Genomic DNA, 40,562 nt, shown 5'->3' with positions numbered 1-40,562 from the left:
GTAACAACAACAAAAGTCTACAGATGTTTCGATTGGAACAAAGAAGGACAAAAAAGCAAGGGAATCTACATAGCAGAAACATTTCAAAAATATAGAGAAGAAACCTTAAAAAACATAATATCCGACCAAGGAATAGAAGAAAGATTAAATAGATCGATTCAAGCCGAAGGAGCATTTTCCAAAATAAAGTCAGGCTTAAGCTATAACAGATTCCACCACAGAGGAAAAGAAAACATAATAAGTGAAATATGTCTCTTATCAATAGGGCTAAACTTAAATACTTGATAAAAAAATGATGTTACAGAGTAGAATCATCTATTCTATAACATCACCTTATTTTATCTGTCATCTCTTTAATTATGGTAAGTCAATAAAGAATTTCCCTAAAGATACGAAAAATATTAATACTATAAATACATATTATGAAGTTTATAAATACCGTAAAATCCTGAAGTTAATTCTCTAATAAATATCAATATGTCTTAGTATCTTTTAAATTTTTAAATAATCTTCCAGTTCTATAGACAGGTTTAACAGACTCTAATTTACAATTCAAAAATCTCATCTGCCACTTCATTTAAAAATTCTATATCATGGGAAACAATAAAAATTATTTTATCTTTAATTCTATATTTTTTAATCAGTTCAGATATTTTTATCATATTAGCATAATCCATGCCGCTAGTGGGCTCATCATAGTAAACAAAAGTAGAGTCTTTACACATTATGGAGGCTATTGCAAGTCTTTGCTTTTGTCCTCCTGACAAACTCATTGGATGCCTTTCTCTAAATTCGTCTAAGCCTAAATCTTTTAAAATGATTTTTGCCTTTTCTTCATCAAAATTCTTTACTCCTATACTAAGCTCTTTGAATTCTTCATCTGTGAATAATTGATGATTTACGTCTTGCATAACAAGTGAAGATTTTTTCAGCCTTTCTTTCTTGGATAGTTTTTCTCCTTTAAAATAAATTTCTTCTTTTGATTTTTTCTCAAGACCTATTAAGCATCTCAAAAGCGTTGACTTTCCTCGTCCATTGGATCCTATTATGCCATAAATTTTTCCAAGCTTAAATGAGATGTCTTTTATACTTAAACACTCATCATCAGTAAATTTGTAGCTAAGATTTTTTATCTGATATTCTCCACCGTCTTTTAAATAAGGAACTTCTAATTTGCTTAATTCTTTATCCCTTAAACTTAAAGCGTTCAATTCATTTTTATCAAACTTTAAAAATTCACTTCTTGTATAAGTTTTTTTAAGTTTGCCTTTATCTATCAAAAATACACGATCAACTATGTCCATCAAATAATAAATTCTATGCTCTGCTACAATTATGCTTATGCCTTTTTCTTTTAGTATTTTAAGCATTTGTGTCAAAACACTTATGCTTTTAATATCCAAATTTGATGAAGGTTCATCCATAACTATTATCTTTGTGCCTGCTATATAAGAAGCGGCAATGCAAAGTATTTGTTTCTCACCGCCGGATAGATTAAATATATTTCTGTTCAAAAGATTTTTTATCGGGAATATCTCAAGCATATCCTTCAAACGCCTGTCCATCTCTTCTCTTGCAAGACCAATATTTTCCAAATAAAATAATAATTCTAACGTAGTATTAACATTAAAGAAATATGTCTTAGGATTTTGAAAAACAGTTGAGACAAGCATTGAGATTTGATAAAGTTCCAAATCTTTTATATTTTTGCCATCAATAACTATTTCGCCCTTTGTCTTTGCATTATCATACCTTACAGCTAGTCCATTGATAGAGTTTATTAAAGATGACTTACCACTTCCACTTTTTCCTGTAAATAGCACGCACTCTCCCTCAGTTACGGATAGTGATATACCATCTAATATATGTTCTTCGCCATAATTAAGGCTTAAATTTTTAACTTCTACCATATTAAGCCTCCCACAATAAGTCCAGCAACAGCTAAAACATAAACAAAATCAATTAACTGTACTTTTACACGGATATATCTAGTCTTAGCAATTGGATTTTCTATTGCTTTTGTTTCTGCCGCTTTTGCAATGTCATCTGCAATATTAGAAGATATAATTAGCAGTGGCACTGAAACATATTCAAGATATTCGATTGGGTTTTTAAAATTTATCCCTCTTACTCTCATAGCCATTTTGATGTTTTTCTTCTCTTCTTTAAATGATGGAAAAAATCTAAACATAACCGCAATAGGTATGGATACATTCTTTGAGATCTTAAGCTTATCCATTGACGAAATTATTGTACCTACATCAGAGGTCTTTATCATAAAGCTAGCAGCCATAAATGGTAAAATAAACATTCTAATTACAATAGGTATACTCAAAAACATCTTAACTATAGGGTTTAATTCAGATAACACCATAAAATTAGGCAAGGAGTAAAGTATCCCACATAAAATAATCCATTTGAAAAGTGTTTTTTTGTATCTATTCAAATAAAACAAAATTGAAAAAATACAAATTATTGCCAATTCAAAACGGATATTTATGCTATGCATAACAGTTAATCCCGTAAAGAATACAACTAATATCTTACTGATGGGATTTGGATTAAAGGGAGCATTTGAAAAATAAGTAGGCATTATACAATGCCTGCTTTTTCAAAGTGTTTTTTCAATAGTGCCTTGCCTATATATGCTCCAAGAATTCCTCCTAAGAAAGCACCTAAGGCTACTAAGGCCATGTGAGGATATGTTATTAGTTTTTCCAAGGCTACTACATAGTCATCCCCCATCATCCTACAATGCTCTATATATACTTCTTTTGCTAAAAGCATTTGCATCATAGAACTACAAATCCATGTGCTAAAAATGGCATAAGATATCATATTGTATTTAAATGAATTATAATTACCAATCTTTCTAATTAATTCTGCTATTATCATTACTATAAGTGATAAGACTACAACTACGTAGGTATGACCAGCTGCAAACATCACAAGTGGTGATATCATACCAAATATAAATAACGACCATGGCTTTTGAACTTTAGTCATAAATAACATAACTACAGTCCCTGCAATTATGCCCAAAACTGTTGGGTATATTAAAAACAATATTGGAATCATACCCATCATTCCAATTCCAAACATCAAGGCAAAATATATTACAGCAAAAACACCGATACTTACTAAATCTTTTACTTTTAATTTTTTATTATCCATTTTAATCCCCTCAATAAATAAATTGTTCTACTATTTTTGTTTTTTTCTCTTTATTTTATTTTTAATTTTTTACATTCATATTTGAAAGAGCCTTGACTTGCATTGCTAAACCTACCATTATCATAGTAAAATCTACAACTGGTTCTGCCCACCAAACAGCCCCTGCTCCAAATACTCTTGGTAATATAAGTAAGGCTGGAGCAAGTAGTATTAGCTGTCTTAACATTACAATCATTCCAGCTTTTTTTCCATCCCCTATCGCTTGGAAAAAAGTTATTGTCATAATCATAATTCCATAAAGAATAAATACTGAATAGAACATTCTGAAATTATTAACTCCGCTTGAAATTATATCCTGACTTACTTTAAATAAACCAAGTAACTGTTTTGAAAATACTTGTGCTGGTAACCAAAAAATTGCTGCAAGTACTGTTCCTCCTATAGAAAATATCTTCATAGTTTCCTTTACTCTATTGTATTGTTTTGCTCCAAAGTTTGTGCCAATAATCGGCTGTAACCCCTGACTCATTCCCCAAATTGGTATAAATGAAAACCCATAAAATCTCAAAGTTGCTGACATTAATATTGCATTTGGATCTCCACCATATTTAAAAGCTTGTTTATAAAGTAATGTTTGTTGAACCATGAAAAATACTTGCATGATCATAGCTGATACTCCTACTCCAAACATTTCCTTTGATATATCTTTTTCTTTTTTTATTTTCCCTATTTTTACATTTTCACTTTTATTCTTAAAATAATAAAGAGTAATGACAGCTTGAATTATTTGTGCTGTTACAGTGGCTATAGCTGCTCCCTCAATGGCATAATCACCCATTAATTTCATTAGTATTGGATCAAGAGCTATATTGATAAAGGCACCAAGTCCCATAATAGTCATTGCTCTTTTCATAAGACCTTCACCACGCATTACCATATTAGCTGACTGGGTAAAGTTTACAAATATTGAACCTATAAATATTACTCTTAAATATCTTATTCCTAATGCCTTTATTTCTCCTGTTGCTCCAACTAAATCTAAAAAATATGGTCCTAGAAGTATTCCTCCTATTGTTATAATCGTTGAAAAAAAGATAACCCAATAGATAAGATTTCCCATAAGTTTGTCTATAGTATCATTATCACCTTTTCCCATGGCTCTTGATAAAATGGATGCCGAACCTATCCCTATAAGCGTTGCAATCCCATTATTAAAAAATGTAAGTGGCATAGCTATTGAGCAAGCCGCCATAGCATTCTCACCAATTATTTGTCCAGCAAATATTCCATCCATAAGTGGATATAGGCCTATAACTACCATCCCAATTACTGCTGGTATAGATAATTGAAACATTAAAGACAATGGCTTCTTGGTTAACAACTGTTCTTTCATGTTTTGTTCCATTTTTAATCTCCTCAATAAATAAATTCTTCTGCCATTTTTGTTTTTTCTATTAAATTCTTGTAAACTTTTGATTTTTGTAAAAGCTCTTCATGCTTGCCTTGGCTTTCTACTCTTCCTTTTTCAAGAACTACTATCTTGTCTGCATTTTCTATGGATTTCATTCTGTGTGAAATGATGACAACAGTTTTATCTTTAATTAAATTATTTAAAGACTCTTGAATTTTTTTCTCGTTGTCAACATCAAGGCTTGCTGCTATCTCATCTAAGATCAATATCGGTGCATCTTTTAAGAATGCTCTGGCTATTGATAATCTTTGTCTTTCTCCGCCTGATAGCTCAGCACCGTTCTCACCAATAACTGTATCGAAACCCTTATCCATTTTTTCTATAAAATCTGTGCAATTTGCAAGTTGTGCTGCTCTTTTAACTTCTTCATCACTTGCATCTTGCTTTCCGATCCTAATATTTTCCATAACGCTTTGATTAAAGAGAACTACATCTTGGAAAACTATAGAGACCTTATCAAAAAGGGATTCTGTTGATATTTCTTTTATATCTTTACCATCGATTAAGATTTTTCCCTCATCATAATCATAAAGTCTTGATATAAGTTTCAAGATGGTTGTTTTACCGCATCCGCTTGCACCTACTAAAGCAGTGACCTCTCCCTGCTTAGCTTTAAAGCTTAGGCCATTTAAAACTTTTGCGTCTTTATTGTAGGCAAACTCAACATCTTTTAGATCAATATCAAATTTTTTCAAATTATAGTCTTCGCCTTCCTGTAAATTTTGATTTTGAATTTCTTTTAGTCTTTCAATTTTTGGCGATAAATAAAATATCTCCATCATGCCCTCTTTAGATGCATCTAGAGAGTCTTTTAGCTTTATCGCCGCTAGTAAATATCCTACAAGGTAGAGAGAACTTATCTCTTTATTAATAATTAGATTTACGCCGACAAATATCACAACGGCAAGAGATATAAAGCTAAATATTGAAGATATAGACATAGTTAAAATTGTAGTTATTTCCGCTTTTAAGTGCACTTTTTCACTTTTATCCATTTTTTCATATAGCTTTTCTTTCATTTCCTCTGATAAGCCGTATGCTTTAATCTCCATTTGCATTTCTATATTTTCCTGAAAACTTTCTGAGTTTTTTCTTAAAACATCATAATATCTTTTATGTCCCTTAACCTGATATTTTTTAGATAAGGGTATGAATATAAAGCTTAAAAGAGATGGAATAATTACAGCTAAGCCCATCTTGACATTACCCATTAGCATCATGACGGATATAAGTGGGAAGAAGAGTGCCATGCCGCCCACCTTTGGTATTGAGTGGCTCATTGCATGCTCTATTCCTTCAATATCAGACATGATTGTTTGCGCTAGGTCTGAAATATCATGTTTAGAAAAGTATGACAGAGGTAGTTCTGATAAATTCTCCGCTGTCCTTATTCTTAAATCTGCACTTTCTTGATAGGTTGTGCTATACAATTTATCGTATTCGATAGAAAGCAAAATATACATTGCTAGCAAGGTCAAGGCTGAGAATACTATATAAAACCCCTTGCTCTTGCCAATATTTTCCAAAACTTCCTGAGCAAAAATCATTAGTAATATGGCAGGAAGCATGTTTATACAATAAACGAGAAATGAGGACAGTGTTGCTTTGCTTAAATTTCTCGCTCCTTTATCTGTAAGAGCAAATCTTTTTTTATAAAATTCCTTCATTTGAAACCCTCCATTCATTCGCACTGTTAAACATCTCTTGCAATCTCTTATACCTTGTATCTCTTGACATTAACTCTTCATCAGAACCTCTTTCTATAATTTTTCCCCTATTCATAACAAGTATTTCATCAAGGTCTTTAATTGTAGATAGCCTGTGAGCAATCATGATAACTGTTTTATCCTTCATAAGATTTTTGAAAGCTTTTTGTAGTTCATACTCGTTATCTGGGTCAATAGATGCCGATGCCTCATCCATAATAATAATTTTGGAATCCTTTAAAATCGCTCTAGCAATTGCAATTCTTTGTTTTTCTCCACCAGATAAATAAACTCCTTTTGAGCCTATGATTGTATTTTCTCTTTCTGGGAATTTTTCTAATATCAAATCGCATCCTGCTAATTTTAAGGCTCTCATAACGTCATCTCTTGTCGCATCTTTATTAGCTAAAGCAACATTATCATAAATACTTCTTTTGAATAATTTTGAATCTTGAAAAACAAAGGAAATGGCTTTAATCAAGGCTTCGTCAGAATATTCACTTATTGGTATCCCGCCTATCTTTATGCATCCTTCATTAACATTGTAAAAACCTGATATAAGTTTTGCTACCGTAGATTTGCCTGATCCAGATGAACCAACTAGTGCATAGGACTTTCCCTCTTCTAATTTAAAGGATAAATTTTCAATGACAGCTTTATCGTTATAAGCAAAGCTAACATTCTCAAATTCTATATTATAGTTTTTAAAATTATTGACATTGCCATGCACCAATTTGTCTTTTTGCATATCTTCGTAAAGCACCTCTAAAGTATCTACTGCATAATTGCCTTGAGAAATGTACAAGGAGTACCACATCATTCTCATAAATGAAACAAAGAGAACTCCCGATAAAAATAAAATCATTATAAGCTCAAGTAAAATCACCTTGTCGCTACCTAAGCTTGTCATAAAATAAACTATAGGAATAATTAAAATTGCAATCAGTCCAAAAAATAACCACTGATACCAAACATAGGGCTTTTTACAAGATAACGAATAATTATAAGCATATTTTGAGTAATCTTTTATAGCCTTATAAAAACTTTTAAATGACTCAACATTTACTCTAAATATTTTTACAACTTGCATTCCTCTAACGTATTCAACAGTCTCAGCACTTAGTTTAGATAAGGCTTCTTGGTATATCTTCATAAATTCTTGTTCACCCATCATTGCCCCTAAAATTAAGCCACCAATTATTGTAAGAGCAAGCAAGGTTATGCCAACTCTTATACTTACTATAAAGCCTAGTACAAGGACAAGTATAGGTGTAACTATTGCCTGAGAGCTATCTGGAATCATGTGAGCTACAACCTGATGAGTTTGTGCGGCGTTGTCATCTATTATCTTTCTTATTTGACCAGATGGATTCAAGTCAAAGAACCTAAAACTAGCTTTCTCTAAACCATCTATCCCTCTTTTTCTTAAATTTGTTTCAAGCCTAAATCCCAAGATGTGTGAAAACATTCCTGAAACAAAATAAAATACCGCTCCAATTGTTAGTGTAATAACAGATTTTAATGCTAAGCTCTCTGCACCAGATAAATTTGAATTAATTATTAACTTATCCAGAAATTTGTAGATTAAATAATATCCATATACCGTAAGTACAGCAGATATAGCAGAAAAAACTATAGCTAAAAAGCCAAGATATTTTTTATCCTGTACATAAACAAATAGCTTTTTATAAATCTTCATAATCATATCTCCTTTCTTTGATATCCCTTTTAGATGTAAATTTACTTATTTGATAATAAGTATCATTGCTTTTCCATTATACATCTGTTATAATTACTAATACAATAGTTTTGGATTAATAAGGCTAATTGGAATATTGTCTAAAAGGGATAGGTGTATTATGACATATTATGATTTTGTAAAAGATTATATGAATGTAGATGAATGTAAAAACAATAAGAAGTATTCAAGCGCAGGACACACTTTTTGTTGGAGTAAAGAAGATTTAACTTATGCAGATGGCTTGTATTGGTTTTATGAAGGAGACGGATTTATTATTGATGTCCATGACTTTTATATTAGAGAAGAAGTAGTTCAAAATAATACTTATAGTATGGCAGATCATGTTTCAATATACACAAGCTACATAGTCAGCGCAAATGGAGAAAAATTTAATCCATATCAAACTCTTACCGCAAACTCATTATGTACTCTTGATTTTGATAATATAAGAGATGACTTCCTATTTTTATTACATGATAACTGCTATTATCTTGCTGTTTCTATCGGTTTTAAAAAAGAGCTAATAGAAAAACATTTAGCATCTATTAACATTAATCCAGAATCATTTTATTCAGCTTTACTTCAACCGAATCAAATAATTCTTACAAAATCCTTAGAAAAAGTGGCAATGGAAATATTAAATTGTAAGATGGACGCCCCTGCCGCTGATTTTTTCTTTAAAGCCAAAGCAAATGAATGGATAAGTATTGTAATCAATACCTACTTAAATAGGAAAAAATATAAAATTGAATCTGATGATAATAAAGCACTAGAAGATGTAGCAAGATTCTTAGATGATCATTTCGCCATGAATGTAAATCAAGAAACCCTTGAAAAAATATCTAAAATGAGCGGAACAAAATTAAAAAATTTGTTTAAAGAAAAATATGGTCAAAGCATTACAGAATACACCCAAAGAAAAAGAATGAATGTAGCTGAAACTCTTCTCTTAAATACCGAACTACCTATAAAGGAAATATCCGAATCTGTTGGATACACATCCCATAGCAAATTTTCCATTTATTACAAAAGATATAAAGGAAAACTTCCTAGTGAGGTTCGTAGTTTAGCTTGCAAACATCACAATTTAAAATGCGATTATTGTAATTGAAGTAATTTTTACAAGCCATGTTTTTATATGAGTTTAGGTGGATATGCATATATAGTCTGAATAAATTTGATTTGAAAAATCGGCAAAAAATAAAGGCAGTCCTAAGACTGCCGATATTTATCTCTCTACACCTTTACTATGGTCTTTTTTTGTTTTATTTAGTTTTATCGTCTGTCTTATGATTGTTTTTGCCCTAACATAGACTTTTATCCTTGGATTGACTCTTTACTTGTTCTTTTGCTTTTAAGAGCTTAGAAGACAAAATACGAACATTCTTATATTCTTTCCCGTTGTTATCATTGCTTGTTTTTACTTGTCCGAATATTTTAACAAAATCTCCTTGCTTTAGGTTCTGTAGATCTTTTGTCTTATATACATAGAATGGATAATTACCATGTAATATATTTAGATTTAAACCCTCTAAGCAAAAATTAAAAATGAACTAAATTCGAAGTGACATTAATTTGAAAACTTGATAAACAAGCTTAAGAGATATTATATTAAAACAATATTTCTCCGGTACTGGGACTGGGACTGGGACTGGGACTGGGACGGGACTAAAAATTTGAAAATGTCCTATAATTAGGTGGATTTAGTGGTACTCTAAAAAATAGAATCTCGTATTTTGAATGGTTTGGTATATATCGTACGTTTGAAAAAGAAGAATGGGAATAAAAGAAAATGTAGTAAAATTAGCTTGATTAAGCCAATCTAAAATCTAAGTGTAACAATATCGTAACAATAATCAAAGCACCTTTTAAATTGAGAAACTGTGAAATAGCTTGTGTATGAATAATCCTCTTGATAATATAGGTTCTATAATAAATAGTGTCGGTGGGGAATCATTAGCACTATTTTTGTATGGATATGTATAAAAACCAACTTTTCCATCATCAAAGCAAGTTTTTATGTTAAAGTTTAAACTTAATTACAAAGTTAAACGATTTAAGGTAAGCTTATTTTGATAAATTAATGGATTGTTCATACCTTAATTTTATCGAAACAAAAAAAAACGGCTTTCGCCATATTCGAGCCGTTTTTTTGTTTTATTCTATTTTGCAACAGTACCGTAATTTTTATAATTTACTTTACTTCATACTATATACAACTTGTGAAATTTGTGCTCTTGTTAATTTCTCTTTTGGATTAAAGTTTCCATCATCCATTCCCTTTATCAAACCAAGTCTAACCATTTCTTTTACAGAGTCTTTTGCCCAATCTGAAATGTCTTTTTCATCTTTAAAGGAAATATTAATATTTTCTTCTTTGTTATTTAATTTATTAACCTTGTTAAATCTTGATAAAAAGGCACACATTTCTTCTCTAGTAAGTTCTTTGTCTGGTTTAAAGGTATTGTCGCCAAATCCACTTGCTATTTTATTCTTATAAGCCCAATCTATATAAGCTGCATAATATTTATTTTCATCTACATCACTAAATACTTTGTCTTTGTATTTATTTGTGTCTACATTTGCAACTCTTCCAAGTATCGTTACAAATTCTGCCCTAGTTAGATTTCTATCTGGCATAAAATTATTTAATTCTGCAATATTCTTGAAGTAATCTTTATTTACTACATAATTAATAGCATCTTTTGCCCAGTGATTTTCTATATTACTTGAATTTGTATCATAAGATGAGAATAAACTTTTAGATTTATTATTTTTGTTAGTCCTTGTATCAACTTTTGTACTTTTTTTGTGACTTCTACCTGTTTCTTTATTATTCTTTTCATCTTTATTTTTCTTATCAAAAGAATTTTCTTTGGTATCATTAGTATCACTTTCTGTTGACTTTTTATTGTCTAAAGGATTTTCGTCATTTGCTAGTTTTTTATTATCCTTTGGTTTTTCTTCATCTGATGGCCTTTTATTATCTCTTGGATTTTCTTCATTAGATGAATTTTGATCATCTTTTTCTTTTTTGCCACTTACGTCTTTCCAAAGAGCTGTTACAGTTATATCTGAATCAACTTTTATTTTATCTCCTGCATTCTTCTTATCTCTATCGCCTGAAACTATCCAAGCATCAAATATTTTATTCTCTGGTGCATCAAAAGTATTTCGTGGCAATTCTATTTCTTCATTTTCATCTGCAACAATATCTGGGATTTTTCCACTTCCTCCATTTGATTCAAATTTTATAGTATATTTGTTCTGACTAATTTCTTCAAAAACTGGGTCAATTTCAATATCTTCTTGTGCTATAAAAACATGACCTGGCTTTTGTGTAACTCCTCTTACATTCCATCCTGTGAATTTTTTATGACTATCATTTTGTCCAGTAAATTCTGGAAGTACAAAATCCTCTCCCTGTTTTACAAGTTCTTCTTTTCCATTTACTTTTATTTTTACATTTTTATTTTCTACTTCTGAAATTTCATCTGTATCTAAATCTATGTTATAAATTTTTACACTTGTATTTCTTGCATAGTCAGAAGCACTTACTTTTATTTCAACTTTTCCATCTCTTGCATAATTTTCAAGACTTCTATTAAAATCAAATTCTTTACCATTTACATAAATTTTACTTTTTTCTATGCGACCTAGTTTATCTTCATCTCTTTTATCAGAAATATTCAAATAAATTTTTCCTTCTTTATAATTTAATAGAAAGTCATTTTCACCAATCGCATCTTTAGACAACTTAATTTCTGGTTTTACACTGTCCATATAAATTCTATATTGTGAAAGAATTCCATTTTGTGGACTATTTAGCTTATAGTCTTTTGCAGACCAATCCATTACATCATTATCTCTTACATCTAATTTAACTTCAAAATCCTTTGAGTTATCAGATTTTAAATCTCCATAAATTAAATATTGGTCAACCATTGATTCATTTATTCTAAGGTGCCAATTAAATCCACCCTTATCGCCAATCCTTCCTCTCAAAACATATGGACTTTTTCTAACATAAAGCTCACCATTTTCTCCATCACTGTAAGGATTAAATGTATCTGGATCCATATCTAATTTAACTCCATCTCTATCGATGTAAAGACACTTGCCCATTTCCTCAACTAAATTTTCTTCTTTAAATTCTTCACTTCCATCTAATTTATAAATTTCATATCTAATTACATTAAAACCATCTAGACCTTTTATATTTGCATAAACAATTTTTGTGTCTTCGTCATTATTTTTAAAATCTTCAGTGTAATTGGAATCTAAACCAGTCTTGCCAGGATTTCTAGAAATAACTCTAACTCCATAGCCCTTTTCTATTCTAAGTTCGTCCTTTACTCTGTAAAAAATATTTCCATTCTCATCCCTTTCTTCTTTTAATTCTCCACCAAGTTCTGCTTCGCCAAGTTCAATAATACTTTTTTGTGAAGTTAAAAGTTTAGGCTTTTGCTTTTTTTCTACACTTTCATTTATTTCTTTTGGCATTCTTAAAAAAATACTCTTGCTTGTTTTGCCACTGTCTACTACAAATAATTCGATATCTCCTTTGTAGTCAATTCCTTTATTATTGTCTACATCATCCTTATTTCCCCACAAGTTAAATTTAAAACTGTGATTTTCTTCATCATAAGAATAAGGAACTTTTTTCAATTCTTCTCTTTTATTTGTCTTTGACATTCTAGTAGATCTAAAGTAAATTTTTGCATCAGGAGATACATTTCTAACTTCTCCTTCTACATCAAAGCCACCTTTTGAATCTGGGACAATCTTTCCAATATATCCCATGCTCTCTAATGAACTTACATCACTATCTTCAAATTCCATTAAAGATCCATCAGAATATTTAGAAGGAATTCCATATTCATCTACTGATTTAATATCTCCATAGTCATAATCTGTGCTTTCTTCTCCTGTAAATTCATTTGTAACTTTTATTTCCCTTGGTTTTATAATTCTTTTTGTATCTTCTTCAGAAAGTTCTTTTATATAAGAACTATCTTTATTTACACTTATTTCAGGATTTCCATAATTATTGTGAGTTTTGTCTTCTTTATTATTTTCAGAGCTATCTTTTTTATCTTCTTCTTTTATTTCTACATTTTTAAGTTTAGATGCATCAATTTCTCCAAGCTTTTCATCTTCTTTGCCTTCTAAGAAATAAGCTAACTTTCCATCTTTTACTTCGTTGTCAAATTTTATCCTGTAAAGATTTGTAAAGTTTGAGGCTCCATCAAGTGCTGCAATTTCTAAAGTTTTACCGAGAAGATTTTTATTTGCTCCAAGAATTTTATAGACAGAATTTCCATCGCTATCCATTTCAAAACTTCCATACTTGTCCACTTTTCCCGTATTTATTACTTTTAAATTTTCTTCTATATCTCCATACTCATCTACAAAAGCTGCACCTGCAAACCAAATTTTATTATTTTCTTCTTTAAATTCATTTGGATTTTTTTCTTGATCTCTTGCAAATAAAGTTTTCCCTGGATCATTTTGAACATGATAAGTGTCTTTTACTTTCAAAATAATTTCGTCAGGATTTTCTGCATTTACGCTGACAATTTGTGGAGGAGTTCTGTCAATTTTCACAGGAATATATGAAACTTGATATGGATATTTTGGAGAAAGTCTGTACTGGAATTTATAATAATATTGACCCTCTGCTATGGCATCAAATTTTCCCTCAACATAATTTGGATCAGTTTCATCTTCTGCGTGAGGATTATAAATTAATCCATCCCATCTCAAATCTCCATCTACTTTTAATTTTGAACTTTTAATTCCCTTTGCATCACTTCTCTTTGAATTTAAAATTCCCTTTATAAAATGATCCACTGTAATAACTTTAAGGTCTTTTTGATTTTTTTCATCCATTGTATTTACAATAGAAATTTTGCAGTCAGATGCTGATCTTAAAATTAGTGGACTTGGAGTAAGTCCTCTGTCAATTTCATTGTTTGAAATAATTTTACTATCACCTGTGGAACTCATTGTAAAATCTTGCGAATTATTAAAAGCAAATAATTCAGGATCTTGGTCTAGAGTTTTATTTTCAGTTTCTCTATTTTGAATTACACCAGCAGGTTTAAATAAATCTATTCCATGTTCTCCACCACGACCTCTATTTAATGTTCCTGGGATTTTTGGATTTCCTTCATCATCATAGCCCACGATTCCCTTGGATCTTGAACCTTCTTCCCAAGCCCATTTATCTACAATTGGTTCTTTATTCCAATCTCCAGCAAAACCCATTACTGGCATTGAAAGTGATGGCTGAGGATTTACTTTGTCCGTTCCTTCTTCTTTTGATTCAAATTTTATAAAAGACTCGACGAACTGATCTTTATTTTTTGCTTCGCCAAGATTTAACGTTGCTCCCAAATCAAAGGATCCCCTTGCAGGAATTGTAATCTCATCTTGTGCAAAAGTTAAACTTGCTCCTGCAACTTCTTTAGGATGAATTTCTGCAACTTCTTTTTTTCCATCTTCACTTTTTTCGTCTTTATATTGTTCGTCCAATTTTTTCTTTGTTATTTCACCATCAGTTGTAACCTTTGATGCACTCACCTTTACAGTTATATCTTTGTCTGAAGGATTATCTATATTAATTGTAAAATCTTTTTTATCTGATTTAATTTCTTTTAGAGAAACAGCACCATAAGAATTCATTTCTCCTTTTGAATCTTCCACTTTATATGAAACAATTAAATTATTCTTTAAAGCTTTTTCAACATTTATAAGTCCTGAACCTTGTTGCCTTGGAGATGCAAATAAATAATTTCCATTTCCATCATCAGTTGTTGGATCAATCATTGGAGTTGATGTATTTTGTAGCATTATCTTTGTAAGTGAAGTAATATCAATTCCTCTAGACTTTATAACTGGTTCTTCTACAAGTTCTTTTACTCTTGGTCTTATTAAAACTGTAGATGCAGAAACAACTGGTGTTGCCATAGAGGTTCCCGACATATATTGATAATTGTCCACTCCATTTATTTTATTTAAAGTTGAATAAATATTTTTACCAGGAGCTGAAACATCTGGCTTTAACATTAAATCAATCCTAGGTCCCCACGAAGTTGAACCAGCAGGTACATTAGTATCTTTCCACGCAATTTTATGGTCTAAAAACTTTAGACTAAGTTCTCTTTCATCTCCAACTTTTGGCTTCTTGGAATTATATTTTTCCATGTCAATTCTATAATCTGCATCTTTTCCCCTAAAATCTTCCTTGTCATCAGGAGTTCTACTGCAAATCATATCCCAAATTAACTTTCCGTCCATTCCTGAAACAGAAAATACTGGCACTTTTGTATTTTCATCTTCTTCATAGCCCATTGCAGGGATATTTTCCCAATCATCTCTATTGTAATAAGATACAGTATTTACTACTATTACGCCCTTTGCACCCTTGTCAAAAACTTTTTTGAAAGAATATTTTAACTCCTTAGTGTAAATTCTATCCATTACAACAATTTTATCTTTTAAATCTTTTCCAGAGATATCATCATCTTGACACTGCCCCAAATAGATAAAATTATATTTACCTTGAGGAAAATTATTTTTATCAAAGAAAGCTCCAATTTGCGAATATCTAAAATCTCTTCCACCAATATTTACACCTTCATAATTGATTTTTGTATTTCTAGACGAAGCAACAGCTATTGCATCTTCATGAGCAGCAGTTCTAGTAACATTTCCTGTATCCGTCATCTTTAAAGAATTATTTGCAAATCTATCCCATGAAGAACTAGAAGATGAAGTTGCATAATTTCCTGTTGCAACACAAATAGGAATACCTGCTTTTCTAAGTGCTCTAATTCCATACCAATATTTTTCTCCAACTAAACCAGTTCCAGTAAATCCAGATGAAACAGAAATTACATCAACATCGTGTTTGATACAGTCTTCAAAGGCGTGAAACATAGTTTCATCCCCAGCAAAACCATCGCTTGCATCAGAGTACATCTTATAAGAAAAAAGTTGTGCATTGGGTGCAATACCTCGTATTCCTTTATGTGCTTCTATGTCTTCTTTAGTATCATTAGCAGCTAAAATTCCTGCAATATGCATACCATGTGGATCATAATAATCTGAACCATCATCATATTTTTCTGTTGTTATCTTCCCGCCATTTAAGTAATTAAAAGAATGAGGAACTTTATCAGATAGCCAAAATTCTTTATCAGAACCCTTTAAATCTTCTTTCTTTATCTTTAAAGATCCTTTTGCATCATCATCAATACGCATAGCTTTGTGAGTAGCATCCATACCTGTATCTATGTTTGCAATAACCATTCCACGCCCGTCATAATTCTTTCCAAGATTTGCATTTATAGCGTTTAAACTTTTAAGATATTCACTTGCACTATCTACTCCAACAAGTTTTCTTGCATTTTCCATAAGTGGAACTAATTTTCCAGCTCTCTCGACTTCCTTTACTCCTTTGATATTTTTTAAATTATCAAGTTCTTCAGGATAAGTTTCAACAGACACTGCTTTAAACAAAATATCATACTCATACAAAACTTTTAAATCCTTAATTTGCTTTAGTTTCTGTATAACCTCTTCCTTATTAGCATTATCATAAAACTCTACAAAATAAACTACTTTTTCTCTCTTAACCTTTAAACTAGGTTCTTCATTTTCAAAATCTTCAAGTATTTTACTTTTCTTTAAGTTCATTTCCTTTTGATTTCTAACAATTTTTTCAGTTTCACTTAAAGAATCTCTGCCTAGATTGCTTTCAGCAAAAACTCCATTAAATGAACTCATAACAAAAATCATCGACAAACTAAGAGAAGAAAATTTTCTTAAATTTTTACCCATACTACCTCCAAACAATTTTTATTTGATGATAATAATTATCATCATTTTCTTTAACTATTTGAGTTTAGCATTTAAAAATTATTTTTTCAATATACTTTCTTCTATGAATTTTTTTCTTTTTTTGTAAAGTTTAAAATTAAAAATATTAAGATTATTCCCTCGTTCAAATCCCTGTTGTATTCTCGTTTATATAAATAATTTTTAAATTTTTTAATGTCCCCTTTTCATTATTTAAATAAATTTCAGAAATATTTATAAAAATTAATTCAAATAAAATTTTATTGATCTTACTTTAATTAAAATATCCTTTAAAATTAAGTTCTTATTTAATTTATAAGTTGTAAAATTAAATGCGACACAAATAAATAATAAAAACTCACACTAACTTCGTGTAAAATGTTAATAACGACAAAACTAACACAGGGATTAATATGAGCTATAAACATCTTACACTAAATGAAAGAAATAAGATAGAGGTATTAAACAAAGAGGGCTATTCTTCTAGAAGAATAGAGAAAATTTTAGGTTGTCACCATTCCACAATAGCTAGAGAGCTTAAAAGATGTGACTCTGAATACGAAGCCCACTTAGCAGAAAGAGATAAAAAATCTAAATCATCTTTAAAAGGCAGAAAAATTAAAGCAAATTATGAAATATTAGAAAGTACCAAAGAAAAGCTAAACTCTAAATGGCCACCTGAGCAAATTGTAGGTTTTCTTTATAAAGGAATATTAAGCTTTAAAACAATATATAACTGGATTTATTCTGGAGTAATAGATTTTAATATTTCAAAATTAAGAAGAAAAGATAAGTCTAGAAAAAGCAAAGAAATAAGAGGAAAATTTAACATAGGTATCTATAAGAAAAGGACCAAAAAACATAAAATATAGAAATTCCTTTGGACATACCCAAGTGGCACAAGACTGGGAACTTGATACGGTTGTATCTTCCAGAGGAAAAAGTAAAGGGTGCCTAGCAACATTTGTTGAAAGAAAAACAAGATTTTATATAGCATTACCAATGCAAGATAGAAGCAAAGATTCAATGTTTGAAGCAATTAATAAACTTGTTAAATCATTTCCAGAAAAAGCTTTATCATATAGAGGAAAGGAATTTGCTTGCTATGAAGAAGTTGAAAAGCTTGGAATTGACTTTTACTTTGCTGACCAATATTCAGCATGGAAAAGAGGAAGTAATGAAAATTTCAATGGTTTACTAAGAGAATATTATCCTAAAAAGAAAGATCTAGCAGAAATATCTGAAAAAGATCTTATTAAAAATTTAATGGAGCTCAATAACAGACTTAGAAAATGTCTAAATTATTGAACTCCTTTTGAATTATTTATACATGAACTTAGTTTAATTTAGGTGTCACAATATTATTTGCAATTCATCAATTAAAAAAATATCAGCTCACAACCTATTAGGAAGAGCTGATACACAAAACTTTTCACATACACTCGCAATTTCTTGCGACAGTTTTCCTATAAATTTAATTTTTAAACATTAGCATTTTCTTTTTCAGCTGCTTCTTTTTTTAGCTTTGCTTCTTCAAGTTTTGCTTGTTTTTCTTTTTCTTTCTTTTCTTTTTCCTTTTGTTTCATTTTTTCCACTCTTTCAGGATACTCACAATAAATTGCTCCTGTTGGACATTTTGAAACACAAATTCCACAGTTGATACATTTATCATAATCAATTGACGCAAGATTATTTTCTACATGTATTGCATCCTTTGGACAATTCTTTTCACAAAGTCCACAAGAAATACACCCAATTGAGCAGTTGCTTCTAACAACTTTTCCTGGATCAAAAGATTTACATTTTACAACTGTTTTAGATTTATATGGTCTAAGTGAAATAATTTTCTTAGGACAAATGTTGATACATTTCATGCAAGCAACACATTTTTCTTTATCCACTACTGCTACTCCATTTACCATATGAATTGCGTCAAATTCACAAACACTTACACAAGTGCCTCCTCCACAGCACCCATAGGTACAAGCTTTTGCACCTTGTTGATAGTCAGATATAAGTCTACAATCTTTTAAGTCATTATATTCATATTTATTTTTTGCCTTGTCACAATCTCCTTGACAAAGAACTACTGCTATATTTCTCTCTACATTTTCTGCATTGACTCCCATTACTTGGCTGACTTTTTCAGCAGTTTCTGCTCCACCAATTACACAGCCATTTACTGGTGCCTTTCCACTTGCAATTGCTTCTGCAAGTCCATCACATCCAGGAAATCCACAAGCTCCACAGTTTGCCCCTGGAAGAGAATCTCTTACTTCTGCAACTTTAGGGTCTACTTCTACATAAAATACTTTAGATGCTATTGAAAGAATTACTCCAAAAAAAGCTCCTGCAATTCCTAAAAACAAAACTGGGGTAAGTACTGTACTCATTTCCATAATTACCTCCTATACCAATCCGCCGAAACCTGAGAATGCTATGGCCATTAAACCCGCACTCACAAGTGCAATGGGAACTCCTTGAAGTGCTTTAGGTACATCTGCAAGCATTAATTTTTCTCTTAGTGCTGCAATTAATACTAGCGCAAGTGTAAAACCTACTGAAGCTCCAAATCCACTAAATATTGTTTCTATTAAGTTATATCCATTTTGAACATTTAAAACTGTTACGCCAAGTACAACACAGTTTGTTGTAATAAGTGGAAGATATACACCCATTGCTTGATAAAGTGAAGGTGATGACTTCTTTATAAACATTTCTACGAATTGTACTAATGATGCAATTACAAGTATAAATGCAATTGTTTGTAAATACTCAAGTCCAAATTTATCCAATACAAATCTTTGAATTAGCCAAGTTATAGCAGACGCAAGTACAACTACAAAAGTTACTGCTACTCCCATTCCAAGAGCTGTTTCTGTCTTTGATGATACTCCAAGAAAAGGACAAATCCCCAAGAATTGAGCAAATACATAGTTATTTACAAGTATTGTCGAAATTAAAATTGTAATAATACTTTCTAACATCAGTCTGCCCTCCTATTAAGCAATAATTTAAATCCTGCTATCAAAAATCCAAGAAGTATGAAAGCGCCTGCTGGTGCTCCCATAATTCCAATTCCTGGATAGGATTCTGGTAAAATTTGTTTTTCAAATAATGTTCCATATCCAAAGAATTCACGAACAAGACCCATTGCAAGTACAGCAATAGTATATCCAACTCCTGTTCCAATTCCGTCTACAATTGATGGAATTAATGCATTTTTATAAGCAAAACCTTCTGCTTCACCTAATATACAACAGTTAACTACTATAAGTGGTAAGAAAATACCAAGTGCTGCATAAATTGATGGTGAATAAGCTTGAAGTATCATTTGTACTAATGTTACGAAAGTGGCAATTACTACAATAAAACAAGGAATTCTTATTTTATCAGGTATTATCTTTCTAAGTGCAGATACTACTGTATTACTCATTATAAGTACAAAAGTAACTGCTATACCCATTGCCAATGAATTTGTCAAACTATTTGTAATAGCCAGTGTTGAACAAAGCCCTATAAGTTGAATGAACACGGGATTGTTTTTAAAAGCACCGTCTAAAAAAACTCTAGATAATTTCATTTAAGCCTCCTTATTCATTCTTTAGAACTTCATTATAAACTTTTATGGCATCATTAGAACCTGCTAAAGCTCCTTTAGATGAAATTGTTGCTGATGTAAGCCACATAACTTCATCTTCTGCTTTTGGATCTTTTGATAATTTTAGAGGACTTGCTGCAGATTTTCCTTCGTAAGAAGGATAATATTCGTCAGTTGTTATTCTGCTACCAAATCCACTTGTTTCTCCATTAGATATATTTCTAAATCCAGCAATTTTATCGCCATCAAGTAAGAATCCAAGAGCATTTGTCATCGCTCCGCCATATCCATTTGATTTTACATTTACACCATAACCAACTACATTGCCATCTTTTTTGGCAACAAATATTTTTTCAATATTTGGATAATTTTCTTTTATATCTTTTAATTTAGCTTCATCATATTCTTCAAAGCTATCTGCATTATCACCAAAAATAACTTCATAGGATGCAAGCGTGTTCTTTAGTTCGGCTTCTGCAATTACTGGAGCAGTAAAACTATTTACAACTGCCAAAAGTCCTGCAGATATAGCACAGAAAACTAATAGTATAATCCCAAATTTTACTGGTTCTTTCATTTACTTCGCCTCCCCGTATGCACTTGTAACTGTAAGTTTATCAATTAACGGTGTTGCAAGATTCATAAGACATATTGCATAGGAAACTCCTTCTGGAAGTGATGCTTTTACTCTTATAAGAGCAGTAAGAAGCCCACATCCAATCGCAAAAATAAGTCTTCCTTTTTTATTGATAGGATTTGTTGTATAATCTGTTGCCATAAAAATAGCACCAAGAAGTAATCCACCTGCTAAAAGTTCATAAGGAACAAGGTTTGCAGGAATACCAAATATTATTAAAAAAACAGCTGTTGTAGCTACATATATTACAGGTATTTCCCAAGAAATAACTTTTCTAATTACTAAGTATACAAATCCAATTAAAAGTGCAATTGCAGAAGTTTCTCCAATTACTCCTCCAATATTTCCTATAAACATATCTTTCAATGCAGGAAGATTAGTCAAATCTCCACTAGAAATAATTTGAAGAGGTGTAGCAGATGAAACTGCATCTACACTACCTTTTAAAACGTCAGGTGAAACATAATCAGTGATTTGTTTTGGCCAAGAGGCCATTAATACAAGTCTTGCAGCAAGTGCTGGATTCATAAAGTTAAATCCTATACCACCAAAACACTCTTTAACAATTAATATCGCAAAAACTGATCCGAAAGCAGCCATCCAAAGTGGAAAAGATTGTGGCATATTTAGTGCAATTAAAATTCCAGTTACAACTGAAGATAAATCTTTTACTTGAATAGTCTTTTTTAGTGCCTTTTGCGTAATATATTCAGTTAAAACAGAAGATATTACACAAGTTGCAATAAGTGCAATAGATCTCATTCCAAAAAAATACACCGAAGCTATCATTGCAGGAATAAGTGCAATAATTACATCAAGCATAATCTTTTTTACAGAATCATTTGATCTAATGTGCGGAGCAAGTGAAACAAAACGAGCTTCGTTTTTTGTCATCGGATCTTTATTTATTTTATTATTTTCCAAAATTGATCCCTCCTATTTCTTTTGATTAGCTCTAATTTCACGTTTGGCTAATTTTACAGATGCGCTTAGATGTCTTTTTGCTGGACAAACAAAGGAACATATTCCACATTCCATACATTGATCAGCATGAAGATTCATGCATAAATCTACATTTCCTTTTAAAATTGCATGATTAATATCAGTTGGATTAATATTTGCAGGACAATGATCTACACATCTTGAACATCTAATACATGGAGATTCAATTCTTTCAGTAACTTCTTCTTCAGTAAAAACTAAAATACCAGAAGTTGTTTTTGTAATTGGTGCATCTAAACTAAAGACTGATTTACCAGTCATAGGACCACCACATATAATTTCTTTAAAGTTTTCTTTTACTCCTCCACAGAAATCTAAAATATCTCCAACAGGAGTTCCAACTTTAACTAAAATATTTTTTGGCTCATTAATACCAGAACCACTAACTGTTATTACTCTCTCATAAGAAGGCTTTCCTTCTATAACTGCTTCATAAAACGCAAGAGTTGTACCTACATTAGTAAGAAAAACTCCAACATCATTTGTTACTCCATTTTGTGGAACAATTCTTCCAACAACAGCTTCAGAAAGTCTTTTTGAATCACCTTGTGGATATTTAGTTTGACATCCAACAACTTTTAAATGCTTCCAGTTAGGATTTTTTGCAATTACTTCTTCCATCTTTGCAATTGCATCAGGTTTATTTTCTTCAATTGCCATGTAAGAAGATTCTCTATTATAAAAATGTGAAAAAATATCTAAACCTTCTAATATTTCTTCAGTTTTTTCAAGCATAATCCTGTGGTCGCAAGTTAAGAATGGTTCACATTCTGCACCATTTATTATACATTCATCAAGAACTGGATCTTCACCTTTTAACTTAGCGTGAAGAGGAAAACCAGCTCCCCCCATTCCGACAATCCCCTTTTCTTTAATAAAAGGAATTAAATCGTCAATAGGATGATCCTTATAATCTTTAAAATCTTTTAAATCACTTGTGATTTCATCTTTGCCATCGTTTTCAATAACTACACAATCGCAATACCTTCCATCAGCAGTGTACATTTTTTTAATTTCTTTCACTGTACCTGATACAGATGAATGTATAGCTGCTGATATGTAAGCATCAGAATTTCCCACAATTTGTCCAACTTTGACAGAATCTCCCTTCGAAACAACAGGTGAGCAAGGTGCTCCAATATGTTGTGACATAGGTATGTAGCAAATCTTAGGACTTGGCATCCTTTCAATTGCAATTTTCTCAGTCAAAGTTTTGTGCTCGTCCATATGAACTCCACCTACTGAAAAAGTGAGATTTCTTGAACTCATAAAACTTCACCCCTTATTTGGCCTAAGCCTATTTTTTTAACCTTTGTTATAATTATAACACTAAATTTAATTAAAGTATATGATTCTACTTAAAAATTTGACAGGAGGAAATCTTTCCCAATCTCTATTTTGTATAAACTTTTAACAAAATTATTTTCCATAAATTTTTAAATTAAGACTTATTATTTTAAATTTCATGATTAATCTATAAAAATTATTCATTTAGAAAATTTCCATAAATTATAAATTATAGATTATAAATTTTAATTTTACATAATAAAAAAATCTCACGCCTTTACGTAAGATTTCTTATTGTTTTCATTTTATTTATTTCTTTCATAAGGAATTCCATCAGATGATGGAGCTCTTGATCCTTTAACAAATAATATCAATACCACAAGGGTGATAACATAAGGTATCATTGAAAGCAAATTTGTGTCAATATTTATTCCTCTTGAACCAAGAAAAACTGAAAGTCCCTGTGCAAATCCAAAAAGTAAACAAGCAAGCATAGCTCCTTGTGGTTTCCATCCTCCAAAAATTACTGCAGCAAGGGCAATAAATCCCTGTCCTGAAATTAATGTTTCTCTGTAATTTGAAACTACTGCAAGGGACATTGACGCTCCTCCAAGACCTGCGAAAAAACCTGATGCTAAAACACAAATATATTTTATTTTATAAGCATCTACTCCTAGAGTTTCTGCTGCCTTTGGATATTCTCCAACTGCTCTTATTCTAAGTCCAAACTTTGTTTTATATAAAACAAAATAAACTATTAATACAAGAATAAAAGCTAAATAAACTGATGCATACTGTGAAAAAACAATATCTAAAAATCTTGCAAATCCGCTGGAACTACCTGATCCTTTAAATATTTTCCCAAATAAAATTGGAAGCTTATTTTCGTAAGGAATTGATTTGGACATAGCCGCTCCATCAAAAAATAATCTGCAAAGAAAGATTGAAAGTCCTGGTCCAATTAAATTTATTGCAATACCACTTACCACATGGTCAGCTGCAAAATTTATTGTTGCAACTGCATGAAGAAGTGCAATTAACATTCCTCCAAGTCCACCACATACAAACGCAATCCAAGGATTTCCAACATAGTAACCAACAATAGAACCTACTACTGCACCTATGGACATCATACCTTCAAGTCCAATATTTACAACTCCTGCATTTTCAGATAAAATTCCTCCAAGTGCTGTGTATATTAGAGGCGCTGAATATAAAAGTGTAATAGATAAAATACTTGCTAAACTTAAAAGTGAACTATTCATTTGCTCCTCCTTTTCTTATTTTATCTGAATCTTTATTTGACCACTTTTTAAAGAAAAATCTAATCATATCCAAAAGTTTTGGCATAGCTATAAATAAAATCATTATTCCAACAATTATGTTTACTATTTCTGAATAAGTTCCAATTGTAGTAAGCTTTCCTCCACCATAAGTTAATCCTGCATAGAGAATTGCTGCTGGAATGGTTCCCAAGGGATTATTTCCTGCTATTAGTGCAACTGCCATTCCATCAAACCCATATCCTTCTTGTGCTGCCATCATTCCTATATTTCCAGATACTCCAAGAACTGTAATTGCCCCTGCAAGCCCTGATAATATTCCTGCTATTCCCATAGATTTTACAATAGATTTATTTATATTTATTCCCCCATATTCTGCAGCTTTTTCATTAAAACCAACTGCTCGGAGTTCATAGCCTAAAGTAGTTTTCTTTAATATATACCAAATTACAATTGCAGCTATAATTGCTATTATTATTCCAAAATTTACAGGTGGATTTAAAATATCTCTCAAAAATTTATTTTGTGCTAAATAAGCCCTTCCACTTTTGCTTGTTTTCCACGCTCCTGCAATTTTTATGCTGGCACTTTCTTTTATTGAATAAGAGTTATCTGATTCGATATTTCTAATTAGCGGAAAGCTTAACAAATAGTTGCTAAAATAAAAGGCTATCCAATTCATCATTATAGACGAAATAACTTCATTTACATCAAACTTTGCTTTCAAAATCCCAACAAGTGCTCCCCAAATATATCCACATAAAGCTCCTGCAAGAAGTGCAACTATTCCATGTATAACTGGTGGCAAATCTAAAAGTAAACCTACAACCAATGCTCCAATAGAACCTACAATATATTGCCCCTCTGCTCCTATATTAAAAAGTCCTGTATTAAATGCAAAAGCTACGGAAAGACCTGTTAAAATAAGTGGTACTGATTTAACAATAGTCCATGAGATATATTTAGGCTTTCCAAAAGCCCCAACAAAAATAACTTTGTATGCTTCCATTGGACTTGTTCCACTTATTAAAAGTATTATAGAGCCAATTATTATCCCCAAAATAATGGCAAGCATTGTATATAAAAATCTATTTCTCTTCATTTTTACCTCCTGCCATATAAAGCCCTATCTCTTTTTCATTAGTTTTATCTGCATCAAATGTCTTTAAAATCTTTCCGTTGTAAATAACAGAAATTCTATCAGAAAGTGCCATAATCTCATCAAGCTCAAAGGAAATTAAAAGAACTGCCTTTCCTCTATCTCTTTGATTTATTAAAAAATTCCTAATATATTCAATTGCTCCAACATCAAGACCTCTTGTAGGTTGTGCCGCAATCAAAAGATCTGGATCTCCAGAAATTTCTCTTGCCAAAATTACTTTTTGTTGATTTCCACCAGATAATTCTCCTGCAAATTGATTTATATTTCTAGGTCTAATATCATAATCATCTTCAAGTCTTGTGGCATTTTCTTCTATGTTTTTAAAATTTAAAATTCCTTTTTCAGAAAATTTTTCTTTATAATAATTTTTTAAAATCATATTTTCAGAAACTGTAAAATCTAAAACTAATCCGCGAAGTTGTCTATCTTCTGGAATCGAATTTAATCCCTTTTCAATTATTTCTCTTGGACTTTTATTTAAAATTTCGTCTCCTTTGAAAATTACAGAACCACTTTCTGCCTTTTTTAACCCAGTGATGATTTCAATAAGTTCAGATTGACCATTTCCATCTACACCAGCAATTCCATGAATTTCCCCAGCCTTGACATCTAAATTAAGATCATCTAATTTCTTTACATTCCTAAAATCTTTTGCACATAATTTTTCGATTCTTAAAATAGTTTCTCCTGATTTTACGTCCTTTTTGTTGACATCTAAATGGACTGATCTTCCCACCATCATCTCTGCAAGTTCTGATTCAGTAACTTCTGAAACATTTACCGTATCAATCTTTTTACCACGCCTAATAATTGTGCATCTATTTGCAACTTTTTTTATTTCTTTTAACTTGTGAGTGATAATTATAATTGATTTTCCTTCTTTGGCAAGATTTTTTATTATTTCCATTAGCTCTGTTATCTCTTGTGGAGTTAAAACTGCAGTAGGTTCATCAAAAATTAAAATATCTGCTCCTCTATAAAGTACCTTTAAAATTTCAACTTTTTGCTGCGTCCCCACTGAAATATCCTGTATTTTTGCATCTGGATCAATCTTAAAACCATATCTATTGGAAAGTTCTATAACATCTTCTCTCGCTTTTTTTATGTCTACTTTTACTCCATTCATTGGTTCCATTCCAAGAACAATATTTTCTACAACAGTAAAGGGCTCTATAAGCATAAAATGTTGGTGAACCATTCCAAGACCTGCTTCTATTGCATCATTTGGGTCTTTAAACTCTTTTTTTTCATTATTTATATAAATATCACCTGAAGTTGGAGAACTCATACCATAAAGCATATTCATAAGAGTAGTTTTGCCAGCTCCATTTTCTCCAAGAAGGGAGTGAATCTCTCCTTTCTTTATATCAAGATCAATTCCATCGTTTGCAACAAAATCTCCAAATTTTTTTGTAATACTTTCCATGCAAACGACTAAATCTTTTTTATCAATTTCCAAGATGAACGCTCCTTTTCATTATTAAATAAATTATATCAAAGATTTAATAAATTTTGAAATAATTTAAAATAAAAAGTCACCTCTTATGAGATGACTCATTGAGATGACTTTAATATTTATTATTTATATTCGTTGTAAGTTTCTTCATTGTAAGGAACTTTAATTTCACCAGAAACTATTTTTTTAGAAATTTCATCCACATTTTTTAAGATTTCTGGTGCAACATTTTTATCTGAAGTTGGTGCAATACCTACTGCTCCACTATCAGCAAGACCAAATTCAATAGTCTTTCCACCTTCAAATTTTCCTTCTTTCATTTCTTCTACTACTTGGTAAACAGCAACATCTCCATTTTTCATTGCAGATGTCAATACATTTTCAGGAGCTCTGTCGCTTTGATCTCTGTCAACACCAATTACCCATTTATCAGCTTCTTTTGCAGCTTCTATTACGCCTTCTCCTGCTCCACCAGCTGCGTGAAATACTACATCAGCACCATTTTGATACATTGTTGAAGTAATTGATTTGCCCTTTTGTGCATCGGAAAAGTTTCCAACATATTGACTTAAAACTTCTATTTCAGTTCCCTTTTCTTTCGCTGCATAGTCAACACCAGCTTTATATCCATATTCAAATCCCCAAATAATATTTCCTTCTTGTCCACCAACAAATCCAACTTTGTTAGTTTCAGTAGTCATTCCAGCAATATATCCTACTAAGAAAGATGGCTCTTGTGATCTAAACATTATTCCAAGTAAATTAGATGGTGCTTCTACTTTGTTTCCATCTTTATCGACAGTTACATCAACATCAACTATTGCATAATTTGTTTCAGGATACATAGCTGCAGCTTCAGCAATTGCTCCACCCATTTTAAATCCTGCACCAATAATTAAATTCTTTTCTTGATCTGCAAAAGTTTCTAGGTTTGGAGTATAATCTTTTGTGTCTTTTGATTCAATGTAATCAGCACTTACTCCCATTTCTTTTTTTGCCTTTTGAAGTCCTTCCCAAACACCTTGGTTAAAGGATTGGTCATTAACTCCGCCTTCATCAGTTACAAATCCAATATTTAGATCTGTTGTTTTAGCTTCTTCAGTAGTTTCTTTTTTGGTATCGTTTGTAGCATTATTATCTTTTTTGTTTCCCCCTCCACAAGCAACAAGTGTTATTGAAATTAATAACACTGAAAAAAGTAAAGTAAATTTTTTCTTCATAAATAAATCCTCCTATTATTATTTAATTAAATTATATATTATTACAATATTTATTTCAATTAAGTAAATTTTTTTCGTATAAAAGTAAAAAAAACTCAACAAAATAGTTGAGCTTTTCTTAATTAAATTCAATTTTAAATCAACCTACAAAGACTCTAGGTATCATAAATAATACTACTGAAATTACAAAATAAATTAACAAAAAAGCAATAGATTGTTTCATCTCATTTTTTCCAAAAGTTTTTTCTTCTTCAGATGACATAAATCTAGCTGCAATTGATGCAATACATCCCAAAATTGGATACATTATTAAAATTCCTAAATTACTAGTTCCCTTGTCTATAAATCTATAAAATGTTGGAATCATTATAAATAAAGCACCTAAATAAATTGGAAAACTCCCCTTGTCAAACCAAATAAGAGCTATTACACCAAGTGTTAGTATTAAAAATACAACTGTACTCATTGTATTTAAAAGTGAAATTTTATTTATTAATTTTTGATTTATAAGTTCTAATTTGTTTATATAATATCCTGAATTTGTATAAGCCTCTTTTACACTGTCAGTAGTTTTTGTGCTTTCAGTCCAATTTTCTACTTTTGCATTAGTTACAAATACTGAGGCATCTTCAACTTTTTGACCGCCTGAAAAATAAAGTGGATTTGGATCATAATAAATTTGAAATTCATATTCCCCAACTTTTTCTGAAAGATCCATTTTTACTTCACTTACTGCAGAAAATTCTTTGTTTTCTGTCTTATTATAAAAATCTTTAACTTTTAATTTTAATTTTTCTTCAAAAAGAGATTTATTTATTTTATCAAAGTCCCCTTTTAATTTTACTTTAGATTTCCTGTAAGTAGCTCCTTCTCTAAAAAAGATTTGTCTCGCGGGTGTGCCCATTATTCTTGCAGTTGAATCTTCACCTGTGTAATTAAATTTTATATCATATTTTATAAGTTTTTCTCCTCTATCATTTGACACAGATCTTGCAATTTGAAGATTTTCTACACCATCAGAATCATTAAATATAATTCCATCAAATTCTCTATTTACATTTGAATTTGGCCACAAAAGAGACTTACTAAAAAAAGCAGTTAGAGAAGCTAAAATAAGTACTACTAAGAAAACTGCAAATATCACAAGCTTTTTTATTCTCTCGTTCATTTTAAACCTCCATTATGAAAACATTTCGCTTATACTATATGATATCACATGAAGGTTTTAAAATAAACAAATTTATTAGCATATTAAAGATTGGAAGCATTTATTTCTGTCCAAAGTCTATCATAAACTTTTATAAAATCACCAAGATCTCTAAAGGATTCTAGTGGTGGAAGTTTTTCTATATCTGGATAAGCTACCTTTGAATTTTTTATTTCATCAGGTAAAAGTTCTTTTACACCTTTAACTGGTGAAGTATATCCGACACAATACTCCGCATTTTTGGCTTGCACTTCTGGTCTTAACATATAATCTATAAATTTTTCTGCTCCAGAAACATTCTTTGCATTTTTTGGAATCACCATAGAATCGTACCAAATATTTGATCCTTCTTTTGGAATTACATAATCTAAATCTTCATTTTGATCCATCATAAGTAGTGCATCTCCTGAGTACATGACAGATAAATTGGCATCTCCTTGCACTATTACATCACGTCCATCGTCATCTAAATAAGCATAAACAAGTGGTTTTTGTTCTATTAAAGATTTTTTTGCTTCTTCTAATTCTTTCTCATTTGTAGAGTTAAGAGAATATCCAAGTCTTTTAAGTGCAACTCCTATTGTATCTCTTTGTGAATTATACATAATGATTTGATCTTTATACTTTTTATCCCACAAAATATCCCAGGAGTCAACCTTATCTTTAACTTCAGCTTTGTTGTAGACAATTCCAACTGTTCCCCAAAAATATGGAACTGAATATTTATTTTCAGGATCAAATGTAGGATTTTTTAATTTGTCTTCTACTCCATCAAAATTTTTTATATTTTCAAAATTAATTTCTCTTATCAAATCTTCTTTTATAAGTCTTTCAATCATGTAATCACTTGGCACTACTACATCGTATTTGTCTTGTGATTGAGTAAGTTTTATATACAAATCTTCATTTGACGCATAAGTATCATAATTTACTTTTATCCCAGTTTCCTTTTGAAAATCTTTCAAAATTGATGGGTCTATGTACTCTCCCCAATTATAAACGCTTATCTCTTCTTTAGGTTCCTCTTTTCCACAAGCTGTCAAAGTAAAAACCATAAGTAAAGACAATACTAAAACTATTTTTTTCATAAAATCACCTCAAGTTTTCTATTTTTTTCACTTCTCTTATTTATTATCACAAGAAGAATTAAAAGTGCAATTAACATTAATGTTGAAACAGCATTTATCGCAGGATTTATTCCCTTTCTTGCCATTGAATAAATTGTAATAGATAAATTTGAAACTCCCTGTCCTGTATTGAAAAAAGAAATTACAAAATCGTCAATGGATAGTGTAAAAGCCATGAGTGCGCCTATTAATATAGCTGGCTTAATTTGTGGTATCACTACATGTAGTATCGCATAAGTAGGAGTAGCTCCAAGGTCAAGTGCTGCTTCAACTGTATTTTTTTGAAGCTGACTTAACTTTGGAAGAATTGACAAAATAACATAGGGAATACAAAATACTATGTGTGAAAGTATCATTGTAGTGTAGCCCATTTTTATATTTAATAGTCCAAATAGCCCCATCAATGCAACTGCTGTAACTATATCAGGATTAATTACTGGCAAATAATTTATATTTAATATAATGTCTTTTTTAACTCCACGAAGTTCATTTATTGCAATTGCAGAAATTGTTCCCACAACAGTTGATATTATAGTTGCAATTATCGCCACAATTAATGTTGTCCAAAGTGATGATAAAATCTTTGGGTCACTAAATAAATTCCTATACCATTTTAGAGTAAATCCTGCCCAAGAACCTCTTAGTTTTGAATTATTAAAACTAAATACTACAAGTATTATTATAGGAGCATACAAGAATAAAAATATTAAAAACAAATAAATTTTATCAATTATTTTTTTCAAGACAATCCTCCTCCAATTGCATCTCTAGTTTTTATTTTTCTATTAAATAATTTTGGCAACAATAAAATTAAAAGCATTATGATTATTAAAACCATGGAAATCGCAGACCCAAATCCCCAATCTCCTGTAAAAGTAAACTGCTTTTCAATTAAATTTCCTATTAAATAAAAATTATTGCCTCCAAGTAGGTTTGGGACAACAAAAGTAGAAATTGCTGGTATAAAAACCATTGTTATCCCTGTATAAATTCCCGGCAGTGATAGAGGCAAAATAACTTTTACAAAAACTCCAAAATCATTTGCCCCAAGGTCTTTTGCAGCTTCAATTAATTTTTTATCCATTTTCAAAAGTGCCGTATAAATTGGAAGAACCATAAAGGGCAAAAAGTTATAAACCATACCTATCATAATTGCCTTTGAATTGTACATCAAATCCCATGGTCCAAGCCCAAAATGTGCGATAAATTTATTTATAAGCCCCTTGTTACCAAGAAGAGTTAGCCATGCATAAGTCCTAAGAAGAAAATTCATCCACATTGGAATTATAAAAATTAAAATCATATTATTTCTAACTTTATCTTTCATTTTTGAAATAATATATGCAACAGGATATCCTATTATAAGGCAAAGAATAGTTGAAAGTGCCGCAAGAACAATTGATGTAATTAAAATTTTTACATAAAGTGGTTCAAAAAATCTTGAAAAATTATCAAGTGTAAATACGAAATTAGACAAATCACTATTTGCACTTAATGAGTGAAAAAGTATTAAAAATAGTGGGAGAACAATGAAGACTATTCCCCAAAATAAATATATAAGCGAAAATTTTTTCATATCAACCTCATTACGTGAATAAGATCTGGCTTTATAACTATTCCAATCTTTTCCCCAACTTCTTTCTTTTCAGTTGACTGCACAAGCATACTGTATCCATCTACATCGACAGTCATTTCATAGTGAACGCCTTTAAATACAAGACTTGTAACAATCCCTCCAACTTGGAAACCATCATCAACTAAAAGCACATCTTCTGGTCTTACAACAACTTCAACATTTTCCATTTTATTAAAACCACTGTCGACACAAGGAAAATCATAATCCAAAAATCTTACCTTATAATCTTCTAGCATTTTTGCCTTAATAATATTTGACTCTCCAATAAAATCTGCAACAAAAGCATTTTTTGGCTCGTTGTAAATATTAATAGGACTGTCCATTTGCTGAATTTCGCCATTATTTAAGACAACAACAGTATCGCTCATAGAAAGTGCCTCTTCTTGATCATGAGTAACATAAATAAAAGTTATACCAACACTTTTTTGAATTTTCTTTAACTCAATTTGCATAGCTTGTCTTAATTTTAAATCAAGTGCTCCAAGTGGTTCATCAAGTAAAAGTACTTCTGGTTCATTTACAAGAGCTCTCGCAATGGCAATTCTTTGTTGTTGTCCACCTGATAAAGATTCAATTTCTCTATTTTCAAAACCTTCTAAATTTACAAGTTTTAAAACTTCACTAACTTTTTCTTTTATTACATTTTTCTCCATTTTTTTTATATTAAGACCAAAGGCAATATTTTTGTAAACATTCATATGAGGAAAAAGAGCGTATTTTTGGAAAACTGTATTAATTTTTCTCTCATAAGGTTCTTTATTTGTAATATCTTCTCCATTGAAGAGAATCTCGCCTTCATCTGGCTCTTCAAAACCACCAATAAGCCTTAAAATTGTGGTTTTCCCACAACCGCTCGGTCCCAAAATTGTCAAAAATTCATTTTTTTTAACCTTAAAATCAAAATTTTTTAAAATTACATTGTCACCAAAACTTTTGGTAATATTTTTAAGTTCAATTACATAATTTTCCATAATTCACCGCCTAAAAATTTGGTGGAGATGATATCCACAAAACCTCTGCTACACTTTTACCTTCATTTTTTAAATAATGAGAACTTTTCGCCCTAAAATAAAAGGTTTCTCCTTTTTTAACTTTATGCTCTTCATTTCCCATTACTAAAACAATATTTCCCTTTAAAATATATCCAAATTCTTCTCCCTCATAAGGCTGAATTTCTTTAGAAGAGCCACCAGGATTTATTTTTATAAGCATTGGTTCAATTTCATTTTTTTGTGCATTTGGCACTACCCAATCTAAAGTATATCCAAACTCTTCATTTATGTTTTCAAAATAATCTTCATCTCTAAAAATTATTTTTTCATTTTCATTTCTTTTAAAAAAATGCGAGGGCTCTGTTCCCAGTGCCTCTAAAATATCCAAAAGAGAATCCACAGATGGCGATGTCAAATCTCTTTCAATTTGAGAAATAAATCCCTTTGTGAGTTCCGACCTATCAGCCAGTTCTTCTTGAGTAAGACCCTTTTCAATTCTCATCTCTTTTATCTTATTTCCAATGTCCACTATATCACCTATAATATTAAATAAATTACTTAAATTATTAAACTCATTAGAGTATAAGCGTTAAAGATATTAATGTCAATAGTATAATGTATTTATCTTATTAATTATATGTAAATATTTTTAAAAAACTAATTTTAATAAATCCAATAAAATATTTACTTAAAAATTTTTATAATGTTATAATCTCTTTGAGGTGTTAAATGAATATTATTGAGAAAAGATACAATGCCATTGACTTTTTGCGTGGCTTCACTATTATAAATATGATAATTTTTCACAGTTTATTTGATCTTGAAAATTTTTATGGGTTTGATTTTTCCTATAATTTTTATTATTATCAACAATTTATCTGCATATCCTTTATTTTAATTTCTGGATATTGCACAAATTTCTCAAATAATTTTAAAAAGAAAACTTTAATTTTAACAAGTATTTCTCTTTTAATAACCACTGGATCTTATATTTTTTCAAAAGAAAATACTGTTTATTTTGGAGTAATTCATTTCTTTGCTCTTGTTACATTGATTCATAATTTATTAAAAAATTTCATAAAAAAAATAAATCCAAAACTTGGACTTATTTTTAATTCATTATTATTTTTAGTTACAAAAAATATTTATCAAAGAAATATTTTATTTGGAAAAATTGTTCTCCCTAAATCTATTTACGACCTAAATCTTTTTATTTTTGGATTTCCAAATGAAAATTTTTCTTCTGGAGATTATTTCCCAATAATTCCTTGGATCTTTTTATTCTACATAGGGTACTTTCTCTATAATTTTGTAAAATTTACAAAAAAAGAAGCCTCCCACAACATTGTAAATATCATGGGAAGGCATTCTCTATTACTTTATTCTTTACATCAAATTTTTTTAATTGGAACTTTTTCTCTCATCTTTTGAATTAGATTCGTCCACTAGCACCTCCGCCACCAGACGAACCTCCACCGCCGAATCCACCAAATCCACCTGATGAACCACCAAAGCCACCAGATCCGCCGAAACCTCCAAAGGTACCAGGTCCCCAATATATTACTGGTCTTCGTCTTCTGCCTCCTGGACCACCTCTGCCAGACCCTCCTGAGGAATTTCTAAAAATTAATGAAATTATAAAAATAATTATAATAATTCTTACAATTGAAGCAAAAGGGTCTTCATCATAATCCTTAGAATAATCAATTTTTTCTTGTGGCTCTCTTGCCACAATGTCTACATTATATTCCTTCTCATATAATTTTATTATCTGAGCATATCCTTCTAAAGTTGACTTTTCAAAAGGTTTATCATCTTCATTTTCTGATACAACTTTGCCCATTGTCCTTATAATTCTTGAAGCATAAGCATCTGGTATAAAGCCTTCCGCACCATAACCTGGCTCAATTTTAACAAATCTATTTTCGTCATCTAAGAGTGCAATTAATATTAAGACTCCATTGTCCTTATCCTTATCTCCAATTTTTATATCATTAAAAATCTTTGTGGCATATTCTTCCAAAGATAAATCTTCCAAATTATTTACAATAACAACAGCAATCTCTCCACCTGTTTTCTTTTTAAGATCATAGGTAGTCTTATTTAAATAATCTATTGTTTCTTGACTAAGTGTATTAGTTTCATCATAGACATTGTAAGACATATTATTTTTATCAAAGGCTGCATAAACATTTAAGATGAGAGTAAATACAAAAAATATACAGGCAATTCTCTTTTTCATATTTATCTCCTAAAATTTAACTTCTGGTACCTCTTTGTCTTTTTCTGAAACTTCAAAATAATCTCTCTTTTCGAATCCCAAAATTTTTGCAATTATATTTGTTGGAAATCTTCTCACTTTTTGATTGTAAGTTTCTACTGTTTTATTATATCTCATTCTTTCAGTTGCAATTCTATTTTCTGTGCCTTCAAGTTGAGCTTGCAAATCTAAAAAGTTTTGATTTGCCTTTAATTCTGGATAATTTTCCACAACAACATTGAGCTTTTGAATAGCTTCTGTCAACTCATCATTTGCTTCAGCAAGTTCTTTTGGATTTTTTGCCTCAGAAACTCCAGCACGAGCCTTTGTTATTTCTGTAAAAGTTTCTTTTTCATGACTTGCATATCCTTTTACAGTTTCAACTATATTAGGTATTAAATCGGCACGTCTTTTTACTTGGTTTTCAACTTGTGCCCAAGCACTGTTAACATCTTCATCAAGTTTAACTAAATTATTCCACTGTCCTCCAAAAAATATTACAAGAACAACAACAATAGCAATAATTGCTATGCCAGCAGCTCCTTTATTTTTTCTTTTCATCGCTTCCTCCTATTTTTGTAATGCTCATTTTACTTATAGCTTCTTCCACAAGTTTATCACATTGAAGTGGCTCTTCTGATTTTTCTATACCTTCAACAGTAGGAGTTAACAAAGGATGCTTCGGCAAAAATACTGTACAACAATCCTCATAAGGAAGAATTGAAGTTTCATAAGTATCAATATCCTTTGCAATATCAATGATATTAATTTTATCCATACCAATTAAAGGTCTAAACACAATCTTATCAGTAATATTATCAGTTACTTTCAAACCATCAATAGTTTGTGATGCAACTTGCCCAAGATTTTCTCCTGTTATAATACAGTCATAATAATTGTCTTTTGCAATTTCATCTGCAATTCTCATCATAAATCTTCGTGAAATAATTGTCATCTCATCTTCAGGACAGTTTTTGTTTATTTCCTTTTGAATATCCAAAATATTTACAGAATAGAAAGTTAGGTCATCAGAAAAGCTAGATATATCCTCTGCAAGTTTTTTCACTTTTTCTTCTGCCCTTTCAGATGTAAAAGGATAAGAATGAAAATGCAAACAATCCACAAGAACTCCTCTTTTTGCCATTAAAAAACCTGCAACTGGAGAATCAATTCCTCCAGATAAAAGAAGTAATCCTCTCCCATTTGTGCCAGTAGGAAGACCACCATGAGCCTTAATTTTGTCTACATAGATATAAGTATCCTTTTTTAAGTCACAGTAAACATAAAAATCAGGATCATGAACATCAACTTTTACATCAAAGTTCTTTAACACCATTCCACCAATTTTGGCACTAATTTCCATAGAATTAAGTGGAAAAGATTTGTCGCCTCTAGTAGTTTTTACCTTAAAAGTTTTAAAATTTGGATTTTCCTTTAAGGTTTCCTCCACAACTTTTATAACAGCTTCTTCTATTTTTTCCCAATCAGTTTCTACAACATAACAAGGTGCAATATAAACTATTCCAAAAACATGTTTTAATCTATTTATAAGTTTTTCTTCATTGTCACTTACAACTTCAACATATACCTTGCCCATATTGTGAAAAATTTTTCCATGATCAATTCCTCTTAAATTTCTCTTAATATCTTTTACAAGTTTATTTACAAATTTGTATCTATTTTTCCCTTTTAAGACCAGCTCTCCAAGTGAGAGTGCCATAACTTTCTTCATTCTATCACCTATCTCATTATTTTTCTAATCTCATTTACATATTTCACAAGCTTTTCTACAAAAATATCAATATCTTCCCTTGTAGTATCCTTAGAAGTACAAATTCTAATAGTTCCCTCAGAATATTTATCAGAAAGACCAATTTTCTCTAATGTATTTGACTTGTGCGTACCATTTGATGTACAAGCAGAAGCCGTAGAAATATAAATATCATCCCCCTCAAGATAATGTAAGAGAACTTCTGCTCTTATATCTAAAATAGAAAGAGAAATTATAAAATTTGTAGAATTTTCAGGCGTATTTATTTTATAATCATCTAAATTTTTATCAAGTCTTTCTAAAAGATATTTTTTGATTTCTTTTGCATGAACAAGTCTTTTTTCCAAATCTCTATTAGTAAGTTCACAAGCCTTTCCAAATCCCAATATACCCGGTACATTTTCTGTCCCAGATCTAAGACCTTTCTCTTGCCCTCCACCAATTACAAGACTTTCTATGTTTAAATCACGCTTTTTGTAAAGAGCACCCATTCCCTTTGGACCATAAATTTTGTGTGAAGAAAAAGAAAGAGTATCACATCCTAAATCCCTTACATTGACAGGAATTTTCCCAACAGCTTGAACTCCATCAACATGACATAAAATATTTTTATTTTTAGATTTCACAATTTCAAAAATTTCCTTGACGTTATTTATAGTTCCAAGTTCATTATGAACATAAATTAAAGAAACTAAAATAGTGTCATCATTTAATTCCCTTTTAAACTTGTCAATATCAACTCTTCCAAATTCATCTACATCAAGATAACACACATCGTATCCAAGATCTCTATAATGTTTAAATTGGTCGTAAATAGAAGCGTGTTCTATCTTTGACGTAATTATCTTTTTTCCCATTCTTTTATTTTTCAAAATTGCACCATGTACAGCAATATTGTTGCTCTCTGTACCACCAGATGTAAAATAAATTTCATCAGCATTTGCACCAATAAGGTCTGCCGCACTCTTTCTTGCAATGTCAATTTCTTTTTCAACTTTAAGTCCAAAACTATGAAGAGATGAAGGATTTGCAAAATCATCAGTTAAAGCCTTCATCATAACTTTAACAACTTCCTTATCAGGTTTAGTCGTTGCACAATTGTCTAAGTAAATCATATATCTTCCTTTTTATATCTATAAAAATAATTTAAAAACTTTCTAATTCATTATACTATATTTTTCGTATTTCTAATAATTTTAATCTTTTTTAAATGATATACTTATAAAGGTGATATTTATGAAAGTATTAAAGACAAAAATCCCTAAAGTTTCAAAAAACTATTTGAAAATAGAAACATCAGGACTTTCAAAAGAAAAAGATACTATAATAACAATTGGAATAATTGAAAAAGATAGTAAAGAATTAAAAAATTTTTATATAGAAAATCTAAAGGATGAAGAAAAATTATTAGAATATATTATTCCTTCACTTGAAAATAAAGAAATTGTGACCTTCAGTGGCAAAAATTTTGACCTCCCCTTTTTAAATTCAAAATCAAAATTTTATTTCGACAGAGAAATAAATACCCAATTCATTGACTTGCAAGAAGTTTCAAAAAAATATAATTATTTATTTAATCTTAGTTCTCATTCAAATAAAAGTCTATTGGATTATTTCTTAAAAGAAAGTATAGAAGAAAATAATTATAAAGGCATAAAAATAAAAAATCTTTTTAAAAATTTTGTTGAAGGAAAGGAAACATCACTATTAAAAATAGTTGATTACAATATATCAAATTTAAAAAATTTAATTTTATTAGATTCAAAAATAAATTCTGAATTAGAAAAAAATTTATCCTTAAAAGTTTTCGATTGTAAATTTTTAATAAAAAAAATGAATTTGATAGAAAATACACTAGAAATACAAGGAGTAACAAATTACGACAAAAAATATTTCTCAACAAATAATCTATACACACTAAACATAGACAAAATTTTTAATATAAAAATAAACACAGAAGACGCTCTTTATGACAACAAAAATAAATGCTTCTATACATTAAAAAAAGACTTTCCCTTTATACTTGAAAATGCAAGCAAAATAGAAAGCCCATCACAGATTTTAATACTCTATTATAAAAATCATTTATTTGAAAACGAAAAATATTTAATTCAAAAAATTCTAGAATTTGAACTTAAAAACTTATAAAAAAAGAACTTAGAAATCTAAAAATCTAAGTTCTTTTATCTGGTGCAGAAAGAGGGACTTGAACCCTCACGCGATTCTTCGCACATGCCCCTCAAACATGCCTGTCTGCCTATTCCAGCACTTCTGCATAAAACAAAAAAGCTTGTAATTCAACATTACAAGTTTTTCTTGGCGTATCCTAGAGGATTCGAACCCCCGACCTTCTGGTCCGTAGCCAGACGCTCTATCCAGCTGAGCTAAGGATACAAAAAAATGGAGCGGATGACGAGATTCGAACTCGCGACCCTCGCCTTGGCAAGGCGATGCTCTACCACTGAGCCACATCCGCATAAATAATTTTATTAAGTTATTTGGTGGAGGAGAGTGGATTTGAACCACTGAAAGCTAAGCTAACGGATTTACAGTCCGTCCCCTTTGGCCAACTCGGGAACTCCTCCATGTGATTTCCCATAAGTTTTATTGGAGCTGGTGGGAGGACTTGAACCCCTAACCTACTGATTACAAGTCAGTTGCTCTACCAATTGAGCTACACCAGCTTAATTAGTTGCATTTTTTATACTTACTAATTTTTATTGGCGACCTGGATCGGGTTCGAACCGACGACCTCCAGCGTGACAGGCTGGCATTCTAACCAACTGAACTACCAGGCCATTTCTTGGTGGACACAATAGGGCTCGAACCTATGACCTCCTGCTTGTAAGGCAGATGCTCTCCCAACTGAGCTATGCGTCCATTCTGGTGACCCTGCCGAGAATCGAACTCGGGATACCACCGTGAAAGGGTGGTGTCTTAACCGCTTGACCACAGGGCCTTATA

31 protein-coding genes, 8 tRNA genes and 2 pseudogenes are annotated in these 40,562 nt (G+C 30.7%); 5 read left to right on the top strand and 36 right to left on the bottom strand.

The annotated features are described in order from the left end of the window. On the top strand, window positions 1-285 hold a 285-nt coding region (locus tag RH95_RS07600), incomplete at its 5' end, for a transposase (protein ID WP_010247514.1). A 260-nt stretch (window positions 286-545) separates the two neighbouring features. Here RH95_RS07600 and RH95_RS07595 read toward each other — a convergent pair. From RH95_RS07595 to RH95_RS07570, 6 genes are all read right to left on the bottom strand, one after another. Further along, complete coding sequence (locus tag RH95_RS07595) at window positions 546-1,910, bottom strand: ABC transporter ATP-binding protein (protein WP_010247511.1); 1,365 nt, start codon at window positions 1,908-1,910, stop codon at window positions 546-548. Beyond that, window positions 1,904-2,593, bottom strand: coding sequence for an energy-coupling factor transporter transmembrane component T family protein (locus RH95_RS07590; protein ID WP_010247508.1), 690 nt, complete (start codon window positions 2,591-2,593; stop codon window positions 1,904-1,906). Before RH95_RS07590 ends, RH95_RS07595 begins: the two co-directional genes overlap by 7 nt. Continuing rightward, window positions 2,593-3,174, bottom strand: coding sequence for an MptD family putative ECF transporter S component (locus tag RH95_RS07585; protein WP_010247504.1), 582 nt, complete (start codon window positions 3,172-3,174; stop codon window positions 2,593-2,595). Before RH95_RS07585 ends, RH95_RS07590 begins: the two co-directional genes overlap by 1 nt. Before the next feature lie 61 nt (window positions 3,175-3,235). Continuing rightward, window positions 3,236-4,579 carry an MATE family efflux transporter gene (locus RH95_RS07580; RefSeq protein ID WP_010247501.1) on the bottom strand — a complete coding sequence of 448 codons (1,344 nt, stop codon included), beginning with the start codon at window positions 4,577-4,579 and terminating at the stop codon, window positions 3,236-3,238. Between the two features lie 11 nt (window positions 4,580-4,590). Beyond that, window positions 4,591-6,312: an ABC transporter ATP-binding protein gene (locus tag RH95_RS07575; RefSeq protein WP_010247498.1), complete on the bottom strand. Its 1,722-nt coding sequence runs from the start codon at window positions 6,310-6,312 to the stop codon at window positions 4,591-4,593. Beyond that, window positions 6,296-8,050 (bottom strand): ABC transporter ATP-binding protein, encoded by a 1,755-nt coding sequence (locus RH95_RS07570; protein WP_010247495.1) that lies wholly within the window; start codon window positions 8,048-8,050, stop codon window positions 6,296-6,298. The genes RH95_RS07575 and RH95_RS07570 overlap by 17 nt, the downstream gene beginning before the upstream one ends. Before the next feature lie 160 nt (window positions 8,051-8,210). Between RH95_RS07570 and RH95_RS07565 the strand changes: the two genes are divergently transcribed. Continuing rightward, window positions 8,211-9,203 carry a helix-turn-helix domain-containing protein gene (locus RH95_RS07565; RefSeq protein ID WP_010247493.1) on the top strand — a complete coding sequence of 331 codons (993 nt, stop codon included), beginning with the start codon at window positions 8,211-8,213 and terminating at the stop codon, window positions 9,201-9,203. Between the two features lie 117 nt (window positions 9,204-9,320). On the opposite strand, the pseudogene RH95_RS09370 reads toward RH95_RS07565, so the two are convergent. Further along, window positions 9,321-9,582, bottom strand: a pseudogene (locus RH95_RS09370) (DNA-binding protein); the annotation flags it as partial. Window positions 9,583-10,291: 709 nt separating this feature from the next. Then, window positions 10,292-16,939 (bottom strand): S8 family serine peptidase, encoded by a 6,648-nt coding sequence (locus RH95_RS07560; protein WP_010247490.1) that lies wholly within the window; start codon window positions 16,937-16,939, stop codon window positions 10,292-10,294. Window positions 16,940-17,370: 431 nt separating this feature from the next. On the opposite strand from RH95_RS07560, the pseudogene RH95_RS07555 reads away from it, so the two are divergent. Next, window positions 17,371-18,265, top strand: a pseudogene (locus tag RH95_RS07555) (IS30 family transposase). 173 nt (window positions 18,266-18,438) lie between these two features. Here the strand turns inward: RH95_RS07555 and RH95_RS07550 are convergent. The 16 genes from RH95_RS07550 to RH95_RS07475 all read right to left on the bottom strand — a co-directional run bounded on the left by RH95_RS07550 (window position 18,439) and on the right by RH95_RS07475 (window position 34,096). Continuing rightward, complete coding sequence (locus RH95_RS07550; RefSeq protein WP_010247481.1) at window positions 18,439-19,356, bottom strand: RnfABCDGE type electron transport complex subunit B; 918 nt, start codon at window positions 19,354-19,356, stop codon at window positions 18,439-18,441. A gap of 9 nt (window positions 19,357-19,365) precedes the next feature. After that, complete coding sequence (gene rsxA / locus RH95_RS07545; RefSeq protein WP_010247477.1) at window positions 19,366-19,944, bottom strand: electron transport complex subunit RsxA; 579 nt, start codon at window positions 19,942-19,944, stop codon at window positions 19,366-19,368. Then, a complete protein-coding gene (gene rsxE / locus RH95_RS07540) occupies window positions 19,944-20,540 on the bottom strand; it encodes an electron transport complex subunit RsxE (RefSeq protein WP_010247475.1) in 597 nt (198 codons plus the stop codon). The genes rsxA and rsxE overlap by 1 nt, the downstream gene beginning before the upstream one ends. A 10-nt stretch (window positions 20,541-20,550) precedes the next feature. Continuing rightward, window positions 20,551-21,135 (bottom strand): RnfABCDGE type electron transport complex subunit G, encoded by a 585-nt coding sequence (locus tag RH95_RS07535; protein ID WP_010247472.1) that lies wholly within the window; start codon window positions 21,133-21,135, stop codon window positions 20,551-20,553. Next, the gene (locus tag RH95_RS07530; RefSeq protein ID WP_010247469.1) at window positions 21,136-22,119 is read right to left on the bottom strand and encodes an RnfABCDGE type electron transport complex subunit D; all 984 of its coding nucleotides are present in this window, start codon (window positions 22,117-22,119) and stop codon (window positions 21,136-21,138) included. A 12-nt stretch (window positions 22,120-22,131) separates the two neighbouring features. Then, complete coding sequence (rsxC, locus tag RH95_RS07525) at window positions 22,132-23,466, bottom strand: electron transport complex subunit RsxC (protein WP_010247468.1); 1,335 nt, start codon at window positions 23,464-23,466, stop codon at window positions 22,132-22,134. Window positions 23,467-23,789: 323 nt separating this feature from the next. Continuing rightward, entirely contained in the window at window positions 23,790-24,749 is a 960-nt protein-coding gene (locus tag RH95_RS07520) for an ABC transporter permease (protein ID WP_010247465.1), read from the bottom strand. Next, window positions 24,742-25,869, bottom strand: coding sequence for an ABC transporter permease (locus RH95_RS07515; RefSeq protein WP_010247464.1), 1,128 nt, complete (start codon window positions 25,867-25,869; stop codon window positions 24,742-24,744). Before RH95_RS07515 ends, RH95_RS07520 begins: the two co-directional genes overlap by 8 nt. Further along, the gene (locus RH95_RS07510; RefSeq protein ID WP_010247462.1) at window positions 25,856-27,388 is read right to left on the bottom strand and encodes an ABC transporter ATP-binding protein; all 1,533 of its coding nucleotides are present in this window, start codon (window positions 27,386-27,388) and stop codon (window positions 25,856-25,858) included. The genes RH95_RS07515 and RH95_RS07510 overlap by 14 nt, the downstream gene beginning before the upstream one ends. Window positions 27,389-27,507: 119 nt before the next feature. After that, entirely contained in the window at window positions 27,508-28,605 is a 1,098-nt protein-coding gene (locus tag RH95_RS07505; RefSeq protein ID WP_010247459.1) for a BMP family lipoprotein, read from the bottom strand. 139 nt (window positions 28,606-28,744) lie between these two features. Continuing rightward, window positions 28,745-29,773: a hypothetical protein gene (locus tag RH95_RS07500; RefSeq protein ID WP_010247457.1), complete on the bottom strand. Its 1,029-nt coding sequence runs from the start codon at window positions 29,771-29,773 to the stop codon at window positions 28,745-28,747. An 83-nt stretch (window positions 29,774-29,856) separates the two neighbouring features. After that, a complete protein-coding gene (locus tag RH95_RS07495) occupies window positions 29,857-30,900 on the bottom strand; it encodes an ABC transporter substrate-binding protein (RefSeq protein ID WP_010247454.1) in 1,044 nt (347 codons plus the stop codon). After that, window positions 30,897-31,682, bottom strand: coding sequence for an ABC transporter permease (locus tag RH95_RS07490; protein ID WP_010247452.1), 786 nt, complete (start codon window positions 31,680-31,682; stop codon window positions 30,897-30,899). Before RH95_RS07490 ends, RH95_RS07495 begins: the two co-directional genes overlap by 4 nt. Further along, the gene (locus RH95_RS07485; RefSeq protein ID WP_010247449.1) at window positions 31,679-32,515 is read right to left on the bottom strand and encodes an ABC transporter permease; all 837 of its coding nucleotides are present in this window, start codon (window positions 32,513-32,515) and stop codon (window positions 31,679-31,681) included. Before RH95_RS07485 ends, RH95_RS07490 begins: the two co-directional genes overlap by 4 nt. Further along, a complete protein-coding gene (locus RH95_RS07480; RefSeq protein WP_010247446.1) occupies window positions 32,512-33,546 on the bottom strand; it encodes an ABC transporter ATP-binding protein in 1,035 nt (344 codons plus the stop codon). The genes RH95_RS07485 and RH95_RS07480 overlap by 4 nt, the downstream gene beginning before the upstream one ends. A gap of 10 nt (window positions 33,547-33,556) precedes the next feature. Next, complete coding sequence (locus tag RH95_RS07475) at window positions 33,557-34,096, bottom strand: type II toxin-antitoxin system RelB family anti-toxin (protein ID WP_010247443.1); 540 nt, start codon at window positions 34,094-34,096, stop codon at window positions 33,557-33,559. Window positions 34,097-34,296: 200 nt separating this feature from the next. On the opposite strand from RH95_RS07475, the gene RH95_RS07470 reads away from it, so the two are divergent. Beyond that, the gene (locus RH95_RS07470; RefSeq protein WP_010247440.1) at window positions 34,297-34,998 is read left to right on the top strand and encodes a heparan-alpha-glucosaminide N-acetyltransferase; all 702 of its coding nucleotides are present in this window, start codon (window positions 34,297-34,299) and stop codon (window positions 34,996-34,998) included. 1 nt (window position 34,999) lies between these two features. Here the strand turns inward: RH95_RS07470 and RH95_RS09890 are convergent, their stop codons facing one another. The 4 genes from RH95_RS09890 to RH95_RS07450 are packed head-to-tail and all read right to left on the bottom strand — an operon-like array spanning window position 35,000 to window position 38,713. Next, window positions 35,000-35,809, bottom strand: a complete 810-nt coding sequence (locus RH95_RS09890) for a TPM domain-containing protein (RefSeq protein ID WP_010247437.1) — start codon at window positions 35,807-35,809, stop codon at window positions 35,000-35,002. A 9-nt stretch (window positions 35,810-35,818) separates the two neighbouring features. Next, complete coding sequence (locus RH95_RS07460; RefSeq protein ID WP_010247434.1) at window positions 35,819-36,388, bottom strand: LemA family protein; 570 nt, start codon at window positions 36,386-36,388, stop codon at window positions 35,819-35,821. Continuing rightward, window positions 36,372-37,559, bottom strand: coding sequence for a tRNA uracil 4-sulfurtransferase ThiI (gene thiI / locus RH95_RS07455; protein WP_010247430.1), 1,188 nt, complete (start codon window positions 37,557-37,559; stop codon window positions 36,372-36,374). Before thiI ends, RH95_RS07460 begins: the two co-directional genes overlap by 17 nt. Before the next feature lie 8 nt (window positions 37,560-37,567). After that, complete coding sequence (locus tag RH95_RS07450; RefSeq protein WP_010247427.1) at window positions 37,568-38,713, bottom strand: cysteine desulfurase family protein; 1,146 nt, start codon at window positions 38,711-38,713, stop codon at window positions 37,568-37,570. 121 nt (window positions 38,714-38,834) lie between these two features. Here RH95_RS07450 and RH95_RS07445 point away from each other — a divergent pair, with 121 nt between their 5' ends. Continuing rightward, window positions 38,835-39,746, top strand: a complete 912-nt coding sequence (locus RH95_RS07445) for a ribonuclease H-like domain-containing protein (protein WP_010247424.1) — start codon at window positions 38,835-38,837, stop codon at window positions 39,744-39,746. Window positions 39,747-39,786: 40 nt separating this feature from the next. Here RH95_RS07445 and RH95_RS07440 read toward each other — a convergent pair. The 8 genes from RH95_RS07440 to RH95_RS07405 all read right to left on the bottom strand — a co-directional run bounded on the left by RH95_RS07440 (window position 39,787) and on the right by RH95_RS07405 (window position 40,557). Then, window positions 39,787-39,873 (bottom strand) — tRNA-Leu (locus tag RH95_RS07440). A 42-nt stretch (window positions 39,874-39,915) separates the two neighbouring features. Beyond that, window positions 39,916-39,992, bottom strand: a tRNA-Arg gene (locus tag RH95_RS07435). Window positions 39,993-39,999: 7 nt separating this feature from the next. Beyond that, window positions 40,000-40,074, bottom strand: a tRNA-Gly gene (locus RH95_RS07430). Between the two features lie 23 nt (window positions 40,075-40,097). Further along, window positions 40,098-40,183 (bottom strand) — tRNA-Tyr (locus RH95_RS07425). A 23-nt stretch (window positions 40,184-40,206) separates the two neighbouring features. Further along, window positions 40,207-40,282 (bottom strand) — tRNA-Thr (locus RH95_RS07420). Window positions 40,283-40,319: 37 nt separating this feature from the next. Further along, a tRNA-Asp gene (locus RH95_RS07415) sits at window positions 40,320-40,396 on the bottom strand. 6 nt (window positions 40,397-40,402) lie between these two features. Beyond that, window positions 40,403-40,478: transfer RNA gene (locus tag RH95_RS07410), tRNA-Val, on the bottom strand. Window positions 40,479-40,482: 4 nt separating this feature from the next. Further along, window positions 40,483-40,557: transfer RNA gene (locus RH95_RS07405), tRNA-Glu, on the bottom strand. Window positions 40,558-40,562: the final 5 nt, after the last annotated feature.

The organism is Peptoniphilus rhinitidis 1-13, assembly GCF_000246925.1.
Classification (GTDB): domain Bacteria; phylum Bacillota; class Clostridia; order Tissierellales; family Peptoniphilaceae; genus Peptoniphilus_A; species Peptoniphilus_A lacydonensis.
Note: the sequence above shows the minus strand (reverse complement) of the source record. Positions and strands in the feature narration are given on the sequence as shown.

What these genes read in the sequence shown, in the direction of transcription:
- RH95_RS07595 (WP_010247511.1), bottom strand. Translation starts at nt 1,910, where the DNA reads ATGGTAGAAGTTAAAAATTTAAGCCTTAATTATGGCGAAGAACATATA.
- RH95_RS07590 (WP_010247508.1), bottom strand. Translation starts at nt 2,593, where the DNA reads ATGCCTACTTATTTTTCAAATGCTCCCTTTAATCCAAATCCCATCAGT.
- RH95_RS07585 (WP_010247504.1), bottom strand. Translation starts at nt 3,174, where the DNA reads ATGGATAATAAAAAATTAAAAGTAAAAGATTTAGTAAGTATCGGTGTT.
- RH95_RS07580 (WP_010247501.1), bottom strand. Translation starts at nt 4,579, where the DNA reads ATGGAACAAAACATGAAAGAACAGTTGTTAACCAAGAAGCCATTGTCT.
- RH95_RS07575 (WP_010247498.1), bottom strand. Translation starts at nt 6,312, where the DNA reads ATGAAGGAATTTTATAAAAAAAGATTTGCTCTTACAGATAAAGGAGCG.
- RH95_RS07570 (WP_010247495.1), bottom strand. Translation starts at nt 8,050, where the DNA reads ATGAAGATTTATAAAAAGCTATTTGTTTATGTACAGGATAAAAAATAT.
- RH95_RS07565 (WP_010247493.1), top strand. Translation starts at nt 8,211, where the DNA reads ATGACATATTATGATTTTGTAAAAGATTATATGAATGTAGATGAATGT.
- RH95_RS07560 (WP_010247490.1), bottom strand. Translation starts at nt 16,939, where the DNA reads ATGGGTAAAAATTTAAGAAAATTTTCTTCTCTTAGTTTGTCGATGATT.
- RH95_RS07550 (WP_010247481.1), bottom strand. Translation starts at nt 19,356, where the DNA reads ATGGAAATGAGTACAGTACTTACCCCAGTTTTGTTTTTAGGAATTGCA.
- rsxA (WP_010247477.1), bottom strand. Translation starts at nt 19,944, where the DNA reads ATGTTAGAAAGTATTATTACAATTTTAATTTCGACAATACTTGTAAAT.
- rsxE (WP_010247475.1), bottom strand. Translation starts at nt 20,540, where the DNA reads ATGAAATTATCTAGAGTTTTTTTAGACGGTGCTTTTAAAAACAATCCC.
- RH95_RS07535 (WP_010247472.1), bottom strand. Translation starts at nt 21,135, where the DNA reads ATGAAAGAACCAGTAAAATTTGGGATTATACTATTAGTTTTCTGTGCT.
- rsxC (WP_010247468.1), bottom strand. Translation starts at nt 23,466, where the DNA reads ATGAGTTCAAGAAATCTCACTTTTTCAGTAGGTGGAGTTCATATGGAC.
- RH95_RS07520 (WP_010247465.1), bottom strand. Translation starts at nt 24,749, where the DNA reads ATGAATAGTTCACTTTTAAGTTTAGCAAGTATTTTATCTATTACACTT.
- RH95_RS07515 (WP_010247464.1), bottom strand. Translation starts at nt 25,869, where the DNA reads ATGAAGAGAAATAGATTTTTATATACAATGCTTGCCATTATTTTGGGG.
- RH95_RS07505 (WP_010247459.1), bottom strand. Translation starts at nt 28,605, where the DNA reads ATGAAGAAAAAATTTACTTTACTTTTTTCAGTGTTATTAATTTCAATA.
- RH95_RS07500 (WP_010247457.1), bottom strand. Translation starts at nt 29,773, where the DNA reads ATGAACGAGAGAATAAAAAAGCTTGTGATATTTGCAGTTTTCTTAGTA.
- RH95_RS07495 (WP_010247454.1), bottom strand. Translation starts at nt 30,900, where the DNA reads ATGAAAAAAATAGTTTTAGTATTGTCTTTACTTATGGTTTTTACTTTG.
- RH95_RS07485 (WP_010247449.1), bottom strand. Translation starts at nt 32,515, where the DNA reads ATGAAAAAATTTTCGCTTATATATTTATTTTGGGGAATAGTCTTCATT.
- RH95_RS07480 (WP_010247446.1), bottom strand. Translation starts at nt 33,546, where the DNA reads ATGGAAAATTATGTAATTGAACTTAAAAATATTACCAAAAGTTTTGGT.
- RH95_RS07470 (WP_010247440.1), top strand. Translation starts at nt 34,297, where the DNA reads ATGAATATTATTGAGAAAAGATACAATGCCATTGACTTTTTGCGTGGC.
- RH95_RS09890 (WP_010247437.1), bottom strand. Translation starts at nt 35,809, where the DNA reads ATGAAAAAGAGAATTGCCTGTATATTTTTTGTATTTACTCTCATCTTA.
- RH95_RS07460 (WP_010247434.1), bottom strand. Translation starts at nt 36,388, where the DNA reads ATGAAAAGAAAAAATAAAGGAGCTGCTGGCATAGCAATTATTGCTATT.
- thiI (WP_010247430.1), bottom strand. Translation starts at nt 37,559, where the DNA reads ATGAAGAAAGTTATGGCACTCTCACTTGGAGAGCTGGTCTTAAAAGGG.
- RH95_RS07450 (WP_010247427.1), bottom strand. Translation starts at nt 38,713, where the DNA reads ATGATTTACTTAGACAATTGTGCAACGACTAAACCTGATAAGGAAGTT.
- RH95_RS07445 (WP_010247424.1), top strand. Translation starts at nt 38,835, where the DNA reads ATGAAAGTATTAAAGACAAAAATCCCTAAAGTTTCAAAAAACTATTTG.